The organism is Leclercia adecarboxylata (genome assembly GCF_035787115.1).
GTDB classification, from domain to species: Bacteria; Pseudomonadota; Gammaproteobacteria; order Enterobacterales; family Enterobacteriaceae; genus Enterobacter; species Enterobacter adecarboxylatus_E.
In genome coordinates, this window is record NZ_JALKTL010000006.1 from 172,065 (window position 1) to 229,735 (window position 57,671).

Below are 57,671 nucleotides of genomic sequence, written 5' to 3' on the forward strand. Positions count from 1 at the left end.
GAAGGCATTGGCGGCTTTCCGGAGAGCTTCACGGCGTTTGCCAACCTCACCGTGCTGGGCCTGCCGATCCCGCTGGTGCTGTTCGCGGTTATCACCTTCTTCTTCTGGCTTATCACCCATCGCGGGCGCTTTGGCCGGCATCTGTTTCTGATTGGGCAGAATCCGCGTGCGGCGCGCTATGCGGCGCTGTCGGTCAACGGCATGCCTTACGCGTTGTATGGCCTGGTGGGGGTCGCGTCGGCGATTGCCGCGCTGGTAATGGTCTCCTACTTCGGCTCGGCGCGCTCCGATTTAGGACGCGACCTGCTGATGCCCGCGCTCACCGCTGCGGTGCTGGGCGGAGCGAATATCTATGGCGGTTCAGGTTCGGTTCTGGGTACTGCGCTGGCGGCGTTGCTGGTGGGGTACCTGCAACAGGGGTTACAGATGGTCGGCATCCCCAACCAGGTGTCGAGCGCGCTGTCAGGGGCGCTGTTGGTTGTGGTGGTGATGGGACGTTCACTGAGTCTGCACCGTGAGTGGGTGCGATCTCTCTTCACAAAACTACCCGGAGCGTAAGATGAAAATAAAACTGATGGTGCTGGCCGTGGCGTTAAGCGTGGCGACGGCGCAGGCGGCGGATCGCATCGCGTTTATTCCAAAACTGGTGGGCGTCGGCTTCTTTACCAGCGGCGGCAACGGGGCGAAAGAGGCGGGTAAAGCGCTGGGGACAGATGTCACCTACGATGGCCCCACCGAGCCGAGCGTCTCCGGACAGGTGCAGCTGATCAACAACTTCGTCAACCAGGGCTATAACGCCATTATCGTCTCGGCGGTCTCCCCTGATGGCCTCTGTCCGGCGCTGAAGCGCGCCATGCAGCGCGGGGTGAAAGTCCTGACCTGGGACTCCGACACCAAACCGGAGTGCCGCAGTATCTACATCAACCAGGGCACCCCGGAGCAGCTCGGCGGCCTGCTGGTGGATATGGCCTCTAAGCAGGTGACAAAACCGGATGCCAAAGTGGCCTTCTTCTACTCCAGCCCCACCGTCACCGACCAGAACCAGTGGGTGAAAGAGGCGAAGGCCAAAATCGCCAAAGATCATCCCCAGTGGCAGATCGTCACCACTCAGTTTGGCTATAACGACGCCACCAAATCTCTGCAGACCGCCGAAGGGATCTTAAAAGCGTACCCGGATCTGGATGCGATCATCGCCCCGGATGCCAACGCCCTGCCGGCGGCAGCCCAGGCGGCGGAAAACCTGAAGCGGGAAGGGGTGGCGATTGTCGGCTTCAGCACGCCAAACGTGATGCGTCCCTACGTGGAGCGCGGCACGGTGAAAGCCTTTGGCCTGTGGGACGTGGTGCAACAGGGCAAAATTGCGGTCAATGTCGCCGATCGTTTGTTGAAAAAAGGCGATCTTAACGTGGGCGACAGCGTGGAGATCAAAGATATCGGCGCCCTGAAGGTCGAGCCGAACAGCGTGCAGGGCTATCAGTATGAAGCGAAAGGCAACGGCATTGTGCTGCTGCCGGAGCGGGTGGTGTTCACCAAAGAGAACATCAACAACTACGACTTCTGACGGGAGAGAACATGGCTGATTTAGACGACATCAAAGAGGGTAAGAACTTTGGCACCGACCGACCGCAGCAGAACGTGCCCTTTACCCTGAAAGGGTGCGGGGCGCTGGACTGGGGGATGCAGTCCCGCCTGGCGCGCATCTTCAACCCCAACAGCAACCGCACGGTGATGCTGGCCTTCGATCACGGCTATTTCCAGGGGCCTACCACCGGGCTGGAGCGCATCGATCTCTCCATCGCGCCGCTGTTCGGTGAAACCGACGTGCTGATGTGTACCCGCGGCATTCTCAGGAGCCAGGTGCCGCCCGCCACCAACAAGCCGGTGGTGCTGCGCGCCTCCGGGGGCAACTCGATGCTGGGCGAGCTCTCCAACGAGTGCGTGGCGGTGGCGATGGAGGACGCCCTGCGCCTCAACGTCTGCGCGGTGGCGGCGCAGGTCTATATCGGCAGTGAGTATGAGCACCAGTCGATCAACAACATCATTAAGCTGGTGGATGCAGGCAATCGCTACGGTATGCCGACCCTGGCGGTGACCGGGGTAGGCAAGGAGATGGCCCGTGACGCGCGTTACTTCTCGCTCGCCAGCCGCATCGCCGCCGAGATGGGCGCCCAGTTCGTCAAAACCTATTACGTCGACGAAGGATTTGAAAAAGTGACCGCCAGCTGCCCGGTGCCGATTGTTATCGCCGGGGGTAAAAAGCTGCCGGAGCACGAGGCGCTGGAGATGTGCTTCCGCGCCATCGACCAGGGCGCCTCGGGCGTTGATATGGGGCGCAATATTTTTCAGTCCAGCGCGCCGCTGGCGATGCTGAAGGCGGTGAAGAAGGTGGTACACGAGAAGATGAGCGCCCGCGAGGCGTATCAGTTCTGGCAGGAGGAAAAACAGGGAGAAGCGCAATGAACGTGACGTTAGTGGAGATCAACATCAAGCCGGACCGGGTGGACGAGTTTTTGCAGGTGTTCCGCGCCAACCACGAAGGGGCGATCCAGGAGCCGGGCAACCTGCGATTCGACGTGTTGCAGGATCCGCGGGTGAAAACCCGGTTCTTTATCTACGAAGCCTATAAGGATGACGAGGCGGTGCAGGCGCATAAGCAAACGCCGCACTACCTGGCGTGCGTGGAGAAGCTTGAGGATCTGATGTCGGAGCCGCGGAAAAAGCGCTGCTTTGTCGGGTTGATGCCGGAGTAGCGGTTGTGCGGTCTTTTGCCCGGTGGCGCTGTGCTTACCGGGCCTACAAAATCCGTGCCGTCGTGGCCCTTGCAGGCCGGGCAAGCGCAGCGCCGCCCGGCGTTTTTCAGGCCAGCTCCAGCAGCTGAACCTGCGCCGTGGCCCCCGGCATCAGCTTTTGCAGGTGGCTGACCAGCTCACCCCCCGCCGCTTCCAGCGCCGTTAATGGCATGGCGGGCAGGCTTTCGAGAATAAACCACATGGTTTGCGCCTCACTATCCAGTCGGGTGCGAACGCCCTGTCGCCAGTTCCAGCGTCGGCAGGTGACACCCACGTCATCGCGCCACACCACCTCTCCCGCATCGGGATGCTCCACCACTGGCAATCCCTCTTTAAAGGTATCAAAAGGTTCGCTGCCGTCGGCCAGCGTCAGGCGCGGTGTGCCGGTATAGGCGGCCAGATTTTCCCCACCCACCGGAATGGCGTAGCGGATGCTGATGGCATTGTAGATATCCTCCACCGGATCGAGGGGCGGCAGCGTACCGTCTTTTAGCACCCGCTTGCGCAGGGCGCTGGCGGAGCAGGGGGTGCGCTTCGGCCTGGCGCCAAAGGCTTTAAACACCTCATCCCAGGCGGCGAGATGGGCTTCTGCCCAGGGAACGTCATCATTTAAGACCTGCAGGCATGCCTGCGCTAACGCTGCGGGCGCAACCTCCGGCGCGGTAATCGGCGCAGCGTCAACCACGATGCTCAGGGCGCGGAATCCCGGTGCGATCCCGGCAAGACGCGGGTCTATTGACGGCGTGACGAGAGACATAAATAATCCTGTATTGACTGTTTTATACCATGGTAATGACCAATGACTGATAAAGTCAATATAATGACTACACAGGGCGCCGATGTCGCCCGGGTAAGCCTGGCGGTCGCTAACCGTATTCGCACCTGGCGGAAAGAGAAAAAGCTCTCTTTGGATGAGCTGTCGCGCCGGGCCAGCGTCAGCAAGGGGATGCTGGTGGAGATCGAAAAAGGGGCGGCCAATCCCAGCATCGCGATCCTCTGCAAGCTGGCGGCAGCGCTGGGTATTTCGGTAGCGGACATCGTCAATGTCGCCAGCGAGCCGCAGGTGCATATTATCGAAGAAGCGGCGATCCCGGTGCTCTGGCAGGGTGAAAAAGGCGGCAGCGCCCGGCTACTGGCGGGAACCGCCGGTCCGGATATGATTGAGCTGTGGCGCTGGGAGATGTATCCGGGAGAACGTTTTAGCTCGCCAGGCCATCCGGCAGATACGTGTGAACTGCTTCACGTGGAGGCGGGGGTACTAACGCTGAAGGTGGAGGAGAGCCTCAACCAGATTGGAACCGGCGCATCAGCCGTTGCCAGAACCGATGCGGCGCACAGCTACGCAAATGAAGGGGAGAGCGTGGTGAGGTTCACCATGACGGTGGCGGAATTTCATCGGTAAAAAAAACGCCCGGTGGCGGCTGCGCCTGACCGGGCCTGCAACTGTGCAGAAATTTGCAGGCCGGGCAAGCGCAGCGCCGCCCGGCGTTTTTTATGCTTCGGTGACGCTCACCTGCAGTGCTGCCAGCGCTTTGCGGGCCGCTTTCAGCACCAGCTCACACTGCTCAATGGTCAGCGTCAGCGGCGGCTCGATGCGAATGGTTTTTGAGTTGTTCAGCGTGCCTGCAACCAGCACCCGCTGGCGGAACATCTCACTGGCGAAGCGGTAGCCGGTTTCGTTGTCGACAAACTCAATCGCCATCAGCATCCCTTTGCCGCGTGCCTCCTGCACCAGATCCGGGTATTCACGCCCCAGCTGACGGAAGCCGTCCAGCAGCGTATCGCCTTTCTGCTCCGCCTGGGCGGGTAGGTTCTCCTCCAGCAGCACGTTGATGGTCGCCAGCGCGGCCGCACAGGCCAGCGGGTTGCCGCCAAAGGTGGTGGTGTGCAGGAAAGGATTGTCGAACAACACCGAGAACACCTCTTCGGTGGCAACCGTGGCGCCAATCGGCATCACGCCGCCACCCAGCGCTTTGGCCAGGCACAGAATGTCCGGCTGCACGTTCTCGTGCTCGCAGGCGAACATCTTGCCGGTACGCCCCATGCCGGTCTGTACTTCATCCAGGATCAGCAGCGCGCCAAACTCATCGCACAGCTTGCGCACCGCCGGCAGATAGCCCTGCGGAGGCAGGATCACCCCACCTTCGCCCTGAATAGGCTCGAGGATCACCGCCGCCACGTCATCGCCGGTTTTACGGCATTCGCTGAGCATGGTGCGCATGGCGTTGATATCGCCGAACGGCACATGGCGGAAGCCCGGCAGCAGCGGCATAAAAGGCTTACGGAAGGTGGCTTTCGCCGTGGCAGAGAGCGCCCCGAGGGACTTGCCGTGGAAGGCACCGCTGGTGGCGATAAAGGTGAACTTCCCGCGCGGCGACTGGTACGCTTTGGCGAGTTTGAGCGCCGCTTCGACCGATTCGGTGCCGCTATTACAGAAGAAGCTGTATTTCAGTTTCCCCGGCGTCAGTGCCGCCAGCGTTTTTGCCAGCATCGCCCGCAGGGGATCCAGCAGTTCCTGGCTATGAAGGGGTTGTTTTGCGAGCTGATTTTGTACGGCGGAAACCACTACTGGATTACGGTGCCCCACGTTGAAAATACCAAATCCACCCAGGCAATCTATAAACTCCTGTCCCTGGGTGTCGACAAGCGTATTCAGACTTCCTGCTTGCCACTCTACGGCTCCGTAATCCCCGCCTGCAGTCACAGATTTTCTGTATTCCAAAAACCCGGGATTTACATGCTCTTTGAAGTAGTCAATCACCTCGCGGTTAAGTTGTTTCATCTCCTCATGATCAAGCGTTCGCTTCTCAATGAGATTCAATGCGTGCGCGGTACAGGCCAGGGCCGACGCGCTGGAAGGTAACCTGTTCAAAATGTGCTCCCGGGTATGGCGTATCACATGATACTGGATTAAGTATTGCAGGCTTTACGCCACATCCGTGGACTTAACAAAAATCGGGATAAACGCCAGGTTAAAATAATGTTACACAATATTTAATCATGCAAAACCGCAGAATGGTCGTCGGGGTCTGGCGTTTTCAGACGCAGAGATGCCCATTGGCAGTGCATTTGCCCTGTTTTAGGGCGGGTTTAACGTATGTCGGGAGTAGAAAGGGATTATCCTTCAGGGGTAGTTTCTGAGCGAAACCATTAGATATCAATAAATTAAAAAACACACAAAAAATGCGGTTTAGTTACGTTTTGCGATCTCAGGCATGTTTAACAACTAAAGATATGTTCGTTACCGCCGTAAAATATTTACGCCACAAATATAACATTCAAGTAACCTGCAAGGGATGCCTATGTCGCCTCAACCGTTTGTCACTCAGTGTGGATACCCACTGCAAGATGACACCACTCTCATGTCCACCACCGATCTGCACAGCTACATTACTCAGGCCAACGACACTTTTGTTCAGGTAAGCGGGTATACGCTGGCGGAACTGGTGGGGCAGCCGCACAACCTCGTTCGCCATCCGGACATGCCAAAAGCGGCCTTTGCCGACATGTGGTACACCCTGCAACAGGGTGAACCCTGGAGCGGTATCGTGAAAAACCGCCGTAAAAATGGCGATCACTACTGGGTGCGCGCCAATGCGGTGCCGATGGTGCGCAACGGCCAGACCACCGGGTACATGTCCATCCGCGTGAAGGCCACGCCGGAAGAGATTGCCGCCGTGGAGCCGCTCTATCAAGCCCTGAACGAAGGGCGCAGCAAAAAGCGCCTGCATAAAGGACTGGTGGTTGCCCGGGGCTGGAGCGGCAAACTCCCTGCGATGCCGCTGCGCTGGCGGGTGCGCGGCGTGATGGCCGCGTTATTTGCCGTGCTGGCGGCCACCCTTCTCGCCACGGGCGCAGGCTGGGCGGCGCCGGTGGCGAGCGCGCTGGTGATGCTGCTGGGAACCCTGCTGTTTGAGCAGCAGATTGTGCGCCCGGTTGAAAACGTGGCGCGTCAGGCGCTGAAGGTGGCGACGGGCGAGCGTAACAGCGTGGAGCACCTTAACCGCAGCGATGAGCTGGGGCTGACCCTGCGGGCCGTTGGCCAGCTCGGCCTGATGTGCCGCTGGCTGATCAATGACGTCTCAAGCCAGGTCGTCAACGTGCGTGACGGCAGCGATGAGCTGGCGAGGGGCAACGACGACCTCAACGACCGCACGCACCAGACCGTCTCGAACGTGAAGCAGACCGTGGAGACCATGAACCAGCTGGCGATGACCGTGCAAAGCAATACCCGCACCGCCGTGGATGCCGATAAGCTCTCTATTGCCGCCAGCGACGCCGCCACCGAAGGCGGACACGCGATGCAAACCGTGGTCAAAACCATGGACGAGATTGCCGACAGCACCCAGCGTATCGGCTCTATCACCAAGCTGATCAATGACATCGCCTTCCAGACCAATATCCTGGCCCTGAACGCGGCGGTGGAAGCGGCAAGGGCGGGTGAGCAGGGCAAAGGCTTTGCGGTAGTGGCGGGGGAAGTTCGCCATCTGGCCAGCCGCAGCGCCAACGCCGCCAACGATATTCGTAAACTGATCGACGCCAGCGCCAGCAAGGTGCTGTCGGGCTCGGAGCAGGTGCATGCCGCCGGACGGACGATGGACGATATTGTTGAGAAAGTGCAGAACGTTACCCGGCTAATCGCCGAGATCAGCCAGTCCACTTCTGAGCAGGCGTCAGGGCTGTCGGAGCTGACCCGCGCGGTGGCTGAACTGGATGCAATTACCCAGAAAAACGCCGCGCTGGTTGAAACCAGCGCCCAGGTGTCGGCGATGGTGAAACACCGCGCAAAACGTCTGGAGGATGCGGTCACCGTCCTGCATTAAGCCAGTTATGTTCTAAAAAGCCGTTTACGCCTTACGGTGTAAACGGCTTTATTATTTGTGAATTGTCATTATTTTTATCGGTTGTTGTTAATTAAATATTAAATAACTAAAAAAAACGCCTCCGTTAATTCTCCCTGCCTGAGTCTGTTTTCCCCGGTGCTGTAGCAAAAATCGCTGTTCCGGTGGTTACGTAACGATCGATAAAGGAAAATTAATAGTCTACGCCTATCTATTGTTGGGATTATGAAATAAAAAAGCGATCAAACTCATAAAGTTAGCGATAGAGTTACCGATAACGCTGATCGTCTGAGAAATAATCACATCGATGGAGTAAATATGTTCTTACATGACGTAAAAATCGGCACGAAATTATTTCTGGCGTTTGGATTCTTTATTGTCCTGATGGCAATAAGTGCGAGTTTATCTCTGCTGAGCCTTAACCGGGCAAATAACGGGATGCAATCCATTATCACCAGCAATTATCCCACGACCGTAAAAGCCAACCAGTTAATCGAAAATTTCCAGGAATTTATTAGCACCCAACAGTTGATGCTGCTTGACGATCGGGGCACGTACACTGCGCAATCAGAGCAGCATCTGAAAGCGCTCAGCGAGCAGATTACCCTGATCCTGGACGACCTGAGCAAGGCCCTGCAGGATAAAAAATCCCAGCAGGTGCTGAGTGATATCCGCGAGGTACGCCAGCAGTATCTTGATTCCCGCTACCGTATCCTGCAGGCGGTGCAGAGCAACGATCGCGCGGGGGCGATTCAGGAGATGATGACCAACACCCTCAGTCTGCAACAGGCCTATAAGGCGAAGGTGCAGGAGCTGATTGCGATCCAGAACACCGGGATGCAGCACGCAGGTGAGGAGGTGGAGGGCGATTTCAAAAGCAACCGCCTGGTGCTGATCCTGATTACGCTGTTCAGCGTGGTGGTGGGCAGCCTGATAGGGTGGTTTATTGTGCGCTCCATTACCCGCCCGCTGGGCGAGGCGGTGGCGTTTGCCCAGTCCATTGCCGAGGGCGATCTCACCGGCAACATTGCATCACACGGGAAAGACGAAACCGGCCAGCTGCTCGCTGCGCTGATGGAGATGAAGGAGCGTCTGCTGGAGATTGTGCAGCAGGTGCAGACCGGCTCGGAGAGTATCTCCAGCGCCGCGGCGCAAATTGTGGCGGGCAACCAGGATCTGGCTGCGCGTACCGAAGAGCAGGCCAGCTCTGTTGAACAAACGGCGGCGTCAATGGAGCAGATCACCGCGACGGTGAAAAACACCGCATCGCATACCGGCGAGGCGACGAACCTCTCTGCCGATGCGGCCCGGGTGGTGAAAAATAACGGCGAGATGATGCAGCAGGTCACCAGCAAAATGCGCCTGATTAATGACACCTCCAACCGGATGTCCGACATCATCAACCTGATCGACTCCATTGCGTTCCAGACCAATATCCTGGCCCTGAACGCGGCGGTAGAGGCGGCGCGCGCCGGTGAACATGGGCGCGGCTTCGCGGTGGTAGCCGGTGAGGTGCGGCAGCTGGCGCAGAAAAGCGCCACCTCTGCCAGCGAAATTCGTCAGCTTATTGAAAGCTCAACCAGCCAGACGCAGGACGGGATGGCGCTGGTGGAAAAAGCCAGCGGGCTGATTAATGGCATGGTGGGTAACGTTCAGGAGATGGACGTGATCCTGCGTGAAATTCGCCAGGCCAGCCATGAGCAGACGGAAGGTATCTCGCAGATTAACAGCGCGATCGGCCTGATTGACGCCACCACCCAACAGAACTCCGCCCTGGTGGAAGAGTCTGTTGCGGCGGCGTCATCCCTTAACGACCAGGCGATGAATCTGAAAGATCTGGTGAAAGTGTTCCGCGTTCGCGCAGAAGCCACCGCTTAATCCATCTGGGATATCTCCAGCGCCGCGCGGTCGATCACGCCGATAATCTGTTTGATCTGCGCGTCGCTGGTCTCTGCCTGGTTTACCTTCAGATCCAGCACCGCTTTGAAGTTATCCAGCGCCCGCTTCATCTGCGGATTTTTGCGTAGCTGAAAGCTCACGCAGCGCGCTTTCACGCGCTCCTGGATGTGCTCCAGGTGGTCAATGTTTTCATCCAGCCACTGCTGACCGGCAAGGGTAATCTCAATCTTTTTACGCCCGTTCTCCTCCTCGGTGAGGGTGATGAACTGCTGATCCTGCAGAAAATCGAGCGTCGGGTAGATGACGCCCGGGCTGGGTGTGTAGTTGCCCTGGGTCAGGGTCTCGATCGCCTTAATCAGCTCGTAACCGTGGCTGGCGTTGCGGGTCAGGATATCCAGGATCACCAGACGTAATTCGCCGTGACCAAAAAAACGCTGACGGCGACCGCCGCCGTGATGGTGTTCGCCGCCCCGTCCGCGGTGGTGATGTCCGCGACTGTCGTCGCCGTGTGAATGTCGCATCGTCTTTCTCCGTATTTTTTGATATATCTAATTTATATCTAAAAATTTAAAACAAGCAACATCATGATGATTTTTTTATATAATTTACTGATATTTATAAGGTTTAATTTTCCCGGTTAAATTTGTATTCGCGATCGCTGACTATATCAAAAAAAATCTTGCAATCGGCTTTGTTAGCAATCATTATCATTTAACTTTTATTTTCGATATATCGATTTCACATCACGAAGGCAAACTATGACCACACCCCGCTATCCCCAACGTGTCCGCAACGACCTGCGTTTTCGCGAGCTGAACGTGCTCCGCGTTGAGCGCGTCAGTGCCGGTTTTCAGCGCATTGTATTAGGCGGCGAGGCGCTGGACGGCTTCAGCTCCCGCGGCTTTGACGACCATTCCAAGGTATTTTTCCCGGAAAAAGGGACGACCTTTGTGCCGCCGGTGGTAACGGACGAGGGCGTTGACTGGGGTGAGGGCGTGCGCCCGCAGGCGCGAGATTACACCCCGCTGTATGATGCGGCCCGCCACGAACTGGCGCTCGATTTTTTTATCCACGACGGTGGGGTGGCAAGCCAGTGGGCGGTAGAAGCAAAGCCGGGGGATACCCTCTCCATCGGCGGCCCGCGCGGTTCGCTGGTGGTGCCGGAAGATTACGCCTGGCAGCTGTACGTCTGCGATGAGTCCGGTATGCCCGCGCTGCGTCGTCGTCTGGAGGCGCTGCGCGCGTTGTCGGTGCACCCGGAGGTGCATGCCGTGGTCAGCGTGAATGACGCCGCCTGCAAGGACTATCTGGCGCACTTAAGCGAATTCAACATTCACTGGGTGGTGGGGCATAACGAGCAGGCGGTGGCGGATCGTCTGGCGGTGCTCAGCGTGCCGGCGGAGGATTACTTCATCTGGCTGACCGGGGAAGGGAAGGTGGTAAAAAACCTGAGTCGCCTGTTTGAAACCGACGCCATCGATCAGAAGCTGGTGCGTGCCAGCGCTTACTGGCACGCCAAATAGTCAGGCCACGTCGTCGAGCTGCGCTTCGCTGACCTGATGTTCCAGCGAGGCGCGTACCTCGTGCAGGGCTTTCTCCTGCCGGGCAAAGTACGCTTCCATATTGCTCAGCGAGGAGACCAGTAGCCAGGACTCCTCTTTTTCCAGCTCCGCCAGCTCGCTCAACAACGTGTCGATTTGCTCGCGCACCTGGGCCATCTTTTTGCGAATGCGCGTCAGATCGTTGAGTCTGTCGCTGGCCATCATCGGCTCCAGCCCCTGATGCAGACGGGCCACCAGCGAGCGGATCGCTTTCACGTCGCCACGCTGCTTCGCCTGGTTCAGCTGTACCATCATGGCATTCGCCTCTTCCTTCAGATCGTCCGCCACCAGATCCGGGTGACAGAGCTTGCTCGCCTGGCGCCAGAGCCGTTTTAACTCGTTCTGATCCTCTTCGGACAGCGCCTTGCCCTTGCGCAGGCGGATTTCCGCCTCGTGCTGCTGCTCGCGGTATTTTTCATATTCGTCGTTGGCTTCATCCCGCGCCTGACGGGCGGGCTCCTCTTCCCGGGTTAACCCGCTTTCCAGCTCCTGAGCCTCGGCCAGCAGGTTGGCGATGAGATTGCTTTGCTGCTGCAGATGCTTGCGGGCGGCGGCGGCCTGCACCGAGTCGGCGGGCAGATCGCGCCAGTGTTGGGTGAGGGTGGTCAGCACCTCCACCGCCTGGGCAACATACTGCTGGCAGCGGCGATAGTCCGCTTCCCGACGGCGTGCTTCCGCCTGCTGGCGGCGCAGATTGAGCTCCGCCAGGGTTTTGCGCAGGGCGAGGATCTGGCTCATCAACGGGCCGAGGCGGGTGAGGTAGAGATCGTTAAATTCATCCAGCTGCTGGACGCGGGCGTTGCGGCGATCGATGAGATCGCGCAGGCGCTCCTCCAGCGCTTTCAGCTCCAGCTTGCTGGCGGCAAGCTGCGGATCGTGCCACGGGGCAACGGCGCGCTGGCTCTGTAACCAGCTGGCGATAGCCGTTAACGCACCGGTATAGTTTTTCTGCTCAAGCGCCACGACGATCGCCCGAAGCTCATCGTCAAAGGCTTCGCTTTTTAACCGTGCCAGCTGACTCTCGATGATGTCGTCATCTTCCAGTTCGATAGCATTTTTAATGATTTCCAGCCGTTTGATCGGTGTGCTCATGATGCTTTTCGCTTTTGCGCTTAAGTATTTGAGTTAAGGATAGTTGTCAGGAAAACAACAGGGAATAATACACATGTCTGATGAATGGCGCGACGGGGGAATGCGTTAATTATGATCCCGCAGTGTTAACGACCTCGGAGTGAGGAATAGTGAAAACAGCGGAAAAGTCTGAAAAATAGTCTCACGACTGTTTACGCATATTTACAGCGGTTACTTTTTGACATAATTAGCCCCTTTTTTGTACGACGGTCCGAAAGCGGACAAAAGCAGGGAGGATGTTGTGAAGGTAGGGATAACCCGTTTTATCGGGCTTTGCACCGGCATTATTTTATGGCCGATCGGTAATGCTCACGCAGCGCTCCTCTCGCCAGCTGACCGTAGCGCCGTTCAGCAGCAGCAACAGCTTCTGCTGGATCAGAACCAACGTCAGCGCGATGAGCTGGAACGCAGCACGGTATTACCCCGCACGTCTTCCTCTGCCCCGCTTCCTGCCTCTGATGGCCCCTGTTTTGTTATCTCCCGGATTGTGCTCGACGGCGCGACCGTCATACCGCAGATCGCCAGGAACCGCCTGACCGCGCCCTGGCGCAACCAGTGCCTCGATATGGCGGCTCTCAACGAACTGACGCACGCGGTCTCCGACTGGTATATCAGCCGGGGTTATATCACCAGTCGCGCCTTTCTTACCGAGCAGGATTTGACCCACGGCACGTTGCATATCGCGGTGCTGGAAGGCAAGCTCCAGCAAATTCGGCTGGAGGGTGTGCCTGAGCGCACGCTGAAGATGGTTTTTCCCGGAAGCCTGGGCAAAATCCTTAACCTGCGTGATATCGAACAGGGGATGGAGCAGCTGAACCGGGTTCGCCAGACGCCGGTTGAAATTGAGATCCTGCCCGGAGACCGCCAGGGATACTCGATCGTTAACCTGACCGCTGCCCCCGAATTCCCGCTTACCGGCTCGCTCAGCTTTGATAACAGCGGGCAAAAGAGCACCGGCACCGGCCAGCTCAGCGGCGCTATCATCGGCAACAACCTGCTGGGGATTGCGGATAAATGGTTTATCAGCGGCGGGCGCAGCAGTGATTTTTCCAGCAGCAAGGATGCGCAGAATTTTGCCGCCGGGGTCAGCGTGCCCTATGGCTATGGCCTGCTCGATTACAGCTACAGCTGGAGCAACTATCTCAGCACCATTGATAACAATGGCTATCGCTGGCGTTCGACAGGCGACACCGAAACGCACCGGCTGAACGGCTCCTGGGTGCTGTTCCGCAACGGCGATATCAAGACCAGCGCCGCAGTAGGCCTGACCCACCGTATCAACCATAACTACCTCGACGACGTTCTGCTTGCCACCAGCAGCCGCAAGCTCTCCAGCTTTTCGCTGGGCATTAACCACACGCAAAAAATCGCAAGCGGCGTGGCGACGTTCAACCCGACCTTCACCCAGGGCGTGCCGTGGCTGGGGGCCGAGGATGACAACGACAAGCACGGCGATGTACCGAAAGCGGAGTTTCGCAAGTGGAGCGTCAACGGTAGCTATCAGCAACCGCTGACCGACAGGTTGTGGTGGCTCTCCAGCGTCTATTTTCAGTGGTCGCCCGACCGGCTGTACGGCAGCGAACGCTTAACTCTGGGGGGCGAAACCTCGGTGCGTGGCTTCAAAGAGCAGTATCTCTCCGGCGATAACGGCGGCTACTGGCGTAACGAAATCAACGCCTCGCTCTTCACCCTGCCGTGGCTCGGGCAGATCGGCGCCCTGGCGGCACTGGACGGCGGCTGGCTGAAAAAAGACGGTTTCGACCGTTACGCCTCCGGCACGCTGTGGGGGGCGGCGGCCGGGCTGACCAGCGTTAACCGCTTCTTCTCCAGCCAGTTCACCGTCGGGACGCCGCTGGAGTACCCGGACTGGCTGGCGCCGGATAATCTGAATATCTATTACCGCGTGTCGGTGGCGTTTTAAGGGACAGGGACGATGAAAAAGGAACAGGCAAGTTTATCGCAGCGCGTACTGAGCACCTTACTGAGCGTGTTAATCGCCACGCAGCCGCTGCTTCCTGCCGTGGCGGCCACGATCACGCCAACCGGCAATACGCAGCTGGATCACGCCGCCAACGGCGTGCCGGTGGTCAATATCGCCCCGCCGAATGCCGCGGGCATTTCGCATAATAAATATCAGGATTACAACGTCGGCAAAGAGGGACTGATCCTCAACAACGCCACCGGCAAGGCGAATCAGACCCAGCTTGGCGGGCTTATTCAGGGCAACCCCAACCTGACGGCGGGCAGGGAAGCGGCAGGCATTATCAACGAAGTCACTGGCACCAACCGCTCGCAGCTGCAGGGCTATACCGAAGTGGCGGGCAAAGCCGCCAACGTCATTGTCGCCAACCCTTACGGTATCACCTGTAACGGCTGCGGGTTTATCAATACCCCCAACGCCACGCTGACCACCGGCAAGCCGGTGCTCGACGCCAACGGCAGGTTGCAGTCGCTGGACGTCAGCAAAGGCAGCATCCTGATTGAAGGCCAGGGCCTGGACGGAAGTCAGAGCGATGCGGTATCGATTATCGCCCGGGCTACCGATGTTAACGCCCAGCTGCACGCCAAATCACTGTCGGTGGTGGCGGGTGCCAACCGGGTGGCGGCCGACGGCAGCATCAGCCCGATCCCCGGCGAAGGCGACGCCCCGAAAGTGGCGGTAGATACCGGGGCGCTGGGTGGAATGTACGCCAACCGTATTCGCCTGGTCTCCAGCGAGAAAGGGGTGGGCGTTAATCTGGGTAATCTCAATGCCCGCGAGGGGGATATTTCGCTGGATGCCAGCGGAAAACTGACGCTGAAAAACAGCCTTGCCAGCGGTGCCATTACCGCGAAGGGCGAAAGCCTGGCCCTGAGCGGGGACCATAAGGCCGGTGGCGACATTACCCTGAACAGCCAGCGCGATCTGGCGCTGCATGATGGCTCGCTGAACAGCGACCGTGACCTGGTCCTGAATGCCAGCGGCACACTATCGCACAGCAATGCAAAATTGACCGCCGGACGGGATGTTTCACTCGCAGGGCAACACATCAACCAGGATGCCCGCAGCGAAACGGATGCCGCCCGGCATATCAGCGTGAATAGCCGCGACAGCGCCAGCCTCAGCGGGCGAATGACGACGGGGCAAAACCTGTCGGTGAATGCCAATACCCTGACGCATAACGGCGCGCTGGTGGCGGGAAATACTCTCTCTCTTAATGCCGACCGCCAGACGCTCGACGGGGCGATTAATGCTACCGGTGATGTCAAGGTGGCCGGGCAACAGGTGACCACTACCAGGGCCTCGCAGATCCAGGGCCGTAACCTGAGCATGACCGCAAAACAGGCGGATCTGCAAGGGACGCAGGCCGCGAAAGATGCGCTGACGGTCAACGCCAGTGACACTCTGTTGCACAGCGGCAAAAGCAGCGCGGACACCATCACCCTTACTGCCCCGCAGTTGGACAACAGCGGCGTGGCGATCGCGTCGGCACTGAATGCGCAGGCGCAGAAGCTGACCAACGCCGGGCTGTTGCAGGGCGATACGTCCCTGCGGCTGGATACCCGTGAACTGGACAATCTGCAAAACGGCACCCTGTACAGCGCAGCGAATCTGACCCTGGCTATTCCGACCATCAGCAACAGCGGCCTGATTATCAGTGACGGCACGCTGGCGGTCACAGCCAACTCCCTCACCGGTGCGGGGCTATTGCAGGGCACCGATGCGTTGACCCTTAGTGGAGAAAATCTGTCCCAGGGAGCCGCAGGGCGCTGGCTAACCGCTGGCACGCTGGACATCACCGCCGGGCAACTCACTACCGCAGGCCTGGCGCAGGGTCAGGATCTCAGCATTGATGCAGGCGACTGGCGGCATACTGGCTCCGCGCTTGCAACAGGCGATTTTGATGCCCGTGCGACTGGCTCGCTGCTGAACAAAGGCGACCTGATGAGTCAGGGCAATCTGACATTCAGCGTACCGCAGCTCACCAACTACGGTAATCTGCTCGCCGCGGGCGACATGTTGCTGACCGGCGCGCAGCTCACTAACAGCGCCACGGTGCAGGGGAATACTGTCGGCCTGAGCCATGACAGCCTCGATAATGCGGGAACGGTCATTGGCCTGAACGGACTGCGGCTGGACACCATCGGCACCCTGAATAACCGGGGCGACCTGCTGAGCCAGCAGGCCCTGACGGTGAACGGCGGGGACATCACCAACAGCGGTCGGCTGCAGGGGCAGAACATTGCCCTGGCAGGTACAAATCTTACCAACAGCGGTGCCATCCAGAGTGCGCTGGACCTGGCGCTGACGTTAAGCGGTGATATGGCCGCCGTGACCGGCAGTAAAATTACCGCCCTGAACAGTGCCCGTATCGCCGGAAAAGCCCTCGACAACCAGGGGCTGCTGAGCGCGAAAAACCTGACTGTCGACGGGGAGTCGCTCAGCAACGGCGGGGAGATGAGCGGCGTCAACGGACTTAACCTGCAACTGACCGGCCACCTGAGGCAGCTGGGGAAAATGCTGAGCGGGGCAGGGCTGACCGTCCGGGCGAGAGACATCAGCAACAGCGGTCAGATGCAGGGAGATAACACCCAGCTTGATGCCCGCACGCTAACCAACGACGGACATCTGCAGGGCGACAGCGGCCTGACGCTCACGCTGCTGGATGCGCTGACCAACCAGACGGACGGTACCATTCTCAGCCAGAACGCACTCGCTGTGACCGCCCCGGTGCTGAGCAATAACGGGACGATTCAGGGTAACGGCGCCTCCACGCTAAACAGCGCCACGCAGGTGCAAAATAACGGCAACATCCTCTCGGGTGATGACCTGACCCTGACCACGGCGGATTACCACGGGGCAGGCTGGTTGCAGGCAACGAGCCTGGTGATGAATGTCGCGAAACTCGCTAACAGCGGCACCCTGATGGCAACCCGCCAGGCCACCTTTACCGGCAACAGCCTGACTAATGCCGGAACCCTGCAGGCGGCACAGCTCACCGCAAACGCGCAGACGCTGACCAACAGCGGCACCCTGCTCGGGAACAACAGCCTGACGCTAAACAGCGACAGGATTAGCAACGACAACGGCAACCTGTTCAGCGGCGGCGACCTGCTGACCGACGCGGCGTCCCTCAGCGGTGCGGGCCAGATTGTGGCCCTCGGCAACCTGACGCTGAAGCTGGTGGATAGCTGGACGGCACAGGGCGTGATAGCGGCAAACGATCGGCTAAGCGTGACCAGCCAGGGCGATATCGTCAACCAGAGCATCCTGCAGGGCAACGGCATCACGCTGAACGCCGCCGGCAAAGTGATCAATAACGGGCAAATTACGGCAGGAGGCGGCACAACCTCGCTCTCCGGCAGCCAGATTGCCATGAATAACAGCGGCTCGCTGCAGGCCGGGGGTGATGTCAGCCTCTCCAGCCTGGGGGATATTACGCTCGATGGCTTTACCGGCACCGCGGGCAATATGGCGCTCACCGCCGCCGGGTCGGTGATCAATACCGCGCTACTGTATGCCGGTAATAACCTGTCGCTGTTTGCGGATCGTATCCATAACCAGCGCGGCGATATGCTGGCGGGCAATGACCTGGTGATGCAGAAGGATGCTTCCGGGGCGGCTAACAGCGAGGTGATCAATACCTCCGGGAATATCGAAACCACCCACGGTGATATCACCATTAAGACCGGGCATTTGTTGAATACGCGGGATGGGCTGGCGACGAAAACAACGCAGATCGACGGTGCACAAAGTATTCCGGGCATGGGTGATGTGACGATTAACGTCGATATCAGTCAGCTTGCTGACGGTACTTACGGCATGACCAGTAAATATGCTGAAAAGGATGTGGGCCCCTGCGGAACCCACAGTGCCTGTAACCATGTCAAATGGAATCAGTTTTACTACGCCATGTATGCCGCTTCGGCAGAGCAGAAATTTATCAATAGCCAGACGCGAACTGACGTTACCAGCAATGGAGGCGCATCAAGAATTGCCTCCGGCAAAAATCTCACTATTAATGCCGGCTCACTGGAGAATTTTGCCAGCAATATTATGGCAAATGGTGAGGTCAGCCTGGCAGGGAGCACGCTCAACAACCAGAGCTGGCAGTCCGGTACGGTCACTGACTGGCTCGTCTATCAGTATGATTCACGTCGATATGGATACGCAGTCGAGCCGGGTGGTCGTTATCCGACAGATGGAAACAACTATCAGGATGTCATGCCCAAGGACACGTCCATTGCTTTTACGCTTAAAGGGCATGACTCAAGTACAGAATTTGGAGAAATCTACCGCTCGGTAATTCAGGCAGGCGGTAAAGTCTTTGCGAACTTCAGCAACGATATCAGCAATACCAACACCACCGCCAACGCAGGCAAAATCAGCAACACCATCACAAAGCCGAACCTCAACACGCCTTCAGCGCAAAGCATCGGCGGCGGCGTAAGCCAGCAGGCGCTTGCAGACGCCGGAGCCCAGACCATTACCGGTCCGGACTGGAAAGACAGCACTGTCAGCCAGACTATCGGCGGCGGCACGGGGCTGGCATCTGGTGGCATGGACGGCAACTATCCCCTGCCATCCGGCAACAACGGCTACTTCGTGTCATCTACCGACCCCGACAGCCCGTATCTCATCACTGTCAACCCGAAACTCGACGGGCTGGGACAGCTCGATCCCTCTCTGTTTGGCGATCTATGGAAACTGCTCGGTGTGAATCCTGGCGCAGCTCCACGTGAAACGGCCAGTCAATACACGGACACCAGTCAGTTCCTGGGTTCCTCGTACATGCTTGACCGTATTGGGCTGAAGCCGGATCGCGATTATCGCTTCCTCGGCGATGCCGCATTTGATACGCGGTACGTCAGTAATTACGTACTGAACCAGACCGGAACCCGCTATATCAGCGGTCTGGGCTCCGACCTCGACCAGATGCGCTATCTGATGGACAGTGCCGCTGGCGCACAAACCTCGCTGGGGCTCAAGTTCGGCGTGGCGCTGACGGCAGACCAGATAGCCGCCCTCGACCACAGTATCCTGTGGTGGGAGACCGCCACCGTTAACGGCCAGACCGTGATGGTGCCTAAGGTATACCTCTCTCCGAAGGACGTCACGGTGCAGAACGGCAGCGTGATTAGCGGGAATAATGTGCAGCTGGTGGGCGGTAACGTCATCAACAGCGGAAGTTCGCTGCTGGCGCAGAAAGGCCTGTCTGTCGACAGCAGCAACAGCATCAGCAACCTGAACGCCGGACTGCTCAGCGCAGGTGGTGGACTCAATCTGAGCGCGCTGGGTGATATCAACAATATCGGCTCCAGCCTCAGCGGTAAAGCCGTGGCGCTGGAAAGCGTTACGGGCAGCATTAACAACGTCACCCAAACGCAGGCGTGGGATGTGGATGCGGGCCGCGTGCGCTTAAGTGGTACGGATGTGGGCGTCACCTCGTCCATCACCGCAACGGATGGGCTGGTGATGCGCGCCGGGCAGGATATCAACATCACCGGGGCGAACGTGGCGGCGGGCGGTAGCCTCGGCATGGCGGCAGGCAACGACATCACTATCACCGCCAACGAGATTGCGCAGAGCGAGACCCGTTCGCCGCGCAACAGCGCGGCAACAGAGACGGCTTCTGTTACCCAACAGCGCAGCACCCTGTCGGCGGGGGACGATCTCACCCTGCTGGCCGGGAACGATCTGAATGCCCGCGCCGCAGCCATTGCCGCCGAAGGGGATGTTGGCATCCAGGCCGGACGCGACGTGAACCTGCTGGCAGAAGCCACCTCTGAAAGCGCCAGCAGCAAAGCGAAGAAGAAAACCGCCATCGATGAGTCCGTGCGTCAGCAGGGGACGGAGATCGCCAGCGGCGGCAACGCGATTATCATCGCCGGGCGCGACATGAACGCGCAGGCCGCAGAGGTGACGGCGCAGGGCGATATCGGTGTGGCGGCGGGTCGGGATGTCAATCTTACCACCGCGACCGAGAGCGACTATCGCTACCGCGAGAAAACCAAAACCAGCAGCGGGTTCCTGAGTAAAAAGACCACGCACACCATTCAGGAGGACAGCGCGACGCGGGAGAAAGGCTCCCTGCTGAGCGGCGATAACGTGACGGTGACGGCGGGAAATAACCTGCGGGTGTTGGGCTCGGCGGTAGCAGGCGACGGTGACGTGGCGCTATCGGCAGGCAACAACGTCGACATCGTGGCGGCCACCAACACCGACACCTCCTGGCGCTTTAAGGAGACCAAAAAGTCCGGTCTGATGGGCACAGGCGGCATCGGCTTCACCATCGGCAGCAGCAAGTCCACCCAGAGCCTTCGCGAGCAGGGCACCACCCAGAGCGGGAGCTTCAGCACCGTCGGGTCGACGGGCGGCGACGTCAGCATCACGGCGGGTAAACAGGCCCACATCGGCGGGGCGGATATCATCGCGCAGCAGGATATCCGTCTTACCGGTGACAGCGTGGTGATCGCGCCGGGCCACGACAGACGCACCCGCGATGAGAAATATGAGCAGAAGAGCAGCGGCCTGACGGTGGCGCTGTCCGGCACGGCGGGGAGCGCGGTGAACAGCGCGGTCACCACGGCACAGAGCGCGAAGCAGAGCAGCGATTCGCGTCTGGCGGCCCTGAAGGGTACCCAGGCGGCGCTCTCCGGCGTGCAGGCCGGGCAGGCGGTGGCGCTGGACCAGGCGAGGGGAACCTCTGACCGGGATAACAACAACACCCTGGGCGTCAGCGCGTCGCTGGGGTCGCAGTCGTCAAAATCCTCCTCGCATACGCAGAGCGAGACGACAAAGGGCAGCAGCCTGAGCGCGGGCAACAACGTCACGATAAAGGCCACCGGGAGCGACATCACCGTGGCGGGCAGCCAGATCAAGGCCGGTCAGGATGTGACGCTGGATGCCGCCCGGGACGTGAACCTGCTGGCCTCGCAGGACACGCAGCAGACGACGGGGAAAAACAGCAGCAGCGGCGGCAGCATCGGTGTCGGGCTGGGAGTGGGCTCTGGCGGGGCGGGTATCAGCATCTCCGCGAACGCCAGCAGCAGCAAAGGGCACGAGAAGGGCAACGGGGTCTGGCAGAACGAGACCACGGTGGATGCGGGTAACCGGGTGACCATCAGCACCGGACGCGATGCGACGCTGGCCGGTGCCCAGGTGAGCGGCGACGCCGTGGTGGCAGATATCGGGCGCGACCTGACCATCGCCAGCACGCAGGACAGCGACCACTACAACAACAAGCAGCACAGCATCAGCGGCGGCCTGGGCTACACCTTCGGGGCGGGCGGTTTCTCCGGCAGCATCAGCGCCAGCCGGGACAAAATGCGCAGCGACTACGACTCGGTGCAGGAGCAGAGCGGGATATTTGCCGGCAAGGGCGGCTTTGACGTGACGGTGGGCAACCACACGCAGCTGGACGGCGGGGTGATAGCCTCAACGGCGGGGGCGGACAGGAACCGCCTCGACACCGGCACGCTGGGCTTCAGCGATATCCACAACCGGGCGGACTTTAAGACTGAGCATCAGGGGGCGGGCTTCAGCTCCGGGGGCAGTATCGGCGGTCAGTTTGCCGGGAACATGGCGAACGGCCTGCTGGCCGGAGGCGGGAACAGCGGCGATGCACAGGGCACCACCCGGGCGGCGGTGAGCGGGGGGACGCTGACCGTCCGGGATACGGCGAACCAGCAGCAGCACGTGGCGGACCTGAGCCGGGTTGCGGAGCATGCGAACGGCAGCATCAGCCCGATATTTGACAAGGAGAAGGAGCAGCGTCGCCTGCAGGAAGTGCAGCTGATAGCTGAGATTGGCTCGCAGGCAGCCGATATCGCCCGCACCCAGGGGGAGATAAATGGCCTGAATGCGGCCCGGGCGAAGCTGGCAAAAGAAGGCATACATGAGCCGGGGCCGGATGCCACGGAGAAGGTTAAAGCCGACTATCAGAAAGCACTGCGTGAGACGTCCGAATACAAAACGGCCATGGAGAAGTACGGCACGGGCAGCACTATCCAGCGGGGTATCCAGGCGGCGACGGCGGCGCTGTCGGGCCTGGCAGGCGGGGATATCGCCGGTGCGCTGGCAGGTGCGGCTGCGCCGGAGCTGGCGTATGCCATCGGCCACAGGTCGGGTCTCAGTGAGGATGATGTCGCGGGTAAAGCCATTGCCCACGCCATTCTGGGCGGGGCAGTTGCCGCCCTGCAGGGGAACAGTGCGACAGCAGGTGCCGCGGGCGCGGCAGCGGGCGAGCTGGCGGCGAAAGCGATAGCGGGTGTGCTGTATCCGGACGTGAAAGACCTGTCGAAGCTGAGCGAGGAGCAGAAGCAGACGGTCAGCGCCCTGGCAACGATTTCGGCGGGAATGGCCGGCGGGCTGGCCGGGGACAGCACGGGGGCTGCGGCAGCGGGTGCGGGGGCAGGGAAGAATGCGGCTGAGAATAATTTACTTGGCGGCGGAACTGAAGAAGGCCAGATAAAAGCCATGCAGGAACATGCGAAAAATGTCATGTCCTGCAATACCGATCCTGGCGGAGCGGCTTGTCAGAAAGGACTGGCAATGCAGGACGCTCTGATGGTTACACTCCCGGCAGGACTTGGCGGTGGTGTTCTGGCTGCAGCAACTCCGGAAATCGCGGCGGCAGCGCAAGTGGCAATACGGTCCTGTACTGGAAATGTCGTGCTGTGTCTGAATAGTGCCGGGATCCAGGTATCGGAAGCTATCGTGCCGGGCGGTGTTGGCGCTGGCGGCGCGGTAGGTATTGGTAAGTCGGTAGCGGAAGCTACGGCAGCGAAAGTAGAAGCTTCAGCGGCTAATGCAGTTAAAAACAGACAATTACCAACGGGTACTGTTTTTGATTCAATTAAAGCAACTCAACCCGCAATACCGGGAACGTCAGTCCCTAAATCGTTTGAGTTAAATGTTAATGGACAAACTGTTTGGGTGAATGCAAATGCAACCAAACATATGGGCGAATATCTAACACGAAATGGATTATCTCATAGTACTACTGAGGGAAGTCAGGCTATGTTGACTAGTCTTCAGAATGCAGTTAAAGATGCATCTTTACAGGGCATGAAGTTTAATGAAAAAATGCAGGTTGGTCGTTGGGAATTAATATTTAGCCAACGCCCTACTGATCCTTATCCAGTATTAAAACATGCGTTATATAAATAATGAAATTAACTATCGATAGAGTAGATTATGAACCTAAGAACGTAGCCGTCAGTATTGATGGCTACGTCCCCATTGATATTAAACTCCTTGAACCAATAGGGCTTCCTCCTTTATATTGGCGAGTTGGAGACGGAAAAAAAAGCTTACTCGAAATGGCTTTTTTGCCTGAAAATGGATTTTTATCTGCTATCACATTGGTGATAATGGATCCCGATTCTGTCCATAAGATGGAAAACTCTCCAGTAACGTTATTTGGAAGTAGAGTTGGGCTTCCAGTTGTAAACTCAAAATTATGGAAGAGCTCAGGTAGTGAGGATTTTGGTTATCGCTTCATTGATGATTTTCACCTCGGCATTCAGGCATTTACATCTTCAAATACTATTTTGTTAATAATTGGTAGAAACCCTCAGAAAATCAACTGGATAAAATGTAGTAACGCCTTTTATATAGGTGCAGATGATGAAGGAAATATTACTAACTTATTTTTGGATAATTTATCACAAGAAGAAATTAAAAGTTTTTTTGAAGCAGTTGGTTAGCATAGCCCCGGCTGAAATGGCTGGGATTGTGCTGTTAACAATCATCCCTTAACCGGCTCGATCACCATTTTCCCTGTTTCACGCAGGCCGTGACCGGTCTCTGGGGGCTGAATCCCTTTTCTTTAAGCCACTTACCGTTAAGATGCAGGCCGGAGCTGACGGATACCAAGTGGACATGCGGGGGCATGCTCTTTAACAGCTCTGGGAAAATGGAAAACGGAGACCAAAAAATCCGGTCTGATGGGCACGGGCGGGATTGGTTTCACCATCGGCAGCAGCAAGTCCACCCAGAGCCTTCGCGAGCGGGGCACCACCCAGAGCGGGAGCTTCAGCACCGTCGGCTCGACGGGCGGAGACGTCAGCATCACGGCGGGTAAACAGGCCCACATTGGCGGGGCAGACATTATCGCCCAGAAAGATATCCGTCTTAGCGGGGACAGCACGGGGGCTGCGGCAGCGGGTGCGGGGGCAGGGAAGAATGCAGCTGAGAATAATGCGCTGAGTGTTGCTGAAAACAAATCCCGTGCTCAGGAGATGTTTCATTGTCAGGGTAGTGCTGCCTGCGAAAAAGACGTTATTGATAAGTACAAGAAAATCAATGCAGAACAACAACAGAGCGTTGTGGAATGTAAAGGTGCACAGAAGTGTGTTAACAAAGCAAATGAAGTCGGCAAATTGCAGGCTGATTATGCCAATCGCGCTAATGAATTGATGGAGGAAGGTCGCCTGAATGGCAGCCTTAGCCCGGAAGAACAGAACGAATTATCTATCCTTCAGGCAACATCGATTCAGTTGGAAGCGGACCGGACAGCAGCCATCTATAATGCTCTGATGTCGGGTGATTCGCCGGAGGCGAAGCAGCTTGCGATCAACTCTTTAGCCCAGACAATAGGAACAAGTGCGGCTGGAGTGGCAGCAGGTATTGGGAAAGGGGGAAAAGGTAGTTCGTTACCTACACCCACAACCACTCCGGCAGCGAATGGTCTGAACTATCAGTCAAACCCGAAACATACCCCTGGACAGCAAGGTTATAACTTCAATGCTGGGACGGAACCTAAAAATTCAATCGAGCTATTTGGCGCGTCAGTTGCAAGCGGCAAAAAAAGATATTCAATTGATAGTGAAGGAAATGTTCATCAATTTACCAATACAAATGATGGTACATGGCATTGGTCTGGTAGCACAGGAGATAAAACAGTTCCGTTGAAAAAAATGATATTCCAAATAGTGTTAAAAAAGAGTTTGGTTTACCTGGAAAGTGGAGATAATCATGATATTCGGTAATCCGTATCATTTTGCTATTTGGACAGAATTTGTCCCTCAGTGGAGTGAATCATATAAGAATGGGCTTTTCCATTTAATTATAAATGGAAAACTTTATCCAGATGATATCAGGACATCAACGCTATCCAGTGATCTCTATGAAATCACTGATAGCGATTGTGCTTTGATATCACAACCTCAAAATGATGAGATTTTTTATTTATCTACAGAAACTGCTTTTAAGCGTTTATTTGACTTGGCTTATCCGCAACCTTCTGAGCAAGATGAATATCCTGAACAAATATTTGACTATTGTATTATTTCTTCAAATATCAGTAGCCGTGGTGGATGTTTTTTTGCCGTTTCAAACGATACATCATTGAGGATTATTGGTGGAATGATACAACATCTTGTGAAAGATGAAAGTGAAGATAAAAATGTATGGGAATATATTAAGAAACCATTACTGCAAGATGTCATCATATTAAAGCATGATTTAAATGAAATCATGATTAATGTAAGACAGTATGCTGACTCTCTTTAAAATAAATAACGAAATAGTTATAACTTTCGCGTTATAGCTGGTTATAAGCTCTTTAACAGTACCGGAAAATTGAAGAATGGAAGCCAGAACTGTGTACCATCAACGCCAGTACGCAGGACAGCAACGAGTATAAATCCAGGCAGAACAGCGTGGCGGCGGGAGGCAGCTTCACCTTCGGCATCATGACCGGCTCGGGCTACGTCAGCGCCAGCCAGGACAAAATGAACAGCACCTTTGATACGGTGCAGGAGCAGACCGGGCTGTACGCCGGTGACGGTGGGTTCGATATCACGGTGGGCCGCCACACGCAGCTGGACGGGGCGGTGATAGCCTCCACGGCACAGGCGGATAAAAACCGGCTGGATACGGGCATCCTGGGCTTCAGCGATATCCATAACGAAGCTGACTATAAGGTCAGCCACAGTGGTATCAGCATGAGCGGGGGCGGCAGCTTCGGCCAGGATACGTTTACCGGCAATATGCCGGGCGGAATGGTCTCCGCGGGTGGCAGCCGCGGCCATGCAGAGGGCACCACCCGGGCGGCTGTCGCAAACGGCACTATTACCGTGCGTGACACAGCGAACCAGCAGCAGGACGTGGCGGACCTGAGCCGGGACCGGATGCCACGGAGAAGGCTAAAGCCGACTATCAGAAAGCGCTGCGTGAGACGTCCGAATACAAAACGGCCATGGCGAAGTACGGCACGGGCAGCACTATCCAGCGGGGTATCCAGGCGGCCACGGCGGCGCTGTCGGGGCTGGCGGGTGACAGCACGGCGTCTGCGGCAGCCGGGGGGCAGGCAGGGAAGAATGCGGCTGAGAATAACTCGCTGGCACATGTACTGGCCGCTGCTGAGAAAGAAAAGCCTGGCACGTTAGCGAAATACCAGGCCGCCAGAGAAGCGATGTGTCAGCAAGATCCAGAGGCATGTCGCCAGGCGGTGAATACAGCTGCGAGCCTGGGGCTGGATTTTGTGCCAGTTGTCGGAGACATCAAAGGATTCCACGAGGCTGAGACGGCGCTGGATTATCTTGCTGCGGCAGTCGGATTGATACCGGGTGCGGGCGATGTGGCGGGTAAGACGCTCAAGGCGGCGGAAACGGTACTGAAGAAAGGTGATGTGTCTGAAGCGTCGAGGTTAATTAATAAGGCTAGCTATGAAATATCAGGACATTTACCGAGTCCTGGACAGATATCCTTGCCAAGTTCTGGGGTAGGATCTAATGCTGCATTTTCAGTTACCAATGCACAATTAGGTAAAAAACTTGGAAAACACGTCGAAGATTTTGGCGGTAATGCTTCGAATGCAGTAGATAGACAACGTGTGTTAGACATTATAAATGATATAGGTTCGAACCCAGATAAAGTTGTTGCTGGTAAATTTGCAGGACAAGGTGCAGGAAGCGGTGCCAGTCGTGGGGATGTATTCTTCAGAATAAAGGGGAATGATGTTGTGGTTACTAAACCTGATGGTAGCTTCGTTACTATTCTTAAGGATGGCATTAATAATACCTCTGTAAAAAATGCACTGAAGGGGGATCCGAAATGATTAATCCTTTAGAGAATTATGAGGAATGGACTCTCGAAGTTGTGGGTAAAAAGCTTTTAGGGATTAATGGTTTGATTTATATACTCGAAGATCCTGACTTTGATCATCCACAGCAGTTGCAGCTTGTTTTTTCAAAAACAGGAATAGCTGATAGCTTGAAATGTGGAAAGGATGGTTCAACACTTGAATTAACTGACCATCCGATGCAAGAAAAAGATCTTGGTGAGTATGGCAAGGAAATCATTATTGATATTTCACATATAAATCCGTTTGTTAAGTTCATCGGAAAAACTTTGTCGAAAGTATTTTTGATATTTTCCTCGGCAGAGGATGCCTATGTAGGCTTGCGACTAAATTTTGAAGATAATTTTAGTTTATTTATTATGAACATTGGTGATGAGATAAATATCTTCGAATGTTTACCAAAATCATTTGAGCAAAATGAAGGAATTACATATTCGGAGTTATAAATAAAAGATCCCGGCCCCTGCGCCGGGATCTTTTTATCCGTCAGCTCCTGACCGGCTCGATCACCAGTCGTTCCTGCTCAACGCTGACCATGACCAGCGTGTCGGTGCTGAATCCCGCCTCTCTCAGCCAGTTACCGTTCAGGCGCAGGCTGGGGCTGCGGAATACCAGATGGTGGTGTGGGTATATGCTCTTTAACAGCTCTGGAATCATGGTTAAAGGGGCGTGCCTTTGACTTGGTGCAGGAGCAGACCGGGCTGTATGCCGGTGACGGTGGGTTCGATATCACGGTGGGCCGCCACACGCAGCTGGACGGGGCGGTGATAGCCTCCACGGCACAGGCGGATAAAAACCGTCTGGATACGGGCATCCTGGGCTTCAGCGATATCCATAACGAAGCTGACTATAAGGTCAGCCACAGTGGCATCAGCATGAGCGGGGGCGGCAGCTTCGGCCAGGATACGTTTACCGGCAATATGCCGGGCGGAATGGTCTCCGCGGGTGGCAGCCGCGGCCATGCAGAGGGCACCACCCGGGCGGCTGTCGCGAATGGCACTCTCATCGTGCGTGACACAGCGAACCAGCAGCAGGACGTGGCGGACCTGAGCCGGGACCGGATGCCACGGAGAAGGCTCAAGCCGACTATCAGAAAGCGCTGCGTGAGACGTCCGAATACAAAACGGCCATGGCGAAGTACGGCACGGGCAGCACTATCCAGCGGGGTATCCAGGCGGCGACGGCGGCGCTGTCGGGGCTGGCGGGCGGGGATATCGCCGGTGCGCTGGCAGGTGCGGCTGCGCCGGAGCTGGCGTATGCCATCGGCCACAGGTCGGGTCTCAGTGAGGATGATGTCGCGGGTAAAGCCATTGCCCACGCCATTCTGGGCGGGGCAGTTGCCGCCCTGCAGGGGAACAGTGCGGCAGCAGGCGCTGCGGGCGCGGCAGCGGGCGAGCTGGCGGCGAAAGCGATAGCGGGTGTGCTGTATCCGGACGTGAAAGACCTGTCGAAGCTGAGCGAGGAGCAGAAGCAGACGGTCAGCGCCCTGGCAACGATTTCGGCGGGAATGGCCGGCGGGCTGGCCGGGGACAGCACGGGGGCTGCGGCAGCGGGTGCGGGGGCAGGGAAGAATGCGGCTGAGAATAATGCGCTGAGCAAGGAAGACAAAAAACGTCTTGGTCTGCGGACAATGGAACCGATTGATATAAATCCATTGTTCAATCGTACTGCCAAAGTTCTTGATGGGGATGGCGATCCGCTGAAAGGTGGTGGTGGGGTTGCAAAAGGCACCAAGGGCTCTATGCTGGGTCAATATGATGTTCAAACAGCGAGCAAAACCATATGGAAAGGAACTGGTAAAGAACGTATTGATGTTGAAAACCCTAATCCAGGTCAAAGGCCAGGACAATTACACTATCAAGATAATAAGGGTAATAAGTATATTTATGATCCTCAAACCAATTCTTTCCCTGACGCGCCAAAGTCAGTGAATAATTTATTGAATGACCCTTCTTTCAAAAAGTCTATAGATAAAGGGATGATTCAATATTTGGGAGAGAAAAAATGAAATGCAACGCACTGATGTCAAAAATATTGCAGAATGCTCAATGGAATGATTTGGCGCTGCCTGAAGAACTAAGTTCATGGGTCGACAAAGGTTTTGTAAAGCAAAGAAATTGTGTTTTTCTTGCCGCGCTTTTCCATTCCTATCCAAAAGATGAATATTTGTTTGATAAGACTGGCGTTGAATGTTTTGTTAACTCTTTTCATATTGATGATTATGTTGCAGAACGATATTTAGAATATTCGTGTCTTTTTTGTAATGCTATTTTTAATAAATGGCATCAAGAGGGAAATAGTGAAAAGTTAAATATGATAGTTTCAATGGATGAATTTGGTGCTGTGATTAAATTTCACGTTATCCGGCAAGGCGAGAACTGGTTAAGCCATGACCTTGAGAAGTACGAAGACGCCATTTTTGTAACAAACGATATTATAAGGCAATAATCCCTTGAACGCTTAACAGCGCAAAAGGATGGATGCAAAGCCTGAAAATCTCTGTCATCAGATCCCAAATCCTGAAAGAAGATCCCGGCCAAATCGCGCCGGGATCTTTTTTCTTCCCTGCTCAACGCTGACAATGACCGGCGTGTCGGTGCTGAATTCCGCCTCTGCCAGCCAGTTGCCGTTCAGGCGCAGGCTGGGGCTGCGGGAATACCAGGTGGTCATGCAGGTACAGGCTCTTTAACAACACTGGAGAAAATGGAAAACAGGCAGCAAAAACGCTGTCGGCAGACAACAACGTCGACATCGTGGCGGCCACCACCACCGACATCTCGTGGCGCTTTAAGGAGACTAAAAAGTCCGGCCTGATGGGCACGAGCGGCGCTCTCCGGCGTGCAGGCCGGGCTGGCGCTGGCGCTGGACCAGGCGAAGGGAACGTCTGACAGCGGCAATACCAACACCGTGGGCGTCAGCGCGTCGCTGGGGTCGCAGTCGTCAAAATCCTCCTCGCATACGCAGAGTGAGACGACAAAGGGCAGCAGCCTGAGCGCGGGCAGCAACGTCACCCTCATCGCCACCGGGAGCGACATCACCGTGGCGGGCAGCCAGATTAAGGCCGGTCAGGATGTGACGCTGGATGCCGCCCGGGACGTGAACCTGCTGGCCTCGCAGGACACGCAGCAGACGACGGGTAAAAACAGCAGCAGCGGCGGCAGCATCGGTGTCGGGCTGGGAGTGGGCTCTGGCGGGGCGGGTATCAGCATCTCCGCGAACGCCAGCAGCAGCAAAGGGCACGAGAAGGGCAACGGGGTCTGGCAGAACGAGACCACGGTGGATGCGGGTAACCGGGTGACCATCAGCACCGGACGCGATGCGACGCTGGCCGGTGCCCAGGTGAGCGGCGACGCCGTGGTGGCAGATATCGGGCGCGACCTGACCATCGCCAGCACGCAGGACAGCGACCACTACAACAGCAAACAGCACAGCATCAGCGGCGGACTGGGCTACACCTTCGGGGCGGGCGGTTTCTCCGGCAGCATCAGCGCCAGCCGGGACAAAATGCGCAGCGACTACGACTCGGTGCAGGAGCAGAGCGGGATATTTGCCGGCAAGGGCGGCTTTGACGTGACGGTGGGCAACCACACGCAGCTGGACGGCGGGGTGATAGCCTCAACGGCGGGGGCGGACAGGAACCGCCTCGACACCGGCACGCTGGGCTTCAGCGATATCCACAACCGGGCGGACTTTAAGACTGAGCATCAGGGGGCGGGCTTCAGCTCCGGGGGCAGTATCGGCGGTCAGTTTGCCGGGAACATGGCGAACGGCCTGCTGGCCGGAGGCGGGAACAGCGGCGATGCACAGGGCACCACCCGGGCGGCGGTGAGCGGGGGGACGCTGACCGTCCGGGATACGGCGAGCCAGCAGCAGGACGTGACGGCCCTGAGCCGGGATACGGAGCATGCGAACGGCAGCATCAGCCCGATATTTGACAAGGAGAAGGAGCAGCGTCGCCTGCAGGAAGTGCAGCTGATAGCTGAGATTGGCTCGCAGGCAGCCGATATCGCCCGCACCCAGGGGGAGATAAATGGCCTGAATGCGGCCCGGGATAAGCTGGCTAAAGACGGTAAACATGAGCCGGGGCCGGATGCCACGGAGAAGGCTAAAGCCGACTATCAGAAAGCACTGCGTGAGACGTCCGAATACAAAACGGCCATGGAGAAGTACGGCACGGGCAGCACTATCCAGCGGGGTATCCAGGCGGCGACGGCGGCGCTGTCGGGCCTGGCAGGCGGGGATATCGCCGGTGCGCTGGCAGGTGCGGCTGCGCCGGAGCTGGCGTATGCCATCGGCCACAGGTCGGGTCTCAGTGAGGATGATGTCGCGGGTAAAGCCATTGCCCACGCCATTCTGGGCGGGGCGGTGGCAGCCCTGCAGGGGAACAGTGCGGCAGCAGGCGCTGCGGGCGCGGCAGCGGGTGAGCTGGCGGCGAAAGCGATAGCGGGTGTGCTGTATCCTGAGGTGAAAGACCCGTCGAAGCTGAGCGAGGAGCAGAAGCAGACGGTCAGCGCCCTGGCAACGATTTCGGCGGGAATGGCCGGCGGGCTGGCCGGGGACAGCACGGCGGGTGCGGCAGCCGGGGGGCAGGCAGGGAAGAATGCGGCTGAGAATAATGCGCTGAGTCTGCCGAAAGGGATGAATGATATTGGTTTATCCCAGCAGTCGCTTGCAGCCAGTATGATCCAGAATGGTGCTACACCAGATGAGTTAACAGAAGCGCTGATTAAAAACTCACAGGGTCAGATACCGGAAGGGCAGGATGCAGTTAAAGGTCTGTTAACCGCCTGGGGCGAGTTCTTCGGAGTGCCGGTCAGTGCGTTGACGGCTGATGGTGAAATGACGCCGCAACGGGCTGCAGAAATCCTGGCGAGTGGTGTGCCGACCAGTGAAGCGAAGTTAATCCAGTATGTAGCTGCTAAGGCATTTTTATCTGTTGCGAAAAGCTCCGATCTTGGATTATCACCTGCAAACCAGAAATATGTGGATATCCTTTCACCGGAAGCGAAACAGCACATTTTATATGGGGATAGCCCTACGCAAGGTGGACATCTGTATCCTGGAAATCCAGGAAAAACAGTTTTCCCTCAAAGCTGGTCAGCAGACAAGGTTGTTCATGCTGTGGGTGATATAGCTACTTCACCCGATACCAAATGGTTTGCCCAGACCGGAACGGGTGGGGCGTATACAAATGCAGGAAGACCAGCAAGATGGGTTGCCTGGGAAGAGCGAGAAGGCGTTAGAGTTCGTGTGGTATACGAGCCAGCTAGTGGGAAAATCGTGACAGCGTTCCCGGATAGTAATCCGACTCCTCCAGCTTTAAAACCGATTAAGAAATAGCGTGGGCGCGATGGATATTAATGAAAAAATTAGATCATTAGGTGAAGGGTTAAAGGATCGGTTGGATCCTTCGCTCGTTGACTTTGCTCTCGATTATATTGGGTTCTCAGAGAGTGTATTAGCATTCGAAACGCTATGTGATCACATCGCTGATTATGATGTGGTGATTAGCAAAAATGAATATACGCAAGTGCTTAAAATAGCTAATGATCTTGGCCTAGAAATAGATAGTAGATATACATATATAAATCCAGAGAAATAACCTCTTGATAGCTATGATTTATCCCGGCCTCAGCGCCGGGATCTTCTTTAGCCGTCAGCCCTTAACCGGCTCGATCACCGGTCTTCCCTGATCAACGCTGACCATGACCGGCGTGTCGGTGCTGAATCCCGCTTCTGCCAGCCAGTTACCGTTCAGTCGCAGGCAGGGGCTGAATGAATACCAGATGGTCATGCAGATACAGGCTCTTTAATAGCTTTGGGAAAAATGGAACGCGGGGCATAAAACCGCGTATCGGGCGTGGGGTCACCTTCGGCAGCATGACCGGTTCGGGCTACGTCAGCGCCAGTCAGGACAAAATGAACAGCACCTTTGACTCGGTGCAGGAGCAGACCGGGCTGTACGCCGGTGACGGTGGGTTCGATATCACGGTGGGCCGCCACACGCAGCTGGACGGGGCGGTGATAGCCTCCACGGCACAGGCGGATAAAAACCGGCTGGATACGGGCATCCTGGGCTTCAGCGATATCTATAACGAAGCTGACTATAAGGTCAGCCACAGTGGTATCAGCATGAGCGGGGGCGGCAGCTTCGGCCAGGATACGTTCACCGGCAATATGCCGGGCGGAATGGTCTCCGCGGGTGGCAGCCGCGGCCATGCAGAGGGCACCCCCCGGGCGGCTGTCGCAAACGGCACTATTACCGTGCGTGACACAGCGAACCAGCAGCAGGACGTGGCGGACCTGAGCCGGGATACGGCGAATGCGAACGGCAGCATCAGCCCGATATTCGACAAGGAGAAGGAGCAGAAGCGGCTGCAGGCCGTGAGCTTAATCAGCGAGATTGGCAGCCAGGCGATGGATATTGCCAGGACGCAGGGAGAACTGGTAGGACGGGTCGCGGCAAAAGATCCGCAGGCGCTGGAGGAGGCCCGTCAGCAGCTGACCCGGGAAGGGACGCCAGCCACGGATGAAGCCGTGGCGAAACGGGCCTATAACAACGCGATGGCGCAGTACGGCACGGGCAGCACCCTCCAGCGGGGTATCCAGGCGGCCACGGCGGCGCTGTCGGGGCTGGCGGGCGGGAATATCGCCGGTGCGCTGGCAGGTGCGGCGGCTCCGGAGCTGGCTTACTTCACCGGACATAAATCTGGTCTTGATTAGGATGATGTTGCGGGCAGGGCCATTGCCCATGCCATTCTGGGCGGTGCCGTGGCGGCACTCCAGGGTAACAGCGCGGCGGCAGGTGCCGCGGGCGCGGCCACGGGCGAGCTGGCGGCGAAAGCGATAGCGGGGATGCTGTATCCTGACGTGACCGACCTGTCGAAGCTGAGCGAAGAGCAGAAGCAGACGGTTAGCGCCCTGGCAACGATTTCGGCGGGGATGGCGGGAGGGCTTGCCGGGGACAGCACGGCGTCTACGGTTGCCGGGGGGCAGGCAGGGAAGAATGCGGTTGAGAATAACTTTTTGAGCGTATCGGAGAAGACTGAGCTTGGGATAGCGAAGCTGAAACTCAACAGCAAAGACCCGGCAGAACATGAGAAAGCGCAGCGAACAGTTAATGAGCTGCGCGAAAAAGATATCGCCAGTGACCAGAAAGTCATTGATGCCTGTGGTAACGGTAATGCCGGAAGTGCGGCGTGTGCGGGTGCAAGGCTGGAGGTTATTGCGGCCAAAGGCGAATACGAAAACACCGGTAACTACAACTCGAAAGCCAGCCAGCAGTATGCCGATGCTTACGGCCAGATAGTAAACCTGCTGAATATCACCAGTGTTGATGCACAGAATCAACAGCAGGTGAAGAATGCAATGGTGAACTATGCCATGCAACAGCTTGGTGTCGATAAGGCGACGGCGGAGCAATATGTATCCACCTATGACGGGATTAAGATCGTTGCTGCTTCTATATCGCCTATGCTGGGAACAGCTGCGGCGAATAAACTTAGTGCGATGGTTAAAGAAGCTAATATGTATCCTTCGGGTATTGCTTTTAAAATCAATCAACCGGAACATTTAGCTCAACTTGACTGATATTCACAGAAGAAAGGAATTATCGGTGCTCATAATGCTGATGCATTCAACAAAGCTGTTGCTGATAATGGTGTGAAGATCATATCTCAAGAGCCAAGTGAGAATGGTATTATACATATTAAATATCAAATACCTGCAAAGGATAGAGCTGGCAATATTACTGGTTATAAAAATGAAATTCTGGAAAAAACGATTTATGATCCGAAAGTATATAGTGACGAAAAAATCTTACAATTAGGACAGCAAGCGGCAGCCAGTGGCTATAAAGATGCAATTTCTTCTGGTAATAGAGAGTACACAGCAACAGCTGGCGGTGTTAAATTCCAAGTATACTTGGATCAACAAACCGGTACAGTAACTAACTTTTTCCCGGTGACAAAATGAACGAATATCTTTTTGAAAAAATAGATTATGAACACGATCATGAATGGGTTTTAAAGTCCTTTTTCAACTCATTGCACTTACAGAACAGGTTCATCTATGGGATCGATAACATCATAGAAAGACACGGTTTTGTAATTAATGAAACATATTGTCATTATCCAGACTTACAAGATATAGATCCTGAATTTCATTTTGATGGAATAATGTTTGGTGTCTGGGATGGTGAAATCATCGTCCCTGAATCCGTAGGCTTTAAATATATCTACCTGGCTTGTGAAAAATATCTTCAGCTACATCCTGAAGATACGGATAAAGTTAAAGCATTATTGGCTAAGATCCCATCTTAAAAAAACAAATCCCGGCCCCTGCGCCGGGATCTTCTTTTACTCGTCAGCCCTTAACCGGCTCGATCACCAGTCTTCCCTGCTCAACGCTGACAATGACCGGCGTGTCGGTACTAAATCCCGCCTTTCCCAGCCAGTTGCCGTTCAGGCGCAGGCTGGGGCTGCGGGAATACCAGGTGGTCATGCAGGTACAGGCTCTTTAACAACACTGGAGAAAATGGAAAACAGGCAGCAAAAACGCTGTCGGCAGACAACAACGTCGACATCGTGGCGGCCACCAACACCGACATCTCGTGGCGCTTTAAGGAGACTAAAAAGTCCGGCCTGATGGGCACGAGCGGCGCTCTCCGGCGTGCAGGCCGGGCTGGCGCTGGCGCTGGACCAGGCGAAGGGAACGTCTGACAGCGGCAATACCAACACCGTGGGCGTCAGCGCGTCGCTGGGGTCGCAGTCGTCAAAATCCTCCTCGCATACGCAGAGTGAGACGACAAAGGGCAGCAGCCTGAGCGCGGGCAACAACGTCACGATAAAGGCCACCGGGAGCGACATCACCGTGGCGGGCAGCCAGATTAAGGCCGGTCAGGATGTGACGCTGGATGCCGCCCGGGACGTGAACCTGCTGGCCTCGCAGGACACGCAGCAGACGACGGGTAAAAACAGCAGCAGCGGCGGCAGCCTTGGCGTCGGGCTGGGAGTGGGTTCCGGCGGGGCGGGGCTACACCTTCGGGGCGGGCGGTTTCTCGGGCAGCATCAGCGTCAGCCGGGACAGAATGCGCAGCGACGACGACTCGGTCCAGGAGCAGAGCGGGATATTCGCCGGCAAGGGCGGCTTTGACGTGACGGTGGGCAACCACACGCAGCTGGATGGCGGGGTGATTGCCTCGACGGCGGGGGCGGACAGGAACCCTCCCTCAATCCCGGCCTCTGCGCCGGGATTATTTATCTGCAACTTTCCCGTTACCCGCCAGGCTGCCGTGCACCCGCCATACTCACCCCTGTATCCTGTTTTTCATAAACCCCGCTTATAGTTTCCTGTCGATATTTAGCTTTGCGTGCTATATTTTTGCTGGATTAATCTCTCGTCCGGGTGACATAGATCGATATTTTATCTGTATGTTAGGGGTTACCGCTGGCAGAAAGTGGAGAAATTACGCGATCTGTCGATAAGCTTGTACATAGTATTAGCTCTACGTAATATGCATTAGAATATTTACTAAGCAAATATGACTACCCGTAAAGGGAATGCTTTATGGCGGTTGTTAATCACAGATCCCCTTTACACGTTCGTATCCCACAAAAACGTTGTCCCTGGCAAAGTCATGCAGGAAACAAAAAATACTGACTTGTGAATCACGAGTAATACCATGAAAAATTATGATGATTTGCAGCGTTTCAAGGATAAAACGCGCACCGGTGACATCAACTTCAAGGACCTGTCTGCACAGAACAAGCAGGCTTCCGCCAGCGGCTGGGCGATCATCAACCAGCTGGCGGGGGGAAATAATGACTCCGCGCTGGCGAAAGCCGGCAGCGTCGCCGTACCTGTTCCGCAGGCGGTAAAACCCGGTGAACTTGATGCCGCCTTTGCCAGCCTGACGAAGGTGCCTGCCGTTTCCTCGCCGTCGATCATGCAGAGCATGAATGCCGACAGCGCAGAAAAAGAGGAGCCGGTTCAGCCTGCGCCCTCGCTCTTTGATCAGCTTAAGCCCGAGGCAACAAGCCAGCCGCCGGTGAAAGAGGCGCCTGCGCCACAACCTGAGTTCCGTGCAACGCCTGCGCCCGTGGTGCCCATTGCTGAAGCCACCCCCCCGCCAAAACCGGCGGAGCCGGTGCGCTTTGAGCAGCTGTTCGCGACCAAAACGTCCGCGCGCGCCAGCCATCCGGTAAAAGATCTTCCGTTACAACCGCTCCTGGAGAGAATCGCTTCATGCCGTTAGTGTGTATTTGCTCGCCAAAAGGCGGAGTAGGGAAAACCACGGTCACGGCCAACCTCGCTTATGCTCTGGCACGTTCCGGCAGTAAAGTTCTGGCCATTGACTTCGATGTACAGAACGCGCTGCGTCTGCATTTTGGCGTGCCGCTGTCTGACGGACGCGGCTACGTAGCACGCGCCAATGAATCCGCCGACTGGAGCCAGTCGGTGCTGACAGCGGGTAGCAACATGTTTGTCCTGCCCTATGGCGAAGTGACGGAGGAGCAGCGCCTGGTCTTTGAGCATAACCTGACCAGCGACAGCCATTTCCTGGCACGCGGGTTAAGTTCCCTGCTGAATTATCCGGGGCTGGTCATTCTGGCCGACTTCCCGCCGGGGCCGAACCCGGCGCTGAAGGCAATCTCGCCGCTTGCCGATATGCACCTTGTGACCTTGCTGGCTGACACCGCATCGCTGTCACTGCTGCCCCACATTGAAAATCACCGGCTGACCGGCGGCGAGCCGCCCAATAACAAGGCCGGATACCATTTCCTGGTGAACCAGAGTGATAACCGGCGCCATATCAGCCGGGACGTCACCGCCTTCTTACAACAACGCCTCGGCGATCGCCTGCTTGGTGTGATCAACCGGGATGAAAGCGTGCCTGAGGCCAATGCCTCACAGCAATCGATACTGGATTTCAGCGCCACCTCGGCGGCGGCATTCGATATCGAGCTGGTGAGTAAGCGTATCGCGGGTATTTTGGGTATTCAGGTCGGTGACGGCGCCGTGCACGCCAATCTGAGAACCTCCAGTTTCTGACGACAATTTCCAGGACGTCCTATGAAAAAGGCGCTGTTTTATTTACTGCTACTGGTATTAGCACCCATTGCCGTGCTCATTATTATTACCCCAATGGATAGCCAGAAGCAGTATATCTTCGGCTTAATCAGCATTGGGGCGCTGCTGCTGCTCGGCTTCAGCAAACATCACCGCGTATCGGTAATCATGATGATTGTGGCCGTGTTAATGTCCACACGATATATCTGGTTTCGCGCCACGCAGACGCTGCACTTTAATTCCGAAATAGAGGCGATACTGGGGATCGGGTTATTTCTCGCCGAACTCTATATCTGGATAACCATTATTTTAAGTTATCTGCAAAACCTCTTTCCGTTGCAGCGCAAGATTGTGCCGCTACCGGATGATATGGCCCAGTGGCCGACGGTGGATATCTATATCCCGTCCTATAACGAGAGCCTGGAGGTGGTGCGCGATACCGTGCTGGCGGCGCAATGCCTGGATTATCCGGCGGACAAGCTCAGGATCTACCTGCTCGATGACGGCAAACGCAACGAGTTTGCGGTGTTTGCCGCCAACGTCGGGGTAGGGTACATCACGCGTAACGACAATTCCCACGCCAAAGCGGGCAACCTCAACCACGCCATGAAGCTCACCAAAGGCGAGCTGATCTGCGTCTTTGACTGCGACCACGTGGCGACGCGTATCTTCCTGCAGGCGACCGTCGGGGCCTTCCTGCAGGATCCGAAGCTGGCGCTGATGCAGACCCCACACTACTTTTACTCGCCGGATCCGTTCGAGCGTAACCTGTCTGCGGGTCGCGATATCCCTAACGAAGGCCAGCTGTTCTACGGGCAGATCCAGCGCGGAAACGATAACTGGAACGCCACCTTCTTCTGCGGCTCCTGCGCGGTGATCCGTCGCAGCGCCCTGGAAGAGATTGGCGGCTTTGCGGTAGAAACCGTGACTGAGGATGCCCACACCGCGCTGAAGATGCAGCGTCTGGGGTGGAAATCGGCCTATCTGGATATTCCGCTGGCGGCGGGCCTGGCGACCGAACGCCTGGTGGTGCACGTGATCCAGCGTACCCGCTGGGCGCGCGGCATGACGCAGATTTTGCGGGTCGATAACCCGCTGCTGGGCCGGGGCCTGAAGTGGCAGCAACGTCTTTGCTACCTCAACGCCATGCTCTCGTTCCAGTTTGCCTTACCGCGCGTGGCGTTCCTCACCGCGCCGCTGGCATACCTGCTGTTTAACCTGAACATTATCCACTCCTCGGCGAGCCTGATTTTCGCCTATATGCTGCCGCACCTGTTCCTCTGTATCTATGTGAACTCGCGGGTCAACGGGCGCTTCCGCTACAGCTTCTGGGGGGAGATCTATGACCTGGTGCTGGCCTTCCATCTGGTGCTGCCGACGGTCATCACCCTGATGTTCCCGAAACTCGGCAAGTTCAACGTGACGGATAAAGGCGCGCTGCTGGACGTCGGCTATTTCGACTTCAGCATTGTCCGCCCGCACCTGATCATCGCGGTGCTGCTGGCGGCGGGCGTGATTGCCGGGATTACGCGTGCCGTCGCCCATGACTACTTCGGGGTGGACCCGATGGTTATCGCCCTCAACGTCGGCTGGGGTGTCTACAGTCTGATCTTCCTGCTGGCCGCCATTGCCGTGGCGCGGGAAACCCGCCAGACGCGTAAAACCATCCGTATCGATGCCAACGTGCCGGTGGTGATCCACTACGCCAGCGGCATCTCTTCGCGCAGCCATACGCTGGATTTATCCATGGGCGGCTGCCGTATTGCGGTGGTGGACGACCGTCACCTGACCGATGAGATCGAAGAGATTGAGCTGCAATTGCAGTCCGGGGCGATCAGCATCCCGGTTAGCGTGATAGCGCACGATGAGCAGTTCATTCGCCTGATGTTTGCCGAGATCCCGCTGGACCGCCGCCGCGAGCTGGTGCGCGTGGTACTGGCCCGCGCCGATGCGTGGATCAATCCGCCAAAACCGCAGGACAACCCGTTCCGCTCGTTGTTTATCATTATTCGCAGCGTATTTGATCTGTTCTGGCTGACCTGGAAGGACCGTCGTAATAAGCGTCGTCAACGCCATGAGGATGCAGGGCGCAGGAATAACGCCACCGAGGATACCGCTGTATGAAAGGGATGACCCGTAAAGCGCTGCAGATGCTGTTTGTATTTGGCGTACTGGCGCAGCCGGTGACGGCGGAAGAGCCGACCACTGTGGAATCGCTGCTGCCGGCGGATCTCCCGCCGCCGGTAACGGACGCGGCGCAGCCCGCTGCGGATGCGGCGCCCGCTAACCTGCCCGCACCCGACACCCTGCCTGCCTTCCAGACGCCGCCCGCGGCTGAGACTGCGCCTGAACCGGCTGCCAGCCCGGCAGCGGATGCCGTGCCTGGAATGCCAGCGCCCGACGCCATGCCTGCCAGCCCGGTGCCGATGGGGATCGCCCCTGGCACCACCAGCAGCATCACCGTTGCCCAGATGGGCCAGCCGAACGGCGTGGTGCTGAGCGGTGGACAGCTGCAGGGCGGGATCGATTTTACCCTCTCTGCCGACCAGGTGATCACCAACGCCCAGCTGGAGCTGAACCTGAAAGTCTCTCCGGCGATGGCGGCCCGTAACACCACGTTGCAGCTGATGCTCAACGGCCAGCCGCTGGGGACGGTGCCGCTGGGCTCCGCCGACAGCAACGTGTCGAGCTATCAGCTGGATGTTCCGGCGGCGATGGTGGTGTCACGCAATAACATCAGCTTCAAAATTAACGACGGCGACGCGCTGCTGTGCCAACGGGATCTGTCGGACAGCTACCAGGTCACCATCATGCCGAACACGCGCCTCGATCTGGAGGCGCAGCAGCTGAACATTGGCGCGGATCTCAGCCATTTCCCGCGTCCGTTCCTTGATGAAATGCAGATGACGCCAACCACGCTGACCTTCGCCTTTCCGGCCAGAACGCTGCCGGAGCAGGTGGGGGCGGCGGCGTTGATTGCCTCGTGGCTGGGGATCGAAGCGGACTACCGCGGGATCTCATTTGATGCCCTGCACGACCAGCTGCCGGAGAAAAACGGCATCCTGGTCGGCAAGCCGGGCGAGTCGATTGGCGGCTTAACGCTACCCGCCTCAAACGGGGCGCTGCTGCAGGTGGTGGATAACCCCGCCAACCCGATCTACAAACTGCTGCTGGTGGTGGGCAATAACGAGCAGCAGCTGAAAGGCGCCGCATGGCGTCTGACCCGCGGTCAGTTCAGCGACCAGACCACCAGTCTGCCAGTGGAAGCTCAGAACATCCCGGTCAGCAAACCCTACGACGCCCCGCGCTGGATCCCCACCGATCGCCCGGTGCTGCTGAGCGAGCTGATGCGCAAAGATCAGAGCCTGACCGTGACCGGCATCTGGCACGAGCCGCTGACCCTGGGGTTCCGCGCCGCGCCGGATCTGTTTATGTGGGATGGCGACACCATTCCGCTGAAAATTGCCTATCGCTTCCCGTCCGAAAGCTGGATCGACGAGCAGCGCTCGTACCTGTCGATGACCTTCAACGGCACCTTCCTGCGTAACCTGCCGGTCAACAAGCAGGGACTGCTGGAAGGGCTGTGGCACAAGCTCGGCGGCGATGCGCGTCAGGAAAATTTTGTCATGCCGCTGGAGCCGTATCTGATTTATGGCGATAACCAGCTGCAGCTCTATTTCAATATCCAGACCAAAGAGAACGCCCCGTGCAGCGTGCTGCTCAATAACAACATCAAGAGCCGTATCGACGAAGACTCAAGCATCGATCTGAGCAATTCGCGCCACTTTGCGCTGCTGCCGAATCTCTCTTACTTCGTCGGCGCCTCGTTCCCGTTCACCCGTCTGGCGGACTTTTCCCAGACGGTGTTACTCCTGCCGGAAAACCCGAGTGAAAGCGAGATCGGCACCCTGCTGGATCTCTCCGCCCGCTCCGGTAACGCTACGGGTACCGCGCTGAACAACAACCGGGTAATGTTCGGCCTGCCGTCCGGCGGAGCGAACCTGCTGCGCCTGAGTGGAAGCGACGTACTGGCGGTCTCCTCGCTGGATCAAACCGCCTTCAACCGCGCGCTGCTGGCCCAGTCGCCGTTTGTCAGCAACGAGCACACCTTTGGCGTGCGCGAGCCTAAGCTGCTGGACAGAGTGCAGAACCTGCTGGAAGGGAACTGGAATACGACCGCCGTCGATGCCGACCACTACTTCTCGTCGAACGAATCCTGGCGCGGCTTTGTCAGCTTCCGCTCCCAGTGGAACCCGGAGCGTCTGGTGGTGATGGCGATCGGCAGCAACGACGATCAGCTGTCGCGCCTGCATAACGATCTTAACTCCGCCCGCATCAACGCCGGGATCCGCGGCGATACGGCGATCATCACCGATGAAAACGGCGTGCGCAGCTTCCGCGTCGGCCCGCAGTTCCCGAGCGGCCAGATGCCCTGGTACATAATGGTGGTGTGGTACGCCACGCAGCACTCCGCCATGCTGGCAATTTTTGGCCTGCTGTTCGCGACGATTATTGGCCTGAGCCTCTACTCGTTACTGAAAAAACGCGCGCATAAACGTCTTAACCCACAGGATTCAGATCGTGAGTAAGGGTGGTAACACTATGGAAAATAAAAACAAAACCGCCAGACATCTGCCTGTGCTTTGCCTGTTCAGCGGGCTGGCGCTCGGGGGCCTCCAGGGTGCCCAGGCGGCGGATGTCGCCCAGTCGGCCAATAACCCGGCGCTGAAAGCGCTGTTCGATCAGGCGAACTACTGGCACGAAAAGTCTCACGATAACCTGGCGATGGAATCGCTGAAAAAAGTGCTGATGGTGGACCCAAACAACACCCAGGCGCTCTACCTGATGGCCCTGTGGTCACAGCAGGCTGGTGACGTGAAAGGGGCCGCGCAGTGGCGCGAGCGCTTAACGGCGGTCTCGCCGCAGGATGCAAACCTGCAGGCGCTGGATAACGCGAAGCAGATGCAGCAGGTGCCGCGCGGACAGCTGGAGCTGGCCCGTCAGCAGGCGCGCAGCGGTAACATTCCCGCCGCGCTCGCCACCTGGCAGAGCCTGTTTACCGGCAGCCAGCCGCCGCCGAGCCTCGCCCCGGAATACTATCTGACCATGGCCGGGGACAAATCCCTCTATCCGCAGGCGGTGAGCGAGCTGCGTCAGCTGCGCGTTCAGTATCCGCAGGATAACAACGTCAAAATCGCGCTGGGCAAAGTGCTGACCTATCAGGAGGGCTCCCGCCGTGAGGGGATGGACATCCTGCAGGATCTGGCGAGCGGCAGTCAGGACGCCGACAAATCCCTGCGTCAGGCCCTGCTGTGGCTGGGGCCGCAGGCGGGCGACGACGCCTACTACCAGACCTATCTGCAACGCCATCCGACCGATACCGCGGTGCAGGATTATTATCGCAAGAGCATCGGCGGGGCGGCAAAAGGCGAAGGCTATGTGGCGCTGAACAGCGGCAACACCGATACCGCCCGCAGCCAGTTTGAACAAGTGCTGAAGGCCAACCCGGAAGACGCCGACGCGCTCGCCGGGATGGGTTACGTGGCCCTGCGTAAGGGCGACTATGCCGCAGGGGCGCAGTACCTGAATCGTGCGGCAAACCTCGGCGGTGCGGCCTCTGAGGAGCGCAAACAGCAGGCGCAGGATGCCGAATTCTACGGCCAGCTGGCCCAGGCGCAGGCGGCGTATAAACAGGGTAACGTCAGCCAGGCGCTGGCCCTGAGCGCGCCGCTGGCCCAGCGCAGCGGCGAGCAGGGGGCAGCCGCGAAGCTGTTCCGCGCCGACGTCCAGCGTCATAACAAAGATTACACCTCCGCGGAGCAGACCCTGCGCGGCCTGCTGACCGAGCAGCCGAACAACGGCGCGGCCCGGGAAAACCTCTACTACGTCCTGCGCGAGCAGAACAAAACCGCCGAAGCGCAGGCGATGTTGCAGACCCTGCCCGCCAGCCTGCAGGCGAGGCTCCAGCCGCGCGTCTCCGGCGGCAACCCGACCGATCCGCTGCGCCGTCAGGCCCAGCAGGCGGCGGCCAGCGGCGATCCGCAGCGCGCCATCGCGCTGTTGCAGCAGGGCACGGCCCGCTATCCGTCCGATCCCTGGCTGCGCCTCGATTTAGCCCGTCTGCTGCAGAAGCAGGGGCGCAGCGCCGAGGCGGCCAACGCCATGGCGCCGGCCTTCCGCCCGAACGCCAGCAACAGCGAGCTGTATGCCGCCGCGCTGTTCGCCAGCGAAAACAACGCCTGGCAGCAGTCGCAAACCTTGCTGTCGCGCATACCGGCCTCCAGCCAGAACCGCGATATGCGCGAGCTGTCGCAGCGGGTTAATTACAATTTGCAGATGAACGTCGCCGAGCGCTATCTGGCGCAGGGCGATCGCACCGCGGCGGCCAACACCCTGAAAGCGCTGGCGGCGCGTCCGCCGCAAAGTCCGGCGGATGCGGGCAAGCTGGCGCGGATGCTGGCCCAGAGCGGGGATGTCACTACCGCGGTGAGCGTGGTGCATGACAACATGCGTCGCGGCGTGCAGGGCAACGCCGGGGATTATGCCGATCAGGTGGCGGTGCTTAATCAGGCGGGGCTGGGCAGCGAAGCCCAGGCCTGGCTTGCGAACCCGGAACTGCAGTCGCGCAGTACGCCAACCCAGCTGGCGAGCATTCGTAACGGCTACGTGATCAACGAGGCCGATCGTCTGCGCACCCAGGGCAACTATGCCGCGGCTTACGACAAGCTGATCCGCGCCATGCAGAGCGATCCGCAGAACACCGATCTGATGTTTGCCATGGCCCGTCTCTATCAGTCCGGCAAGATGAACAAAGAGGCGGGGGTGGTCTACGACTATCTGATGACCCGCGACACGCCGCAGCAGGATGCGCGCGCCGGAGCCATCGACGTGGCGCTGGCCAGTAAAAACGTCGATAAAGCGAAGCAGCTGAGCGCCGGGCTGACTAACGACGGCACGCCGGAACGCCTGCTGCTGCTGGCGCGAGTCTCGGAGGCTGAAGGCAATCATCAACAGGCGATGAGCTATCTGCGCACCGCGCGCGGCAAGCTGCTCGGCCTGCAGGATAACAGCGGTGAAACCGCCCCGATGCTGGGCGGCCTGGCGCTGGCCGACAACCCGTTTGTGGGCACCTCCAGTACTGCTGGGGTGGCGGCGTCGCCGTCGCTCTACGGCCAGGCGATGCCCTGGCAGGTGGCCCAGCTGGCGCGTAATCCACAGACCGCGCCGCCGGGTACCGTGCGCAACGATCTGCCAGTGGAGAGCGCCCAGGCCGGAACGCTGCGCCAGGTCGATAACATGATGGAGATGCTGGTGGATAAAACCGCCACCTGGGCGCGGGGATCAACTGCCCTGCGCGCGCGTGACGGCGAAGAGGGGCTGAGCAAGCTGACCGAGATCAAGGCGCCGCTGCAGTGGTCCACCGTGCCGTTCGGCGACTCCCGTCTGGACGTTAACGTCACGCCAATCAGCCTCGATGCGGGCACCTCGTCCGATGAATCCAGCCGCCGGTTTGGTACCGGGGCGCTGATCCAGGGGCAGGTGGCCCAGGAGCTGTATAACGCCTCCACCACCACGCCGCCTGAACTGCCGAATATCGACCAGATTAAGGTGCCGTCCCAGGGCTCGCAAAGCGCCCAGGGCGTGGAAGTGGCGATGGCGCTTACCGGGGATCAGTACAAAATTGATGTCGGCTCTACGCCGTTGGGCCAGGATCTCAATACCGTTGTCGGCGGGATCCAGTGGTCGCCACAGCTGACCGATTACCTCAAGCTGATCCTCACCGGCGAGCGTCGTGCGGTGGTGGACAGCCTGCTCTCGTATGTCGGCGTGGAGGACAAATACAGCGGCAAGAAGTGGGGTCAGGTCACCAAAAACGGCGGCAGCGCCCAGCTGAGCTATGACAATACCGATGCGGGCTTCTACGCCGGGTTTGGCGTGTATGACTATGTCGGGGAGAACGTGCCGAGCAACACCAGCGTCACCGGTTCAGCGGGGGTCTATTTCCGCCCTTACTACGCCGACGATCGTGAGCTGAAAACCGGCATCAACATGAACTACATGAACTTCGACAAAAACCTGAGCTACTTCAGCTACGGGCAGGGGGGCTATTTCAGTCCACAGGACTACATCAGCGTCTCCTTCCCGGTGGATTACACCCAGAAATATGATAACTGGAACCTGGGATTAGGGGCCTCCATTGGGTATCAGTCCTACTCGCAGGATGAGAGCCCGTATTTCCCGACGGACGCGGCAATGCAGCGCCAGCTGGAAGATTACGTCGCCCGTGGTTTTGCCAAAGAGGCGTTTTACAGCGGCAAGAGCGAGAACGGCCTGGGCTACAACCTGCGCGCGTCAACGGACTACAAACTGAACAAAGACATGACCATCGGCGGGCAGATTGGGTATGACACCTTCGGTGATTACAACGAAAGCACCGCAAGCCTCTACTTCCGCTACCTTCTGGGGAATAAGTGATGAATGACCAACAGCTTTTGCAGTATTACCAGCATCAACAGTCGCAGTCGGGCTGGTTTGGACTGATCCACGTGATGGTTGAGACGATGGTGGCGAACGTCGGCGAGGCGCAGAGCCGCGCCTTCCTCGTGCAGATGGGCGATTCGCTTGGCGAGCGTTTTCCGCTGGAGCTGGCGCACACCGTGGGCGAACTCGAAGGGCAGATCAATGCCCGGCTCGCGGCCTTTAACTGGGGCTATATTGATATTGATGCCAGCGACACCGCGCTGCGCATCTGTCACACTGCGCTACCGGTGCCGCCTGACGAGGCAAAGCAGATGGCCTGGAACCACGCCTTCAGCGCGGTGCTGGAAGGACTCTATGCCCGCTGGCTGCGCGAGCAGGGCGGCAAATCACACGTTTCACTGTGGCGGGAGGCATCCCCCTCGGCTACGGTTATCCATTTCAGATATCAAAATAATTAATAAGGATCGGCCATGTGGCAGCGAGCTAAAATCGTGGTTCTGGCGCTGGGGCTGATAGTCAGCCAGCAGGTTTTCGCCGGAACGGCCTGGGACAGTTACAAGGCGCGGTTCCTGATGCCGGATGGCCGCATCATTGATACCGGCAACAACAGCGTGAGCCATACCGAGGGGCAGGGCTTCGCCATGATGATGGCGGTGCGCAACAACGATCGCGCGGGTTTTGACAAAATCTGGGCCTGGACGAAAAAGAATCTGCAAAATCCCGGGACAGGGCTGTTCTACTGGCGCTTTAACCCGGTTGCGGCTGATCCGGTTATGGATAAAAACAATGCCACCGACGGCGATACCTTTATCGCCTGGGCGCTGTTAAAGGCGGGTACGCAGTGGAACGACAATAGCTACCTGAACGCGTCGGACGCCATCACCAAAGCGCTGGTGGCCCGCAACGTCATTAGCTTTGCCGGTTATCGCGTGATGCTGCCAGGCGCGAAAGGCTTTAATCTCAACAGCCATGTGAATCTTAACCCGTCCTATTTTATCTTCCCGGCCTGGGAGGACTTCGCGAAGCGCAGCCATTTAACGGTGTGGCGTGACCTGATCAACGACGGGCAGAAGCTGCTGGTGAAGATGCGCTTCGGCAACACGCAGCTGCCGGCGGACTGGGTATCGCTCTACGCTGACGGGCGCGTGACCCCGGCCAAAGAGTGGCCGGCGCGCTTCAGCTACGATGCCATCCGCGTGCCGCTGTACGTGAAGTGGTATCAGCCAACCAGCCCGCTGATGGCGCCCTATACCGCTTACTGGGGACGTTTTGCCCGTACCCAGACGCCAGCGTGGGTGAACATCACCACCAACGATCCGGCGCCTTATATGATGGATGGCGGCCTGCTGGCGGTGCGTGACTTAGCGATGGGGCAACTCCCGGCGGGCGAGCCGCAGATCACGGCTCAGGAGGATTACTACTCCGCGAGCCTGAAGATGCTGGTGTCGCTGGCGAGATAAGTATTTCCCTCCAGTAACGGGATTATGGAAAGCGCCTCGCAAGAATGACTTGCGGTGGCGCTTTTTGCTTTGTGTGGGGGAGAGCAGGGCGTAGAGTCTCCTCGTTGCGGTGAAACCTGCAACCGGGCGTAGGAACCCGCTTTAGTACAAGGTGACCCAGATTCACGATCTGGTGTCCTGCCAGCGCGTATCCCGATATGATTACGGTGGCGCTGGCGGAGCAGCCGAAAGGCTGGCCGATCCCCTTGTACGTCGGCATTCCTACCTCCGTCAGCGTCACCCCCTGAGCGTAGGAACTTTGGTGGTGATCTTATTTCTCGTACAAGGAGGATGCCTTATGGCTACGATCCCAACCCTGCCTTACCCCGAATCTGACGAAAGCGTTATCCGTCACTTGCTCACCTCGCCCCTGCCTGTCTCTGCTGACCTGTTTGAGGTCACGGATCGTTGCGCGGCCCTGGTGACGATTCTGCTTGAAACTAAAGAAATTGCCGAACGTCTGGCGTTATGCGGACGGCTGTCGCACGTGCTCACCCGACTGGCGCAACTGTGTGATGAAGATTTACCCCCGCACCTTATCGCCCAGCTCACCGTTGATGAACTGCCGGATTCCGTCATGCCGCACTGCTGGCAGGAAACGTACCTGATGGTTGAGTATCTCCAGTCGCTGAATCGGGCGTTACTGGGAAATACGTTGCCGGGTGAAGTGGCGCAGGATCTGACCGGGCTGCTGCACGATCTGGTGTATATCTTGCGGGATTATGTGAGGGAGCCGTACCGGACGCACTAGTATTGCTTGTAGAGAGGCTGGCGGTTACCGCTGGCCTTGATAAAGGGAAAGCGTATGCAGAAATACACCCTCAATTCAGCTGAGGTACATTATCAGCCCGGATCCGGCGGCAAGGTGCTCATGAATAAGCTTGGGATCGCTGATGAAAAGCAGATGGAAAGAATTGAATCTGGCTTAATGATCCTGCTGTATGAAAAGTTATTTATCGATAATCAACTGCCGGTAACACTGACATTTAACCTTATCCGTAAATGGCATCGTCAATGGCTGGGAAATGTGTATGAATGGGCAGGCAAATTGCGAAATGCCAATATTGCAAAGGATGGTTTTCAGTTTGCATCAGCAGAACGTATCACAACGCTTATTACTGAATTCGAGAAGCAATTTCTTAGTCGATACCCACTTTTACCGTCAATATCACGGCCAGAATTAGTATGTTATCTTGCTGAAAGTCATGTGGAATTTATTTTGATTCATCCTTTCCGGGAAGGAAATGGCCGCTTATCGCGTTTGCTTTTTGATGTACTTTCGATGCGTGCCGGAAAAGGATTGTTGGATTACAGCTTATGGGATAAGCATAAAGGCTATTATTTCAAAGCGATTCAGGCGGGAATTTCCGGGAATTTCAACCCCATGATGCGACTGGTTAGCGATATCTTGCCGGACTAACGTGCAAGCCTGATTGCTTTTGCCTCAGACAAACTGCGTTTAAGCTGTTGTTCAATTTTTTCTACAGGTGCGCCTGTTTCAATTGCAGTAGAACTGGCAACTGAGCGATAGATTTGCGATTTAGTCACGCGAGGTGAAGTCGTTTGTTTACTCATTTGAAGACCCTCTTTATCTTGCTGGATTGTAGTTTCGTTGGATCAGGCTTGCAAGGTGAGTATTGATTAACGCTGTCTGATGTCAGCAAACAAGCCGTTTGGTTACCTGTTACGCAGTGTAAATGCCTGCGTGAAATATCCTGTGAATATCCCCAGAAAAAACAAAAGGGCCGGAGATTTCTCTCCAGCCCTTGCTGTATCTGGTGGCCCCTGCTGGACTTGAACCAGCGACCAAGCGATTATGAGTCGCCTGCTCTAACCACTGAGCTAAGGGGCCGTGGCGGAGGATTATAAAGTAACTCCGCGCTTCAATCCAGCCATAGACACCTGCCTGCTGTTTTTATAAACAACGCATTTTCAATCTTTTATACTTTCAGGGTGTTCTATTCATCGGGAGTAAAAATGATCAGCGATATCCTTGCGCCAGGCCTGCGGGTGGTGTTCTGCGGCATCAATCCGGGCAAGTCCTCTGCCCACACCGGTTTTCACTTTGCGCACCCCGGTAACCGCTTCTGGAAGGTGATCTACCAGGCAGGGTTTACCGATAAATTACTCAAGCCGGAAGAGGAGCAGCAACTACTGGATACGCGCTGCGGTATCACCATGCTGGTGGAGCGCCCGACGGTGCAGGCGAGCGAGGTGAATCTGCACGAGCTGCGCAGCGGCGGGCGCGAGTTGATTAAGAAGATGGAGGACTACCAGCCTGCGGCGCTGGCGATCCTCGGCAAGCAGGCGTATGAGCAGGCATTCAGCCAGCGTGGGGTGCAGTGGGGAAAGCAGAGCATTACTATCGGCGCGACCCAGGTGTGGGTGCTGCCCAATCCGAGCGGGCTGAACAGGGCGACGCTGGATAAGCTGGTGGAGGCGTACCGGGAACTGGATGAGGCGCTGGTGGTGCGGGGGCTTTAAGTCCGGGGCGGCCTGATGCCCTCACCCTGGCCCTCTCCCACAGGGAGAGGGAATAAACAAAAAAAAAGCTCCCCGTAGGGAGCTTTTTGCTGTTTACCTGGATTAGTCGTCCAGGAAGCTACGCAGCACTTCAGAGCGGCTCGGGTGGCGCAGTTTACGCAGCGCCTTCGCTTCGATCTGACGGATACGTTCGCGGGTAACGTCGAACTGTTTACCCACCTCTTCCAGCGTGTGGTCGGTGTTCATATCGATACCGAAACGCATACGCAGGACTTTCGCTTCACGGGCGGTCAGGCCAGCCAGCACGTCGTGGGTGGCGGCACGCAGGCTCTCGGTGGTGGCAGAGTCCAGCGGCAGCTCGAGGGTGGTATCCTCGATGAAATCACCCAGATGCGAATCTTCATCGTCGCCGATTGGCGTTTCCATGGAGATTGGCTCTTTAGCGATCTTCAGCACCTTACGGATCTTGTCTTCCGGCATCAGCATGCGCTCGGCCAGCTCTTCCGGCGTCGGCTCGCGGCCCATCTCCTGCAGCATCTGGCGGGAGATACGGTTGAGCTTGTTGATGGTCTCAATCATATGCACCGGAATACGGATGGTGCGCGCCTGATCCGCGATAGAGCGGGTGATCGCCTGACGGATCCACCAGGTTGCGTAGGTGGAGAACTTGTAACCACGACGGTATTCGAACTTATCAACCGCTTTCATCAGACCGATGTTACCTTCCTGAATCAGATCCAGGAACTGCAGACCGCGGTTGGTGTACTTCTTGGCGATAGAGATAACCAGACGCAAGTTCGCTTCAACCATCTCTTTCTTCGCACGGCGGGCTTTCGCTTCACCGATGGACATACGACGGTTGATATCTTTAACCTGCTCGATGGTCAGGCCGGTCTCTTCTTCAATCTGCTGCAGCTTCTGCAGGCCGCGCTGAACGTCGTCAGCCACGTCGCGCAGTTTTTCAGACCACGGCTTGTTCATCGCGATAGCCGCGTTGAACCAGGTTTCGCTGGTCTCGTTGCCGGTGAACAGAGTGATAAAGTTCTTCTTCGGCATTTTGCACTGTTCAACGCACATCTTCATGATGATGCGTTCCTGGGTACGTACGCGATCCATCATCACGCGCATGCTGTTCACCAGGTAATCGAACTGTTTTGGCACCAGACGGAACTGTTTGAACACTTCAGACAGCTTCAGGATCTCTTCCTGAGAGACAGCGTGGCTGCGGCCTTTCGCTTTGATGGTGTCGCGGGTGACTTCATACTGCGTGCGCAGTTCAGCGAACTTCTCGCGAGCCAGTTCAGGGTCGATGCTGTTGTCGTCATCGCTGCTGTCGTCATCGCCATCTTCGTCGTCTTCGTCTTCGTCATCATCCATCTCTTCCTGAGACAGTTCAGAACCGACATGCGTCGCCGTTGGGGCCATGTCTTCTTCCGCGTTCGGATCGACAAAACCGGTGATCAGATCGGACAGGCGGGCTTCTTCGGCCTCAACGCGATCGTACTGCTCAAGCAGATAGGTGATCGCTTCCGGGTACTCGGCAACGGAACACTGAACCTGGTTGATCCCGTCCTCGATGCGTTTTGCGATGTCAATTTCGCCTTCGCGGGTCAAGAGTTCGACGGTGCCCATTTCACGCATGTACATGCGAACCGGGTCGGTGGTGCGGCCGATTTCAGATTCAACGCTCGACAGAACCTGTGCAGCAGCTTCTTCTGCATCTTCGTCGGTGTTGTTTGAGTTTTCAGCAAGCAACAGATCATCGGCATCAGGGGCTTCTTCCATCACCTGAATACCCATGTCGTTGATCATTTGGATGATGTCTTCGATCTGATCGGAGTCGACGATATCTTCCGGCAGATGGTCATTGACCTCGGCATAGGTCAGATAGCCTTGCTCCTTACCACGTTGGACAAGAAGTTTCAGCTGTGACTGCGGGTTTTGCTCCATAAGACGGTATCCACACTTATTCGTTTGATTGGTGTCGGCGATACGGCTGCCAACCTTTAAAGCGAGGGCGTACTTGTATTTTTGCCGCTGCCTCTCAGTGCGGCTGTCGGGGTCTTCCCGAGCGATATTCGGCACTTAAGCCGTTAAATTCATTTCCGGGCGCGTGCTTCAGTAATCACACGCACCTCTTCGCGTTCTGCTGGCGTTAACCCGTGGGTCCGCGAGCGCGCGATCAATTCAGAGAGCCGCAGCTCGAGCATTGAGTCGAACATGTGGTTCAGCGAGTCGGTGAAGGTCTCTTCAGCGATGTCTTTATCTGCTATATCGTCCCACATCGACAGTTTTTCAAGGGTTGCAGACGCTTTTGTTCCGCGATAGTGCTCTAAAAGTTGCCCGGTGGTCAGACCTGGCTGTGACAAACAAGTGTTGACCAGTTCTGCAAATAAGCCAAGTCCGGGCAGCTTTTCATGGTCCAGTCCCACAAGAGAGGGCACTTTTGGTGCCAGTTCCGGGTTTTGTACCAGCAGTCCTATCAGTATACGCATGGTTGTGCGTTTTAGCTGAGGCGCGGGGCGAACCGCTCCGCTTTCAGCCTGCTTTGGCATTAAACGTTCCAGCTGACTGTCATCCAGAATGCCGAGTTTCTTACCCAGCTCCTGGCGCAGGTAGATGCGTAACGTTTCGCCGGGCACCTGGGTGATTAACGGCAGCGCCAGCGTGCTGAGCTGCGCGCGCCCATCCGGGGTGCTCAAATCCACCTGCGGCATCAGGCTGTTAAACAGAAACGTGGAGAGCGGCTGAGCCTGCTCCATCCGCGCTTCAAATGCCGCTTTGCCCTCTTTACGCACCAGCGTATCCGGGTCTTCGCCGTCGGGCAGGAACATAAAGCGCAGCTGGCGCCCGTCGGTCATATAAGGTAGTGCCGTTTCCAGCGCGCGCCAGGCGGCTTCGCGTCCGGCCCGGTCGCCGTCGTAACAGCAGACGACAGTATTGGTCACCCGGAACAACAGTTGAATATGGTCAGCCGTGGTGGAGGTTCCCAGCGACGCCACGGCATAGTTAATGTCGAACTGCGCCAGCGCCACCACATCCATATAGCCTTCGACCACCAACAGCCGCTGCGGTTCAGCGTTATTCTGCTGGGCTTCATACAGGCCATACAGCTGGCGGCCTTTATGGAAAATATCGGTTTCCGGGGAGTTAAGGTATTTCGGCAGGGCATCACCCAGCACGCGGCCACCAAAACCAATTACCCGGCCACGCTTGTCGCGAATGGGGAACATCACCCGTTCGCGGAAGCGGTCATAGCTACGTCCCTGGTCGTTGGTGACCAGCATGCCCGCGTCGATGAGTGATTTACGATCTTCGCTATTGCCGCCAAAACGCTTTAACACGTTATCCCAGCCGGGAGGGGCGTAACCAATAGCGAAACGCGCAATAACATCGTCGCTCAGTCCGCGCTTGTTCAGGTACTGACGCGCAGGCTCAGCGGCAGGTTGCTTAAGAGACTGTTGGTAAAACGAATTCAGGCCGTCCATCAGTTGATACAGCGTTTGACGTTGATGACGCTCTATCTGGCTGGGGCCGCTGCCTGCTTCATAAGGCACTTCAAGGTTGTGCATGGCAGCCAGCTCTTCGACGGTTTCAACGAACTCGAGCTTGTCGTAGTTCATCAAAAAGTCGACGGCGTTGCCGTGCGCGCCACAGCCGAAGCAGTGGTAGAACTGCTTTTCACCGTTCACGGTGAAAGAGGGGGTTTTTTCGTTATGGAATGGACAGCACGCGTGATAGTTCTTGCCCTGCTTTTTCAGCTTTACCCGCGCGTCGATGAGATCGACAATGTCGGTTCTTGCCAGCAGATCGTTGATGAATACGCGTGGGATTCGTCCAGCCATAGGCCCCGTAATTACACTTCATCCTTCAAACTGTCTCAGCGTTGGCTGCGCTGGTTCACCCCTGTCACTTACTTCAGTAAGCTCCGGGGATTCACTCACTTGCCGCCTTGATACAGTGTGAATGATTTTGTGTATTTTCAAATGCTCAAACGAAAACAAGCCGCGCATTCCTTCCGGAAGCACGGCCTTACGACTACTACTCTGTCTGACAATTGAGGACGTGCGTCCTCAATAGATTAGTACAGACGAGTACGGCGTGCGTTTTCGCGAGCCAGTTTCTTCGCGTGACGTTTCACAGCAGAAGCTTTAGCGCGCTTACGTTCAGTCGTTGGTTTTTCATAGAACTCACGACGACGAACTTCAGCCAGAACACCTGCTTTCTCGCATGAACGCTTGAAGCGACGCAGTGCTACGTCGAACGGCTCGTTTTCACGTACTTTAATTACCGGCATGTAACTCTCACCTTTATAAATTCGGTTTGCCGCTGGCATCAACGCCAGCTTATTTCAAAATGGTGCGGAATTTTACTGCAATTGCTGCTGCTTTGTAAAGCACCGCGGCCGTTTTTGAAAGGGGACTTTTATAAGGGTGAGGAGTATACACGAAGTGAACTCCAGGGGTGAGGAAAGTTTTACATCAACCCGCCCAGGCTCTACACTGCGCGGTATCTGAGTGAGGTAAAACAAGTCATGCGTGTACTGGGTATTGAAACATCCTGCGATGAAACCGGCATCGCGATCTACGACGATGAAAAAGGGCTGGTCGCCAACCAACTGTATAGTCAGGTAAAATTACATGCTGACTACGGCGGTGTGGTGCCGGAGCTGGCCTCCCGCGACCATGTGCGTAAAACCGTGCCCCTGATCCAGGCGGCGCTGAAAGAAGCAGGCTTTACGGCAAAAGATATTGACGCCGTAGCCTACACCGCCGGCCCCGGTCTGGTCGGTGCCCTGCTGGTTGGCGCCACCATCGGACGATCGCTGGCGTTCGCGTGGGATGTTCCTGCCATCCCGGTTCACCATATGGAAGGGCATCTGCTGGCGCCGATGCTGGAAGAGAATCCCCCTGAATTTCCGTTTGTGGCGCTGCTGGTTTCCGGCGGTCATACGCAATTGATCAGCGTCACCGGTATTGGTCAGTACGAACTGCTGGGCGAATCCATTGACGATGCGGCGGGAGAAGCCTTCGACAAAACTGCCAAGCTGCTGGGGCTCGATTATCCTGGCGGCCCGATGCTGTCGAAGATGGCGGCCCAGGGCACGGAAGGGCGCTTTGTCTTCCCGCGTCCGATGACCGACAGACCTGGCCTGGATTTCAGCTTCTCGGGGCTGAAAACCTTCGCGGCGAATACCATCCGTAATAATGAAGACGACGACCAGACTCGCGCCGACATCGCCCGTGCGTTTGAAGATGCGGTGGTGGATACGCTGATGATCAAGTGCAAGCGCGCGCTGGATCAGACCGGCTTTAAGCGTCTGGTGATGGCGGGGGGCGTGAGCGCTAACCGTACGTTGCGCGCGAAGCTCGCGGAGATGATGCAAAAACGCCGCGGTGAAGTGTTCTACGCCCGCCCGGAATTTTGCACCGATAACGGGGCGATGATCGCCTATGCCGGCATGGTGCGTCTGAAATCGAACGCCACGGCGGATCTCAGCGTCTCCGTGCGCCCACGCTGGCCGCTGGCGGAATTACCCGCCGTCTGATACTCCCCCTCGCCCGGATGTCAGATAGCGATATCGAACATCCGGGTGCTCACCAGCAGGCTGTAAAGCTGGCACGTGTTGTTCACCCCCAGTTTTTCCATCGCCCGCAATTTATGTGCGCTGACGGTTTTAATGCTCAGGTGCATGCGCCGGGCGATATCTGTCAGGCTTAGCCCCCGGCAGATGTAGCGCAGCACTTCATGCTCGCGCAGGGACAGCGTTTCACGGGGCATTTTCCCGCCGTGGAAAAGGGCGCTCATCAGCGAGTGTTCAACATAAATTTCGTCCTGAACAACGGCCTTAAGCGCCTGATTGAGGGTCTTCTCATCGGCGTGACGGCTGAGCCAGGCGCTGGCACCCGCCTCCAGCGTCAGGCGGATCAGCAGCGGATTTTTATCGGACGACAGCACCATCACTTTTAGCGTCGGGTAGTGATGATTCAACCACTTAACCAGCGCCAGACCATCCATATTGTTAAGTGGGTTCTGGCTCTGCGGGGCGGTAAGCGTACGGCCCAAAAACAGAATGTCGGGCGTGTGTTGCGTAAGCAGGGCCAGTAAATCGGCAGTGGTGGCCGCTTCGCCGGTGAAAGCCAGCGTCAGGGAGGCTGCGATGTCCGCAACGGCAGGATAGCTGTCCATGAGCATGGCATTAATCCCCCGGCGAATAATGGCGTGTTCATCCGCAATGGCAATCTTGAGTGGCATCATTTTTCCTCAGGCGTGTCGCGTAATGTTAATTTTATTGGTGCAGGCTGGCGCTATTCTATATTAAGGTGAAAGTTCGCGATCGCTGTCGTAAAAACACTTTTATAGTAAAGTGTGCTTGCGTTAGTTATTTTCTTTTCCTTTATTAGGTTGTTTTGGTTATTTTTATTCTCAATCCTTATTGACATAATGAGTAATGGTGAAAACATTTTTTCGCTTTTTATGTTTAGAGCATTCTTACTGCTTTAAAAGAGAGATCTTATAGGCCAGCGAACATTTTTACTTCATGCTGAATACAGGACGCATGTTTATTAATGTCATTAAGGAACGTTGGCAAAATGAAAAAGAGAATTTTATCGCTGTTAATCTGTGCGATAGTCACCGGCTCGGCCTGCGCCGAAAGCGCACCGCAAGCGATGCTGGCTCAGGAAGGGATTACCTATGATGCTATTGTCGTTAAACTTAAATCCTCACCCGATTCTAAAGCACACCCAGTCTTAACCCTGAGCGATCCTTCACTCGCTGCCACCGTCATGTACCCTGTCGATAA

At 57.0% G+C, this 57,671-nt stretch carries 44 protein-coding genes, 1 tRNA gene and 7 pseudogenes (2 of these 52 cut by a window edge); 38 read left to right on the forward strand and 14 right to left on the reverse strand.

Translation table 11 applies throughout. The features are described 5' to 3' along the window. The 4 genes in view from lsrD to lsrG are tightly spaced (at most 11 nt apart) and all read left to right on the forward strand, a layout consistent with a single transcriptional unit that may run on beyond the window. A protein-coding gene (lsrD, locus tag MXM41_RS18140; RefSeq protein ID WP_325933489.1) for an autoinducer 2 ABC transporter permease LsrD crosses the window boundary here: on the forward strand, window positions 1–558 show its 3' portion. 420 nt of this gene lie to the left of the window's left edge; the window shows 558 of its 978 coding nt (coding positions 421–978); its start codon lies off the left edge, out of view; the stop codon is at window positions 556–558. A gap of 1 nt (window position 559) precedes the next feature. Further along, the gene (lsrB, locus tag MXM41_RS18145; protein ID WP_325933490.1) at window positions 560–1,561 is read left to right on the forward strand and encodes an autoinducer 2 ABC transporter substrate-binding protein LsrB; all 1,002 of its coding nucleotides are present in this window, start codon (window positions 560–562) and stop codon (window positions 1,559–1,561) included. Between the two features lie 11 nt (window positions 1,562–1,572). Then, on the forward strand, window positions 1,573–2,460 hold the full coding sequence (lsrF, locus tag MXM41_RS18150) for a 3-hydroxy-5-phosphonooxypentane-2,4-dione thiolase (RefSeq protein ID WP_325933492.1): 888 nt from the start codon (window positions 1,573–1,575) through the stop codon (window positions 2,458–2,460). Then, entirely contained in the window at window positions 2,457–2,750 is a 294-nt protein-coding gene (gene lsrG, locus MXM41_RS18155) for a (4S)-4-hydroxy-5-phosphonooxypentane-2,3-dione isomerase (protein WP_325933493.1), read from the forward strand. The genes lsrF and lsrG overlap by 4 nt, the downstream gene beginning before the upstream one ends. 106 nt (window positions 2,751–2,856) lie before the next feature. Here lsrG and MXM41_RS18160 read toward each other — a convergent pair whose 3' ends face one another. Further along, entirely contained in the window at window positions 2,857–3,546 is a 690-nt protein-coding gene (locus tag MXM41_RS18160) for a B3/4 domain-containing protein (RefSeq protein ID WP_325933494.1), read from the reverse strand. A gap of 42 nt (window positions 3,547–3,588) precedes the next feature. Between MXM41_RS18160 and MXM41_RS18165 the strand changes: the two genes are divergently transcribed. Next, entirely contained in the window at window positions 3,589–4,191 is a 603-nt protein-coding gene (locus tag MXM41_RS18165; protein ID WP_325933495.1) for an XRE family transcriptional regulator, read from the forward strand. 90 nt (window positions 4,192–4,281) lie between these two features. On the opposite strand, the gene ygjG is transcribed toward MXM41_RS18165, so the two are convergent. Next, the gene (gene ygjG, locus MXM41_RS18170; protein ID WP_325933496.1) at window positions 4,282–5,661 is read right to left on the reverse strand and encodes a putrescine aminotransferase; all 1,380 of its coding nucleotides are present in this window, start codon (window positions 5,659–5,661) and stop codon (window positions 4,282–4,284) included. Between the two features lie 430 nt (window positions 5,662–6,091). Between ygjG and MXM41_RS18175 the strand changes: the two genes are divergently transcribed. Together MXM41_RS18175 and MXM41_RS18180 are read left to right on the forward strand one after the other, a co-directional pair. Then, window positions 6,092–7,612, forward strand: coding sequence for a methyl-accepting chemotaxis protein (locus tag MXM41_RS18175; RefSeq protein ID WP_325933497.1), 1,521 nt, complete (start codon window positions 6,092–6,094; stop codon window positions 7,610–7,612). Between the two features lie 336 nt (window positions 7,613–7,948). After that, complete coding sequence (locus MXM41_RS18180) at window positions 7,949–9,508, forward strand: methyl-accepting chemotaxis protein (protein WP_325933499.1); 1,560 nt, start codon at window positions 7,949–7,951, stop codon at window positions 9,506–9,508. On the opposite strand, the gene MXM41_RS18185 is transcribed toward MXM41_RS18180, so the two are convergent. After that, the gene (locus tag MXM41_RS18185) at window positions 9,505–10,050 is read right to left on the reverse strand and encodes a PadR family transcriptional regulator (protein WP_325933500.1); all 546 of its coding nucleotides are present in this window, start codon (window positions 10,048–10,050) and stop codon (window positions 9,505–9,507) included. The two genes, MXM41_RS18180 and MXM41_RS18185, sit on opposite strands and share 4 nt — an antisense overlap. 237 nt (window positions 10,051–10,287) lie before the next feature. On the opposite strand from MXM41_RS18185, the gene MXM41_RS18190 reads away from it, so the two are divergent. Beyond that, window positions 10,288–11,052 (forward strand): siderophore-interacting protein, encoded by a 765-nt coding sequence (locus tag MXM41_RS18190; protein ID WP_325933501.1) that lies wholly within the window; start codon window positions 10,288–10,290, stop codon window positions 11,050–11,052. On the opposite strand, the gene MXM41_RS18195 is transcribed toward MXM41_RS18190, so the two are convergent. Then, window positions 11,053–12,222, reverse strand: a complete 1,170-nt coding sequence (locus MXM41_RS18195) for a DNA repair protein (protein WP_325933502.1) — start codon at window positions 12,220–12,222, stop codon at window positions 11,053–11,055. Between the two features lie 304 nt (window positions 12,223–12,526). On the opposite strand from MXM41_RS18195, the gene MXM41_RS18200 reads away from it, so the two are divergent. The 8 genes and pseudogenes from MXM41_RS18200 to MXM41_RS18235 all read left to right on the forward strand — a co-directional run bounded on the left by MXM41_RS18200 (window position 12,527) and on the right by MXM41_RS18235 (window position 27,778). Continuing rightward, the gene (locus tag MXM41_RS18200) at window positions 12,527–14,182 is read left to right on the forward strand and encodes a ShlB/FhaC/HecB family hemolysin secretion/activation protein (RefSeq protein ID WP_325933644.1); all 1,656 of its coding nucleotides are present in this window, start codon (window positions 12,527–12,529) and stop codon (window positions 14,180–14,182) included. Window positions 14,183–14,194: 12 nt separating this feature from the next. After that, on the forward strand, window positions 14,195–23,413 hold the full coding sequence (locus MXM41_RS18205; RefSeq protein ID WP_325933503.1) for a hemagglutinin repeat-containing protein: 9,219 nt from the start codon (window positions 14,195–14,197) through the stop codon (window positions 23,411–23,413). Further along, a complete protein-coding gene (locus MXM41_RS18210; RefSeq protein WP_325933505.1) occupies window positions 23,413–23,952 on the forward strand; it encodes a hypothetical protein in 540 nt (179 codons plus the stop codon). The genes MXM41_RS18205 and MXM41_RS18210 overlap by 1 nt, the downstream gene beginning before the upstream one ends. A 219-nt stretch (window positions 23,953–24,171) precedes the next feature. Next, window positions 24,172–24,393: pseudogene (locus MXM41_RS22875) on the forward strand (hypothetical protein); the annotation flags it as partial. An 829-nt stretch (window positions 24,394–25,222) separates the two neighbouring features. Continuing rightward, window positions 25,223–25,759 (forward strand): immunity 42 family protein, encoded by a 537-nt coding sequence (locus MXM41_RS18220; RefSeq protein WP_325933507.1) that lies wholly within the window; start codon window positions 25,223–25,225, stop codon window positions 25,757–25,759. Window positions 25,760–25,863: 104 nt separating this feature from the next. After that, a pseudogene (locus tag MXM41_RS18225) lies at window positions 25,864–26,612 on the forward strand (VENN motif pre-toxin domain-containing protein); the annotation flags it as partial. Window positions 26,613–26,663: 51 nt separating this feature from the next. After that, a complete protein-coding gene (locus MXM41_RS18230) occupies window positions 26,664–27,308 on the forward strand; it encodes a hypothetical protein (RefSeq protein ID WP_325933646.1) in 645 nt (214 codons plus the stop codon). Then, the gene (locus MXM41_RS18235; protein ID WP_325933509.1) at window positions 27,305–27,778 is read left to right on the forward strand and encodes a hypothetical protein; all 474 of its coding nucleotides are present in this window, start codon (window positions 27,305–27,307) and stop codon (window positions 27,776–27,778) included. Before MXM41_RS18230 ends, MXM41_RS18235 begins: the two co-directional genes overlap by 4 nt. Window positions 27,779–27,818: 40 nt before the next feature. Here the strand turns inward: MXM41_RS18235 and MXM41_RS18240 are convergent, their stop codons facing one another. Beyond that, window positions 27,819–27,989, reverse strand: a complete 171-nt coding sequence (locus MXM41_RS18240; protein WP_418936799.1) for a SymE family type I addiction module toxin — start codon at window positions 27,987–27,989, stop codon at window positions 27,819–27,821. Here MXM41_RS18240 and MXM41_RS18245 point away from each other — a divergent pair. Continuing rightward, a pseudogene (locus tag MXM41_RS18245) lies at window positions 27,971–28,941 on the forward strand (VENN motif pre-toxin domain-containing protein); the annotation flags it as partial. The gene MXM41_RS18240 and the pseudogene MXM41_RS18245 overlap by 19 nt on opposite strands. Before the next feature lie 395 nt (window positions 28,942–29,336). Beyond that, window positions 29,337–29,780, forward strand: coding sequence for a hypothetical protein (locus tag MXM41_RS18250; protein ID WP_325933511.1), 444 nt, complete (start codon window positions 29,337–29,339; stop codon window positions 29,778–29,780). 57 nt (window positions 29,781–29,837) lie between these two features. Here MXM41_RS18250 and MXM41_RS18255 read toward each other — a convergent pair whose 3' ends face one another. Then, entirely contained in the window at window positions 29,838–30,002 is a 165-nt protein-coding gene (locus MXM41_RS18255; protein WP_325933513.1) for a SymE family type I addiction module toxin, read from the reverse strand. Window positions 30,003–30,152: 150 nt separating this feature from the next. Between MXM41_RS18255 and MXM41_RS18260 the strand changes: the two are divergent. The 3 genes and pseudogenes from MXM41_RS18260 to MXM41_RS18265 form a co-directional block, all read left to right on the forward strand. After that, a pseudogene (locus MXM41_RS18260) lies at window positions 30,153–31,958 on the forward strand (hemagglutinin repeat-containing protein); the annotation flags it as partial. A gap of 54 nt (window positions 31,959–32,012) precedes the next feature. Further along, window positions 32,013–32,672 carry an EndoU domain-containing protein gene (locus tag MXM41_RS22880; RefSeq protein ID WP_371414042.1) on the forward strand — a complete coding sequence of 220 codons (660 nt, stop codon included), beginning with the start codon at window positions 32,013–32,015 and terminating at the stop codon, window positions 32,670–32,672. Window positions 32,673–32,682: 10 nt separating this feature from the next. Beyond that, window positions 32,683–32,934, forward strand: a complete 252-nt coding sequence (locus MXM41_RS18265; RefSeq protein WP_325933514.1) for a MafI family immunity protein — start codon at window positions 32,683–32,685, stop codon at window positions 32,932–32,934. A 54-nt stretch (window positions 32,935–32,988) separates the two neighbouring features. Here the strand turns inward: MXM41_RS18265 and MXM41_RS18270 are convergent, their stop codons facing one another. Further along, a complete protein-coding gene (locus tag MXM41_RS18270; RefSeq protein WP_325933515.1) occupies window positions 32,989–33,126 on the reverse strand; it encodes a SymE family type I addiction module toxin in 138 nt (45 codons plus the stop codon). Window positions 33,127–33,188: 62 nt separating this feature from the next. On the opposite strand from MXM41_RS18270, the pseudogene MXM41_RS22885 reads away from it, so the two are divergent. From MXM41_RS22885 to cdiI, 4 genes and pseudogenes are all read left to right on the forward strand, one after another. After that, window positions 33,189–33,804, forward strand: a pseudogene (locus MXM41_RS22885) (hemagglutinin); the annotation flags it as partial. Window positions 33,805–33,899: 95 nt separating this feature from the next. Continuing rightward, window positions 33,900–34,922 (forward strand): annotated as a pseudogene (locus MXM41_RS22890) (VENN motif pre-toxin domain-containing protein); the annotation flags it as partial. A gap of 21 nt (window positions 34,923–34,943) precedes the next feature. Continuing rightward, on the forward strand, window positions 34,944–35,306 hold the full coding sequence (locus tag MXM41_RS18280) for a CdiA family toxin C-terminal domain-containing protein (RefSeq protein WP_325933648.1): 363 nt from the start codon (window positions 34,944–34,946) through the stop codon (window positions 35,304–35,306). Next, a complete protein-coding gene (cdiI, locus tag MXM41_RS18285) occupies window positions 35,303–35,653 on the forward strand; it encodes a ribonuclease toxin immunity protein CdiI (RefSeq protein WP_325933517.1) in 351 nt (116 codons plus the stop codon). Before MXM41_RS18280 ends, cdiI begins: the two co-directional genes overlap by 4 nt. A 43-nt stretch (window positions 35,654–35,696) precedes the next feature. On the opposite strand, the gene MXM41_RS18290 is transcribed toward cdiI, so the two are convergent. Next, window positions 35,697–35,834 (reverse strand): SymE family type I addiction module toxin, encoded by a 138-nt coding sequence (locus MXM41_RS18290; RefSeq protein ID WP_325933518.1) that lies wholly within the window; start codon window positions 35,832–35,834, stop codon window positions 35,697–35,699. Between the two features lie 150 nt (window positions 35,835–35,984). Here MXM41_RS18290 and MXM41_RS18295 point away from each other — a divergent pair. From MXM41_RS18295 to MXM41_RS18340, 10 genes and pseudogenes are all read left to right on the forward strand, one after another. Next, window positions 35,985–36,555, forward strand: a pseudogene (locus MXM41_RS18295) (hemagglutinin repeat-containing protein); the annotation flags it as partial. Window positions 36,556–37,014: 459 nt separating this feature from the next. Then, the gene (gene bcsO, locus MXM41_RS18300) at window positions 37,015–37,587 is read left to right on the forward strand and encodes a cellulose biosynthesis protein BcsO (protein ID WP_325933521.1); all 573 of its coding nucleotides are present in this window, start codon (window positions 37,015–37,017) and stop codon (window positions 37,585–37,587) included. Then, on the forward strand, window positions 37,578–38,384 hold the full coding sequence (gene bcsQ, locus MXM41_RS18305; RefSeq protein WP_325933522.1) for a cellulose biosynthesis protein BcsQ: 807 nt from the start codon (window positions 37,578–37,580) through the stop codon (window positions 38,382–38,384). Before bcsO ends, bcsQ begins: the two co-directional genes overlap by 10 nt. A 21-nt stretch (window positions 38,385–38,405) precedes the next feature. Further along, window positions 38,406–40,526, forward strand: a complete 2,121-nt coding sequence (bcsA, locus tag MXM41_RS18310) for a UDP-forming cellulose synthase catalytic subunit (RefSeq protein ID WP_325933524.1) — start codon at window positions 38,406–38,408, stop codon at window positions 40,524–40,526. Next, window positions 40,523–42,991: a cellulose biosynthesis cyclic di-GMP-binding regulatory protein BcsB gene (bcsB, locus tag MXM41_RS18315; protein ID WP_325933526.1), complete on the forward strand. Its 2,469-nt coding sequence runs from the start codon at window positions 40,523–40,525 to the stop codon at window positions 42,989–42,991. Before bcsA ends, bcsB begins: the two co-directional genes overlap by 4 nt. Before the next feature lie 13 nt (window positions 42,992–43,004). Beyond that, window positions 43,005–46,877, forward strand: coding sequence for a cellulose biosynthesis protein BcsC (locus MXM41_RS18320; RefSeq protein WP_325933528.1), 3,873 nt, complete (start codon window positions 43,005–43,007; stop codon window positions 46,875–46,877). After that, a complete protein-coding gene (bcsD, locus tag MXM41_RS18325; RefSeq protein WP_325933529.1) occupies window positions 46,877–47,341 on the forward strand; it encodes a cellulose biosynthesis protein BcsD in 465 nt (154 codons plus the stop codon). The genes MXM41_RS18320 and bcsD overlap by 1 nt, the downstream gene beginning before the upstream one ends. Before the next feature lie 12 nt (window positions 47,342–47,353). Continuing rightward, window positions 47,354–48,343, forward strand: a complete 990-nt coding sequence (locus MXM41_RS18330; RefSeq protein WP_325933530.1) for a glycosyl hydrolase family 8 — start codon at window positions 47,354–47,356, stop codon at window positions 48,341–48,343. A gap of 337 nt (window positions 48,344–48,680) precedes the next feature. Next, window positions 48,681–49,133 carry a hypothetical protein gene (locus MXM41_RS18335; RefSeq protein WP_325933532.1) on the forward strand — a complete coding sequence of 151 codons (453 nt, stop codon included), beginning with the start codon at window positions 48,681–48,683 and terminating at the stop codon, window positions 49,131–49,133. Window positions 49,134–49,187: 54 nt separating this feature from the next. Beyond that, window positions 49,188–49,802: a Fic/DOC family protein gene (locus MXM41_RS18340; RefSeq protein WP_325933533.1), complete on the forward strand. Its 615-nt coding sequence runs from the start codon at window positions 49,188–49,190 to the stop codon at window positions 49,800–49,802. Here the strand turns inward: MXM41_RS18340 and MXM41_RS18345 are convergent. Continuing rightward, entirely contained in the window at window positions 49,799–49,957 is a 159-nt protein-coding gene (locus MXM41_RS18345) for a hypothetical protein (protein WP_325933534.1), read from the reverse strand. The two genes, MXM41_RS18340 and MXM41_RS18345, sit on opposite strands and share 4 nt — an antisense overlap. Window positions 49,958–50,158: 201 nt before the next feature. Then, window positions 50,159–50,234 (reverse strand) — tRNA-Ile (locus MXM41_RS18350). A 125-nt stretch (window positions 50,235–50,359) separates the two neighbouring features. Between MXM41_RS18350 and mug the strand changes: the two genes are divergently transcribed. Next, entirely contained in the window at window positions 50,360–50,866 is a 507-nt protein-coding gene (gene mug, locus MXM41_RS18355; RefSeq protein ID WP_325933535.1) for a G/U mismatch-specific DNA glycosylase, read from the forward strand. Between the two features lie 102 nt (window positions 50,867–50,968). On the opposite strand, the gene rpoD is transcribed toward mug, so the two are convergent. From rpoD to rpsU, 3 genes are all read right to left on the reverse strand, one after another. Then, window positions 50,969–52,858 carry an RNA polymerase sigma factor RpoD gene (rpoD, locus tag MXM41_RS18360; protein WP_325933650.1) on the reverse strand — a complete coding sequence of 630 codons (1,890 nt, stop codon included), beginning with the start codon at window positions 52,856–52,858 and terminating at the stop codon, window positions 50,969–50,971. A gap of 107 nt (window positions 52,859–52,965) precedes the next feature. Beyond that, on the reverse strand, window positions 52,966–54,711 hold the full coding sequence (gene dnaG, locus MXM41_RS18365) for a DNA primase (protein ID WP_325933536.1): 1,746 nt from the start codon (window positions 54,709–54,711) through the stop codon (window positions 52,966–52,968). Window positions 54,712–54,947: 236 nt separating this feature from the next. Beyond that, the gene (rpsU, locus tag MXM41_RS18370; RefSeq protein ID WP_001144069.1) at window positions 54,948–55,163 is read right to left on the reverse strand and encodes a 30S ribosomal protein S21; all 216 of its coding nucleotides are present in this window, start codon (window positions 55,161–55,163) and stop codon (window positions 54,948–54,950) included. A 237-nt stretch (window positions 55,164–55,400) separates the two neighbouring features. Between rpsU and tsaD the strand changes: the two genes are divergently transcribed. Beyond that, window positions 55,401–56,414 carry a tRNA (adenosine(37)-N6)-threonylcarbamoyltransferase complex transferase subunit TsaD gene (gene tsaD / locus MXM41_RS18375; protein ID WP_325933537.1) on the forward strand — a complete coding sequence of 338 codons (1,014 nt, stop codon included), beginning with the start codon at window positions 55,401–55,403 and terminating at the stop codon, window positions 56,412–56,414. A 20-nt stretch (window positions 56,415–56,434) separates the two neighbouring features. Here tsaD and MXM41_RS18380 read toward each other — a convergent pair whose 3' ends face one another. Then, window positions 56,435–57,124 (reverse strand): response regulator transcription factor, encoded by a 690-nt coding sequence (locus tag MXM41_RS18380; RefSeq protein WP_325933539.1) that lies wholly within the window; start codon window positions 57,122–57,124, stop codon window positions 56,435–56,437. Window positions 57,125–57,459: 335 nt separating this feature from the next. Here MXM41_RS18380 and MXM41_RS18385 point away from each other — a divergent pair, with 335 nt between their 5' ends. Then, window positions 57,460–57,671: the 5' portion of a S8 family serine peptidase gene (locus tag MXM41_RS18385; RefSeq protein ID WP_325933542.1), read on the forward strand. It continues 1,840 nt past the right edge of the window; only the first 212 of its 2,052 coding nucleotides appear in the window; it begins with the start codon at window positions 57,460–57,462; the stop codon falls past the right edge of the window.

Excerpts from the sequence above, each read along its gene's own strand:
- bcsD (WP_325933529.1), top strand. The coding sequence starts at position 46,877 with ATGAATGACCAACAGCTTTTGCAGTATTACCAGCATCAACAGTCGCAG.
- MXM41_RS18195 (WP_325933502.1), bottom strand. The coding sequence starts at position 12,222 with ATGAGCACACCGATCAAACGGCTGGAAATCATTAAAAATGCTATCGAA.
- lsrB (WP_325933490.1), top strand. The coding sequence starts at position 560 with ATGAAAATAAAACTGATGGTGCTGGCCGTGGCGTTAAGCGTGGCGACG.
- MXM41_RS18230 (WP_325933646.1), top strand. The coding sequence starts at position 26,664 with ATGTGTCAGCAAGATCCAGAGGCATGTCGCCAGGCGGTGAATACAGCT.
- MXM41_RS18255 (WP_325933513.1), bottom strand. The coding sequence starts at position 30,002 with ATGACCACCTGGTATTCCCGCAGCCCCAGCCTGCGCCTGAACGGCAAC.
- MXM41_RS18240 (WP_418936799.1), bottom strand. The coding sequence starts at position 27,989 with ATGATTCCAGAGCTGTTAAAGAGCATATACCCACACCACCATCTGGTA.
- bcsA (WP_325933524.1), top strand. The coding sequence starts at position 38,406 with ATGAAAAAGGCGCTGTTTTATTTACTGCTACTGGTATTAGCACCCATT.
- MXM41_RS18330 (WP_325933530.1), top strand. The coding sequence starts at position 47,354 with ATGTGGCAGCGAGCTAAAATCGTGGTTCTGGCGCTGGGGCTGATAGTC.
- MXM41_RS18205 (WP_325933503.1), top strand. The coding sequence starts at position 14,195 with ATGAAAAAGGAACAGGCAAGTTTATCGCAGCGCGTACTGAGCACCTTA.
- MXM41_RS18185 (WP_325933500.1), bottom strand. The coding sequence starts at position 10,050 with ATGCGACATTCACACGGCGACGACAGTCGCGGACATCACCACCGCGGA.
- rpsU (WP_001144069.1), bottom strand. The coding sequence starts at position 55,163 with ATGCCGGTAATTAAAGTACGTGAAAACGAGCCGTTCGACGTAGCACTG.
- MXM41_RS18345 (WP_325933534.1), bottom strand. The coding sequence starts at position 49,957 with ATGAGTAAACAAACGACTTCACCTCGCGTGACTAAATCGCAAATCTAT.
- MXM41_RS22880 (WP_371414042.1), top strand. The coding sequence starts at position 32,013 with ATGATCCAGAATGGTGCTACACCAGATGAGTTAACAGAAGCGCTGATT.
- MXM41_RS18165 (WP_325933495.1), top strand. The coding sequence starts at position 3,589 with ATGACTGATAAAGTCAATATAATGACTACACAGGGCGCCGATGTCGCC.
- MXM41_RS18265 (WP_325933514.1), top strand. The coding sequence starts at position 32,683 with ATGGATATTAATGAAAAAATTAGATCATTAGGTGAAGGGTTAAAGGAT.
- tsaD (WP_325933537.1), top strand. The coding sequence starts at position 55,401 with ATGCGTGTACTGGGTATTGAAACATCCTGCGATGAAACCGGCATCGCG.
- cdiI (WP_325933517.1), top strand. The coding sequence starts at position 35,303 with ATGAACGAATATCTTTTTGAAAAAATAGATTATGAACACGATCATGAA.
- MXM41_RS18290 (WP_325933518.1), bottom strand. The coding sequence starts at position 35,834 with ATGACCACCTGGTATTCCCGCAGCCCCAGCCTGCGCCTGAACGGCAAC.
- MXM41_RS18380 (WP_325933539.1), bottom strand. The coding sequence starts at position 57,124 with ATGATGCCACTCAAGATTGCCATTGCGGATGAACACGCCATTATTCGC.
- lsrG (WP_325933493.1), top strand. The coding sequence starts at position 2,457 with ATGAACGTGACGTTAGTGGAGATCAACATCAAGCCGGACCGGGTGGAC.
- MXM41_RS18340 (WP_325933533.1), top strand. The coding sequence starts at position 49,188 with ATGCAGAAATACACCCTCAATTCAGCTGAGGTACATTATCAGCCCGGA.
- MXM41_RS18175 (WP_325933497.1), top strand. The coding sequence starts at position 6,092 with ATGTCGCCTCAACCGTTTGTCACTCAGTGTGGATACCCACTGCAAGAT.
- MXM41_RS18250 (WP_325933511.1), top strand. The coding sequence starts at position 29,337 with ATGAAATGCAACGCACTGATGTCAAAAATATTGCAGAATGCTCAATGG.
- bcsB (WP_325933526.1), top strand. The coding sequence starts at position 40,523 with ATGAAAGGGATGACCCGTAAAGCGCTGCAGATGCTGTTTGTATTTGGC.
- lsrF (WP_325933492.1), top strand. The coding sequence starts at position 1,573 with ATGGCTGATTTAGACGACATCAAAGAGGGTAAGAACTTTGGCACCGAC.
- MXM41_RS18235 (WP_325933509.1), top strand. The coding sequence starts at position 27,305 with ATGATTAATCCTTTAGAGAATTATGAGGAATGGACTCTCGAAGTTGTG.
- MXM41_RS18160 (WP_325933494.1), bottom strand. The coding sequence starts at position 3,546 with ATGTCTCTCGTCACGCCGTCAATAGACCCGCGTCTTGCCGGGATCGCA.
- MXM41_RS18190 (WP_325933501.1), top strand. The coding sequence starts at position 10,288 with ATGACCACACCCCGCTATCCCCAACGTGTCCGCAACGACCTGCGTTTT.
- MXM41_RS18210 (WP_325933505.1), top strand. The coding sequence starts at position 23,413 with ATGAAATTAACTATCGATAGAGTAGATTATGAACCTAAGAACGTAGCC.
- MXM41_RS18270 (WP_325933515.1), bottom strand. The coding sequence starts at position 33,126 with ATGACCATCTGGTATTCATTCAGCCCCTGCCTGCGACTGAACGGTAAC.
- MXM41_RS18320 (WP_325933528.1), top strand. The coding sequence starts at position 43,005 with ATGGAAAATAAAAACAAAACCGCCAGACATCTGCCTGTGCTTTGCCTG.
- dnaG (WP_325933536.1), bottom strand. The coding sequence starts at position 54,711 with ATGGCTGGACGAATCCCACGCGTATTCATCAACGATCTGCTGGCAAGA.
- MXM41_RS18180 (WP_325933499.1), top strand. The coding sequence starts at position 7,949 with ATGTTCTTACATGACGTAAAAATCGGCACGAAATTATTTCTGGCGTTT.
- MXM41_RS18220 (WP_325933507.1), top strand. The coding sequence starts at position 25,223 with ATGATATTCGGTAATCCGTATCATTTTGCTATTTGGACAGAATTTGTC.
- bcsO (WP_325933521.1), top strand. The coding sequence starts at position 37,015 with ATGAAAAATTATGATGATTTGCAGCGTTTCAAGGATAAAACGCGCACC.
- MXM41_RS18335 (WP_325933532.1), top strand. The coding sequence starts at position 48,681 with ATGGCTACGATCCCAACCCTGCCTTACCCCGAATCTGACGAAAGCGTT.
- mug (WP_325933535.1), top strand. The coding sequence starts at position 50,360 with ATGATCAGCGATATCCTTGCGCCAGGCCTGCGGGTGGTGTTCTGCGGC.
- bcsQ (WP_325933522.1), top strand. The coding sequence starts at position 37,578 with ATGCCGTTAGTGTGTATTTGCTCGCCAAAAGGCGGAGTAGGGAAAACC.